Source organism: Mesorhizobium sp. M0045, from assembly GCF_040323385.1.
Lineage (GTDB): Bacteria > Pseudomonadota > Alphaproteobacteria > Rhizobiales > Rhizobiaceae > Mesorhizobium.
This window is the reverse complement of record NZ_JAMYUY010000008.1, coordinates 111,251-164,424: the sequence shown is the minus strand read 5'-3', so window position 1 is coordinate 164,424 and position 53,174 is coordinate 111,251. Positions and strand designations below refer to the sequence as shown.

63 protein-coding genes (2 of these 63 running past the window's edge) are annotated in these 53,174 nt (G+C 62.5%); 22 read left to right on the top strand and 41 right to left on the bottom strand.

The annotated features are described in order from the left end of the window. Positions 1–349: the 5' portion of a 50S ribosomal protein L25/general stress protein Ctc gene (locus NKJ72_RS15560; RefSeq protein WP_023719196.1), read on the bottom strand. Its footprint begins 296 nt before the window's first position; the window shows 349 of its 645 coding nt (coding positions 1–349); it begins with the start codon at positions 347–349; its stop codon lies beyond the left edge, outside the window. A 391-nt stretch (positions 350–740) separates the two neighbouring features. On the opposite strand from NKJ72_RS15560, the gene NKJ72_RS15555 reads away from it, so the two are divergent. Beyond that, positions 741–2,003 (top strand): flavin-containing monooxygenase, encoded by a 1,263-nt coding sequence (locus tag NKJ72_RS15555; protein WP_352477965.1) that lies wholly within the window; start codon positions 741–743, stop codon positions 2,001–2,003. Between the two features lie 126 nt (positions 2,004–2,129). Here NKJ72_RS15555 and NKJ72_RS15550 read toward each other — a convergent pair whose 3' ends face one another. Beyond that, positions 2,130–3,365 carry an MFS transporter gene (locus NKJ72_RS15550; RefSeq protein ID WP_352477963.1) on the bottom strand — a complete coding sequence of 412 codons (1,236 nt, stop codon included), beginning with the start codon at positions 3,363–3,365 and terminating at the stop codon, positions 2,130–2,132. Between the two features lie 130 nt (positions 3,366–3,495). Between NKJ72_RS15550 and NKJ72_RS15545 the strand changes: the two genes are divergently transcribed. Beyond that, positions 3,496–4,362, top strand: a complete 867-nt coding sequence (locus NKJ72_RS15545) for an AraC family transcriptional regulator (RefSeq protein ID WP_352477962.1) — start codon at positions 3,496–3,498, stop codon at positions 4,360–4,362. A 114-nt stretch (positions 4,363–4,476) separates the two neighbouring features. Here NKJ72_RS15545 and NKJ72_RS15540 read toward each other — a convergent pair whose 3' ends face one another. From NKJ72_RS15540 to lgt, 6 genes are all read right to left on the bottom strand, one after another. Further along, the gene (locus NKJ72_RS15540; RefSeq protein WP_352477961.1) at positions 4,477–5,412 is read right to left on the bottom strand and encodes a ribose-phosphate pyrophosphokinase; all 936 of its coding nucleotides are present in this window, start codon (positions 5,410–5,412) and stop codon (positions 4,477–4,479) included. A gap of 251 nt (positions 5,413–5,663) precedes the next feature. Then, positions 5,664–6,284, bottom strand: coding sequence for a hypothetical protein (locus tag NKJ72_RS15535; RefSeq protein WP_352477960.1), 621 nt, complete (start codon positions 6,282–6,284; stop codon positions 5,664–5,666). Between the two features lie 54 nt (positions 6,285–6,338). Beyond that, entirely contained in the window at positions 6,339–7,490 is a 1,152-nt protein-coding gene (locus NKJ72_RS15530) for a M24 family metallopeptidase (RefSeq protein ID WP_023678425.1), read from the bottom strand. After that, the gene (pgeF, locus tag NKJ72_RS15525) at positions 7,490–8,278 is read right to left on the bottom strand and encodes a peptidoglycan editing factor PgeF (protein WP_352477958.1); all 789 of its coding nucleotides are present in this window, start codon (positions 8,276–8,278) and stop codon (positions 7,490–7,492) included. Before pgeF ends, NKJ72_RS15530 begins: the two co-directional genes overlap by 1 nt. Positions 8,279–8,416: 138 nt before the next feature. Further along, positions 8,417–9,505: a class I SAM-dependent methyltransferase gene (locus NKJ72_RS15520; RefSeq protein WP_352477956.1), complete on the bottom strand. Its 1,089-nt coding sequence runs from the start codon at positions 9,503–9,505 to the stop codon at positions 8,417–8,419. Further along, positions 9,502–10,353, bottom strand: a complete 852-nt coding sequence (gene lgt, locus NKJ72_RS15515) for a prolipoprotein diacylglyceryl transferase (protein WP_352477954.1) — start codon at positions 10,351–10,353, stop codon at positions 9,502–9,504. The genes NKJ72_RS15520 and lgt overlap by 4 nt, the downstream gene beginning before the upstream one ends. Before the next feature lie 130 nt (positions 10,354–10,483). Here lgt and NKJ72_RS15510 point away from each other — a divergent pair, with 130 nt between their 5' ends. The 3 genes from NKJ72_RS15510 to NKJ72_RS15500 all read left to right on the top strand — a co-directional run bounded on the left by NKJ72_RS15510 (position 10,484) and on the right by NKJ72_RS15500 (position 11,984). After that, entirely contained in the window at positions 10,484–10,786 is a 303-nt protein-coding gene (locus tag NKJ72_RS15510) for an accessory factor UbiK family protein (RefSeq protein ID WP_352477952.1), read from the top strand. 331 nt (positions 10,787–11,117) lie between these two features. Continuing rightward, entirely contained in the window at positions 11,118–11,618 is a 501-nt protein-coding gene (locus tag NKJ72_RS15505) for a type III secretion system chaperone family protein (protein WP_023678420.1), read from the top strand. A 6-nt stretch (positions 11,619–11,624) separates the two neighbouring features. Continuing rightward, the gene (locus NKJ72_RS15500) at positions 11,625–11,984 is read left to right on the top strand and encodes a tRNA-binding protein (protein ID WP_352477950.1); all 360 of its coding nucleotides are present in this window, start codon (positions 11,625–11,627) and stop codon (positions 11,982–11,984) included. Between the two features lie 12 nt (positions 11,985–11,996). On the opposite strand, the gene NKJ72_RS15495 is transcribed toward NKJ72_RS15500, so the two are convergent. The 4 genes from NKJ72_RS15495 to NKJ72_RS15480 all read right to left on the bottom strand — a co-directional run bounded on the left by NKJ72_RS15495 (position 11,997) and on the right by NKJ72_RS15480 (position 15,923). Then, on the bottom strand, positions 11,997–13,019 hold the full coding sequence (locus NKJ72_RS15495; RefSeq protein WP_352477948.1) for a glycosyltransferase family 4 protein: 1,023 nt from the start codon (positions 13,017–13,019) through the stop codon (positions 11,997–11,999). Between the two features lie 205 nt (positions 13,020–13,224). Further along, positions 13,225–14,640: an ATP-binding protein gene (locus tag NKJ72_RS15490; protein WP_352477946.1), complete on the bottom strand. Its 1,416-nt coding sequence runs from the start codon at positions 14,638–14,640 to the stop codon at positions 13,225–13,227. Between the two features lie 49 nt (positions 14,641–14,689). Then, positions 14,690–15,409, bottom strand: coding sequence for a response regulator (locus tag NKJ72_RS15485; RefSeq protein WP_023678415.1), 720 nt, complete (start codon positions 15,407–15,409; stop codon positions 14,690–14,692). Then, positions 15,396–15,923, bottom strand: a complete 528-nt coding sequence (locus NKJ72_RS15480; protein WP_023719182.1) for a MarR family winged helix-turn-helix transcriptional regulator — start codon at positions 15,921–15,923, stop codon at positions 15,396–15,398. The genes NKJ72_RS15485 and NKJ72_RS15480 overlap by 14 nt, the downstream gene beginning before the upstream one ends. Before the next feature lie 244 nt (positions 15,924–16,167). On the opposite strand from NKJ72_RS15480, the gene NKJ72_RS15475 reads away from it, so the two are divergent. The 3 genes from NKJ72_RS15475 to NKJ72_RS15465 all read left to right on the top strand — a co-directional run bounded on the left by NKJ72_RS15475 (position 16,168) and on the right by NKJ72_RS15465 (position 18,350). Then, positions 16,168–17,061, top strand: a complete 894-nt coding sequence (locus NKJ72_RS15475; RefSeq protein WP_292661281.1) for a branched-chain amino acid aminotransferase — start codon at positions 16,168–16,170, stop codon at positions 17,059–17,061. A gap of 145 nt (positions 17,062–17,206) precedes the next feature. Beyond that, on the top strand, positions 17,207–17,518 hold the full coding sequence (locus NKJ72_RS15470) for a hypothetical protein (protein WP_254819202.1): 312 nt from the start codon (positions 17,207–17,209) through the stop codon (positions 17,516–17,518). 190 nt (positions 17,519–17,708) lie between these two features. Continuing rightward, entirely contained in the window at positions 17,709–18,350 is a 642-nt protein-coding gene (locus tag NKJ72_RS15465) for an MBL fold metallo-hydrolase (RefSeq protein ID WP_352477943.1), read from the top strand. Between the two features lie 69 nt (positions 18,351–18,419). On the opposite strand, the gene NKJ72_RS15460 is transcribed toward NKJ72_RS15465, so the two are convergent. The 3 genes from NKJ72_RS15460 to NKJ72_RS15450 form a co-directional block, all read right to left on the bottom strand. Next, complete coding sequence (locus NKJ72_RS15460; protein WP_254819204.1) at positions 18,420–18,830, bottom strand: BA14K family protein; 411 nt, start codon at positions 18,828–18,830, stop codon at positions 18,420–18,422. Between the two features lie 193 nt (positions 18,831–19,023). After that, the gene (locus NKJ72_RS15455) at positions 19,024–19,236 is read right to left on the bottom strand and encodes a cold-shock protein (protein ID WP_006202521.1); all 213 of its coding nucleotides are present in this window, start codon (positions 19,234–19,236) and stop codon (positions 19,024–19,026) included. Between the two features lie 224 nt (positions 19,237–19,460). Then, a complete protein-coding gene (locus tag NKJ72_RS15450; protein ID WP_006202520.1) occupies positions 19,461–19,673 on the bottom strand; it encodes a cold-shock protein in 213 nt (70 codons plus the stop codon). Between the two features lie 498 nt (positions 19,674–20,171). On the opposite strand from NKJ72_RS15450, the gene NKJ72_RS15445 reads away from it, so the two are divergent. Further along, positions 20,172–20,567, top strand: a complete 396-nt coding sequence (locus NKJ72_RS15445) for a Kazal-type serine protease inhibitor family protein (RefSeq protein ID WP_352477940.1) — start codon at positions 20,172–20,174, stop codon at positions 20,565–20,567. Positions 20,568–20,577: 10 nt separating this feature from the next. On the opposite strand, the gene NKJ72_RS15440 is transcribed toward NKJ72_RS15445, so the two are convergent. Genes NKJ72_RS15440 through NKJ72_RS15425 form a run of 4 tightly spaced genes read right to left on the bottom strand, consistent with a single transcriptional unit; the run spans position 20,578 to position 21,526 of the window. Beyond that, complete coding sequence (locus NKJ72_RS15440) at positions 20,578–20,802, bottom strand: hypothetical protein (protein WP_352477938.1); 225 nt, start codon at positions 20,800–20,802, stop codon at positions 20,578–20,580. Between the two features lie 32 nt (positions 20,803–20,834). Then, positions 20,835–20,972 (bottom strand): hypothetical protein, encoded by a 138-nt coding sequence (locus NKJ72_RS15435; RefSeq protein ID WP_254819207.1) that lies wholly within the window; start codon positions 20,970–20,972, stop codon positions 20,835–20,837. Positions 20,973–21,017: 45 nt separating this feature from the next. After that, positions 21,018–21,263: a hypothetical protein gene (locus NKJ72_RS15430; RefSeq protein WP_254819208.1), complete on the bottom strand. Its 246-nt coding sequence runs from the start codon at positions 21,261–21,263 to the stop codon at positions 21,018–21,020. Continuing rightward, positions 21,260–21,526: a hypothetical protein gene (locus NKJ72_RS15425; RefSeq protein WP_352477936.1), complete on the bottom strand. Its 267-nt coding sequence runs from the start codon at positions 21,524–21,526 to the stop codon at positions 21,260–21,262. The genes NKJ72_RS15430 and NKJ72_RS15425 overlap by 4 nt, the downstream gene beginning before the upstream one ends. A 336-nt stretch (positions 21,527–21,862) precedes the next feature. Between NKJ72_RS15425 and NKJ72_RS15420 the strand changes: the two genes are divergently transcribed. From NKJ72_RS15420 to NKJ72_RS15410, 3 genes are all read left to right on the top strand, one after another. Further along, on the top strand, positions 21,863–22,045 hold the full coding sequence (locus NKJ72_RS15420) for a hypothetical protein (protein ID WP_352477934.1): 183 nt from the start codon (positions 21,863–21,865) through the stop codon (positions 22,043–22,045). A 10-nt stretch (positions 22,046–22,055) separates the two neighbouring features. Then, positions 22,056–22,322, top strand: a complete 267-nt coding sequence (locus NKJ72_RS15415) for a DUF1488 family protein (RefSeq protein WP_254819211.1) — start codon at positions 22,056–22,058, stop codon at positions 22,320–22,322. A 183-nt stretch (positions 22,323–22,505) separates the two neighbouring features. Further along, a complete protein-coding gene (locus NKJ72_RS15410; RefSeq protein WP_352477932.1) occupies positions 22,506–24,161 on the top strand; it encodes a tetratricopeptide repeat-containing sulfotransferase family protein in 1,656 nt (551 codons plus the stop codon). On the opposite strand, the gene NKJ72_RS15405 is transcribed toward NKJ72_RS15410, so the two are convergent. The 7 genes from NKJ72_RS15405 to NKJ72_RS15375 all read right to left on the bottom strand — a co-directional run bounded on the left by NKJ72_RS15405 (position 24,148) and on the right by NKJ72_RS15375 (position 31,120). Next, positions 24,148–24,501 (bottom strand): DUF1428 domain-containing protein, encoded by a 354-nt coding sequence (locus tag NKJ72_RS15405; protein WP_352477930.1) that lies wholly within the window; start codon positions 24,499–24,501, stop codon positions 24,148–24,150. The genes NKJ72_RS15410 and NKJ72_RS15405 overlap by 14 nt on opposite strands. 78 nt (positions 24,502–24,579) lie before the next feature. Further along, positions 24,580–25,008 (bottom strand): VOC family protein, encoded by a 429-nt coding sequence (locus tag NKJ72_RS15400; RefSeq protein WP_352477929.1) that lies wholly within the window; start codon positions 25,006–25,008, stop codon positions 24,580–24,582. Positions 25,009–25,133: 125 nt separating this feature from the next. Then, a complete protein-coding gene (locus tag NKJ72_RS15395; protein WP_023719167.1) occupies positions 25,134–25,307 on the bottom strand; it encodes a hypothetical protein in 174 nt (57 codons plus the stop codon). Positions 25,308–25,427: 120 nt separating this feature from the next. Continuing rightward, on the bottom strand, positions 25,428–25,796 hold the full coding sequence (locus NKJ72_RS15390) for a hypothetical protein (protein ID WP_352477928.1): 369 nt from the start codon (positions 25,794–25,796) through the stop codon (positions 25,428–25,430). A gap of 90 nt (positions 25,797–25,886) precedes the next feature. Then, a complete protein-coding gene (locus tag NKJ72_RS15385; RefSeq protein WP_352477927.1) occupies positions 25,887–26,165 on the bottom strand; it encodes a hypothetical protein in 279 nt (92 codons plus the stop codon). Positions 26,166–26,439: 274 nt separating this feature from the next. Continuing rightward, entirely contained in the window at positions 26,440–29,754 is a 3,315-nt protein-coding gene (uvrB, locus tag NKJ72_RS15380; protein ID WP_352477926.1) for an excinuclease ABC subunit UvrB, read from the bottom strand. A 112-nt stretch (positions 29,755–29,866) separates the two neighbouring features. Continuing rightward, positions 29,867–31,120: a hypothetical protein gene (locus NKJ72_RS15375; RefSeq protein ID WP_352477925.1), complete on the bottom strand. Its 1,254-nt coding sequence runs from the start codon at positions 31,118–31,120 to the stop codon at positions 29,867–29,869. A gap of 143 nt (positions 31,121–31,263) precedes the next feature. Between NKJ72_RS15375 and NKJ72_RS15370 the strand changes: the two genes are divergently transcribed. Further along, positions 31,264–32,304 carry a CapA family protein gene (locus tag NKJ72_RS15370; RefSeq protein WP_352477923.1) on the top strand — a complete coding sequence of 347 codons (1,041 nt, stop codon included), beginning with the start codon at positions 31,264–31,266 and terminating at the stop codon, positions 32,302–32,304. A 72-nt stretch (positions 32,305–32,376) separates the two neighbouring features. Further along, complete coding sequence (locus tag NKJ72_RS15365; protein ID WP_352477921.1) at positions 32,377–33,348, top strand: hypothetical protein; 972 nt, start codon at positions 32,377–32,379, stop codon at positions 33,346–33,348. A gap of 13 nt (positions 33,349–33,361) precedes the next feature. Here NKJ72_RS15365 and NKJ72_RS15360 read toward each other — a convergent pair whose 3' ends face one another. Then, positions 33,362–33,856: a YegJ family protein gene (locus NKJ72_RS15360; RefSeq protein WP_254819220.1), complete on the bottom strand. Its 495-nt coding sequence runs from the start codon at positions 33,854–33,856 to the stop codon at positions 33,362–33,364. Positions 33,857–34,052: 196 nt separating this feature from the next. Between NKJ72_RS15360 and NKJ72_RS15355 the strand changes: the two genes are divergently transcribed. Further along, positions 34,053–35,675: an FAD-binding oxidoreductase gene (locus tag NKJ72_RS15355; protein WP_352477919.1), complete on the top strand. Its 1,623-nt coding sequence runs from the start codon at positions 34,053–34,055 to the stop codon at positions 35,673–35,675. Between the two features lie 7 nt (positions 35,676–35,682). Here the strand turns inward: NKJ72_RS15355 and NKJ72_RS15350 are convergent, their stop codons facing one another. From NKJ72_RS15350 to NKJ72_RS15340, 3 genes are all read right to left on the bottom strand, one after another. Next, positions 35,683–36,192 carry a hypothetical protein gene (locus NKJ72_RS15350; protein WP_352477917.1) on the bottom strand — a complete coding sequence of 170 codons (510 nt, stop codon included), beginning with the start codon at positions 36,190–36,192 and terminating at the stop codon, positions 35,683–35,685. A 158-nt stretch (positions 36,193–36,350) separates the two neighbouring features. Beyond that, positions 36,351–37,481, bottom strand: coding sequence for a hypothetical protein (locus NKJ72_RS15345; protein WP_352477915.1), 1,131 nt, complete (start codon positions 37,479–37,481; stop codon positions 36,351–36,353). 6 nt (positions 37,482–37,487) lie between these two features. Continuing rightward, a complete protein-coding gene (locus NKJ72_RS15340; RefSeq protein ID WP_023719157.1) occupies positions 37,488–37,922 on the bottom strand; it encodes a DUF4383 domain-containing protein in 435 nt (144 codons plus the stop codon). Positions 37,923–38,657: 735 nt separating this feature from the next. Between NKJ72_RS15340 and NKJ72_RS15335 the strand changes: the two genes are divergently transcribed. Then, positions 38,658–39,596, top strand: coding sequence for a diacylglycerol/lipid kinase family protein (locus NKJ72_RS15335; RefSeq protein ID WP_254819224.1), 939 nt, complete (start codon positions 38,658–38,660; stop codon positions 39,594–39,596). A gap of 614 nt (positions 39,597–40,210) precedes the next feature. On the opposite strand, the gene NKJ72_RS15330 is transcribed toward NKJ72_RS15335, so the two are convergent. The 4 genes from NKJ72_RS15330 to NKJ72_RS15315 all read right to left on the bottom strand — a co-directional run bounded on the left by NKJ72_RS15330 (position 40,211) and on the right by NKJ72_RS15315 (position 44,122). Continuing rightward, positions 40,211–41,422 carry a mandelate racemase/muconate lactonizing enzyme family protein gene (locus NKJ72_RS15330; protein ID WP_352477913.1) on the bottom strand — a complete coding sequence of 404 codons (1,212 nt, stop codon included), beginning with the start codon at positions 41,420–41,422 and terminating at the stop codon, positions 40,211–40,213. Beyond that, positions 41,419–43,035 (bottom strand): GMC family oxidoreductase, encoded by a 1,617-nt coding sequence (locus NKJ72_RS15325; protein WP_352477911.1) that lies wholly within the window; start codon positions 43,033–43,035, stop codon positions 41,419–41,421. The genes NKJ72_RS15330 and NKJ72_RS15325 overlap by 4 nt, the downstream gene beginning before the upstream one ends. Before the next feature lie 151 nt (positions 43,036–43,186). After that, the gene (locus NKJ72_RS15320) at positions 43,187–43,534 is read right to left on the bottom strand and encodes a VOC family protein (protein ID WP_352477909.1); all 348 of its coding nucleotides are present in this window, start codon (positions 43,532–43,534) and stop codon (positions 43,187–43,189) included. Between the two features lie 15 nt (positions 43,535–43,549). Further along, positions 43,550–44,122 carry a GNAT family N-acetyltransferase gene (locus NKJ72_RS15315; RefSeq protein ID WP_352477907.1) on the bottom strand — a complete coding sequence of 191 codons (573 nt, stop codon included), beginning with the start codon at positions 44,120–44,122 and terminating at the stop codon, positions 43,550–43,552. 357 nt (positions 44,123–44,479) lie between these two features. Between NKJ72_RS15315 and NKJ72_RS15310 the strand changes: the two genes are divergently transcribed. From NKJ72_RS15310 to NKJ72_RS15300, 3 genes are all read left to right on the top strand, one after another. Further along, positions 44,480–45,454 (top strand): MBL fold metallo-hydrolase, encoded by a 975-nt coding sequence (locus NKJ72_RS15310; protein WP_352477905.1) that lies wholly within the window; start codon positions 44,480–44,482, stop codon positions 45,452–45,454. Positions 45,455–45,685: 231 nt separating this feature from the next. Next, a complete protein-coding gene (locus NKJ72_RS15305; RefSeq protein WP_023678380.1) occupies positions 45,686–46,081 on the top strand; it encodes an acyl-CoA thioesterase in 396 nt (131 codons plus the stop codon). A 141-nt stretch (positions 46,082–46,222) separates the two neighbouring features. After that, on the top strand, positions 46,223–46,543 hold the full coding sequence (locus NKJ72_RS15300) for a hypothetical protein (RefSeq protein WP_023719143.1): 321 nt from the start codon (positions 46,223–46,225) through the stop codon (positions 46,541–46,543). Positions 46,544–46,592: 49 nt separating this feature from the next. On the opposite strand, the gene NKJ72_RS15295 is transcribed toward NKJ72_RS15300, so the two are convergent. Continuing rightward, complete coding sequence (locus NKJ72_RS15295; RefSeq protein ID WP_254819229.1) at positions 46,593–46,961, bottom strand: winged helix-turn-helix transcriptional regulator; 369 nt, start codon at positions 46,959–46,961, stop codon at positions 46,593–46,595. Positions 46,962–47,051: 90 nt separating this feature from the next. Between NKJ72_RS15295 and NKJ72_RS15290 the strand changes: the two genes are divergently transcribed. Next, positions 47,052–47,657, top strand: a complete 606-nt coding sequence (locus tag NKJ72_RS15290; RefSeq protein WP_352477902.1) for an NADPH-dependent FMN reductase — start codon at positions 47,052–47,054, stop codon at positions 47,655–47,657. Between the two features lie 72 nt (positions 47,658–47,729). On the opposite strand, the gene NKJ72_RS15285 is transcribed toward NKJ72_RS15290, so the two are convergent. Further along, positions 47,730–48,122, bottom strand: a complete 393-nt coding sequence (locus tag NKJ72_RS15285) for a winged helix-turn-helix transcriptional regulator (protein WP_352477900.1) — start codon at positions 48,120–48,122, stop codon at positions 47,730–47,732. Between the two features lie 98 nt (positions 48,123–48,220). On the opposite strand from NKJ72_RS15285, the gene NKJ72_RS15280 reads away from it, so the two are divergent. Then, the gene (locus NKJ72_RS15280) at positions 48,221–49,201 is read left to right on the top strand and encodes a quinone oxidoreductase family protein (protein WP_352477898.1); all 981 of its coding nucleotides are present in this window, start codon (positions 48,221–48,223) and stop codon (positions 49,199–49,201) included. 49 nt (positions 49,202–49,250) lie between these two features. Here NKJ72_RS15280 and NKJ72_RS15275 read toward each other — a convergent pair whose 3' ends face one another. The 5 genes from NKJ72_RS15275 to NKJ72_RS15255 all read right to left on the bottom strand — a co-directional run bounded on the left by NKJ72_RS15275 (position 49,251) and on the right by NKJ72_RS15255 (position 52,386). Continuing rightward, the gene (locus NKJ72_RS15275; RefSeq protein WP_352477896.1) at positions 49,251–49,928 is read right to left on the bottom strand and encodes an HAD family acid phosphatase; all 678 of its coding nucleotides are present in this window, start codon (positions 49,926–49,928) and stop codon (positions 49,251–49,253) included. 282 nt (positions 49,929–50,210) lie between these two features. After that, complete coding sequence (locus NKJ72_RS15270; protein ID WP_352477894.1) at positions 50,211–50,645, bottom strand: FKBP-type peptidyl-prolyl cis-trans isomerase; 435 nt, start codon at positions 50,643–50,645, stop codon at positions 50,211–50,213. 234 nt (positions 50,646–50,879) lie between these two features. Continuing rightward, positions 50,880–51,605: an SDR family oxidoreductase gene (locus NKJ72_RS15265; RefSeq protein WP_352477892.1), complete on the bottom strand. Its 726-nt coding sequence runs from the start codon at positions 51,603–51,605 to the stop codon at positions 50,880–50,882. 36 nt (positions 51,606–51,641) lie between these two features. Then, positions 51,642–52,127, bottom strand: a complete 486-nt coding sequence (locus NKJ72_RS15260; protein WP_254819234.1) for a VOC family protein — start codon at positions 52,125–52,127, stop codon at positions 51,642–51,644. 73 nt (positions 52,128–52,200) lie between these two features. Continuing rightward, positions 52,201–52,386 (bottom strand): DUF1127 domain-containing protein, encoded by a 186-nt coding sequence (locus NKJ72_RS15255; protein WP_254819235.1) that lies wholly within the window; start codon positions 52,384–52,386, stop codon positions 52,201–52,203. Positions 52,387–52,590: 204 nt separating this feature from the next. Between NKJ72_RS15255 and gcvA the strand changes: the two genes are divergently transcribed. Further along, a protein-coding gene (gcvA, locus tag NKJ72_RS15250) for a transcriptional regulator GcvA (RefSeq protein ID WP_352477890.1) crosses the window boundary here: on the top strand, positions 52,591–53,174 show its 5' portion. It continues 310 nt past the right edge of the window; the window shows 584 of its 894 coding nt (coding positions 1–584); its start codon is at positions 52,591–52,593; its stop codon lies off the right edge, out of view.

The window sequence follows — 53,174 nt, the reverse complement described above, 5'->3', positions numbered from 1 at the left end:
TGTCTTCATTGATGAAGTGCACGGGCACGTCGACATTGACTTCGGTGTCCTTGCCGATGCGCAGGAAATCGACGTGGACCGGAAAATCCTTGACCGGGTCGAGCTGAAAATCCTTGGGCAGAACCTGGATCTTGTTGCCGTCGACGTCGATCGTGGCGACCGTGGTCAGAAACCCGCCGCCATGGATCTTGTAGTAGATGTCCTTATAGGTCAGCGCAATTGCCAGGGGAGGCTGCTTGTCGCCGTAAATCACTGCAGGCACTTTACCGTTGCGGCGAACTGCACGGGCGGACCCCTTACCGACCTGTTCGCGCGCTTCGGCCTTGAGCTCGTAAGTATCGTGGCTCATGGCATTTCCTTTCGCGTTGTTCTGGAGCGTTCGCGGCCAGCGTGGCTGGGCCGTAAACGTCGAAAGCCGCCGGGTGGGGCGGCCTTCCGCCGCGTTGCCTCCAAGGGTGTCTACGCGGGTGGCGGCTCTATAGCGGAAGGCGGCGCGAGGTGCAAGCCAAAGGCAGGTATGGGGCAGCATCTCACTGAATTTCGGCTTTGCGCCCTTGGCGGACGTTCAGTTGACAAATCTTCCGCACAGGCGCGACTTACACGAGACACGACATCTTCGTCATCGCCACGCCAAGTGTTGTCATGTTCGATTTGTCAAGCCTGAGAGCAAGCCGTACTGGAAAGCGAACCGTTTACTGATTTCACGAAGTACAATGGGGTGACAGTCAGAGGGGAACGCAATGACGAGCGCAACGGACATTCTTGATGCCGTCGTCATCGGTGCCGGCTGGGCGGGGCTAGGTGTCAGTCATGCGCTGATGCAGCGCGGCTTACGTCACAGAGTGCTGGAGCGACATCGCATCGGTGAGACCTGGCGGACCCAGCGTTGGGACTCATTTCGGATAAATACCGCGAACATCCAAACGGTCATGCCCGGGGATAGCTATGTCGGCTCCGATCCCGACGGCGCAATGACAAGCGGCGAGTTTGTCGCGATGTTGGAGGACTATGCCCGCCGTCATGCCCTCCCGGTGGAAACCGGTACGCCGGTGACCGACCTTGTTGCGAGCGACGGCCTGTACCGGCTTACCATTCCGCGCGGTTCCCTGTGTGCGAGAAATGTGGTGATCGCCAGCAGTAACCAGAACTGCCCGGTGCGCCCGTCCTTCTCCGCTTTGTTGCCGCCCGAAGTCCGGCAGATCGACGCATCAGCCTACCGCAACGCATCCGGTCTCGACAGTGGAGCGGTGTTGGTGGTCGGTAGTGCCCAGTCGGGAGGCCAAATCGCCGAGGACTTGGCCCAAGCGGGGCGAACTGTGTTTCTCGCAACGAGCCGAGTCGGCCGGCTGCCCCGAACGTATCGAGGTCGTCACATCAGTGTCTGGCTGGTTCTTAGCGGACTGCTAGACGTGACGCGCAAGGAAATACTTGAACAGGGCCCAATCCCAGGAAGGCCGCTGCAAGGAGCGCTCCATACAATCAGCCTGCAGTCCCTCAGTGCGCAAGGCGTCGTCGTACTGGGTCGGCTCACGGGCGTCGACGACGGCCGCCTCTCGTTCAGCGACGAGGCGGAAGCGCATGTTCGCCATGCGGACGAGGGCTCCGCCAGAGTTCGAAGCCAGATCGACGATTATATCGCGCGCAACCGAATCGATGCCCCCGAGGCTGAGCCGGACCCGGCGGAGACGATTGAAGCGCGTCTGCCCAATCCACCGATCCGATCAATTGATCTCGCGGCGCGGGGGATCACGACGGTGATCTGGTGCACCGGTTTCACTGGGGATTTCGGATGGGTGCGCGTTCCCGATGTGCTCGATCCACACGGCCAACCACTGCACGAGAACGGGTTTGCGAGCGTCCCGGGTGTGTATTTTGCCGGCCTGCCTTTTGCAATCACCCGGCGGTCGGGCACAATATTGGCAATTGCGGAGGAAGCAGCCCTGGTGGCCGACGATATCCAGCGTCGTTTGGTAAGGATCGCCTCCGACCTCCCGATTCAGTGATCCCGACCGCAGACGAATCTCATCCGGTCGGCGGCTCTCTCCTCTCGCGAGATTTGAGCCATTCAAGATGAATGGCCGCGGAGGGTTAAAAGCCGAGGTTCAACCCGACGTGTCACCTGCTCGTGGTCAATGCTCCACCTTCCTGGCTTTCCGCATGTTCGGTAAGAACACCGTCAGTAGCCCGAGCAGCGGCAAATACGAGCAGACCTGGAAGACGAAATCGATGCCTTTCAGGTCGGCGACGACGCCAAGCACGGCGGCGGCGATGCCGCCCATGCCGAAGGCGAAGCCGAAGAAGATGCCGGCGATCATGCCGACGCGGCCGGGCACCAGTTCCTGGGCGAAGACGACGATGTTCGAGAAGGCCGAGGACAGGATCAGGCCGATCAGCACGGTGAGAACCATTGTCCACTCGAAATTGGCGTAGGGCAGGGCCAGCGTGAAGGGCAGCACGCCGACGATCGAGAACCAGATCATCGCCTTCTGCCCGTAGCGGTCGCCGAACGGGCCGCCGAGCAGGATGCCCAGGGCAGAGGCGCCGAGGAACAGGAACAGCATGACTTGCGACATCTGCACCGAAACACCGAACTTATGAATGGAATAGAAGGTGTAGTAGCTGGCAAGGCTGGAAATATAGGCGTTCTTGGTCAGTACCAGCAGCGTCAGCACCAGCAGCGCTCCCATCACCTTGCGGCGCGGGAAGGGCGAGACGAAACCTGCCGCCTTGCGGGTGCCCTGTGCGGCACGCAGGCGGCTGTACCAGCCGCCGACCTGCCACAGCACGATGATGCCGATCAGCGAGCCGCCGGCGAACCAGGCGATGCTGGTCTGGCCGAAGGGCACGACGATGAAGGCTGCCAGCAGCGGCCCCATAGCCTGGCCGAAATTGCCGCCGACCTGGAACAGCGACTGCGCAAGACCGAACCGGCCGCCGGAGGCGAAGCGGGCGATGCGCGAGGATTCCGGATGGAAGATCGCCGAGCCGATACCGATCAGCGAGGCGCCGATGAGGAGCAGGAAATAGTGTCCGGCGTAGGCCAGCACGACCAGTCCGATCAACGAGGAGGCCATGCCGTAGGGCAGCGAATAAGGCATCGGCCGCTTGTCGGTGATCATGCCGATCACCGGCTGCAGCAAGGATGCCGTCACCTGGAAAGTGAAAGTCAAGAGGCCGATCTGCCAGAAATCGAGACCGTAATTGTCCTTCAGCAGCGGATAGATCGCCGACAGCAGCGACTGCATGATGTCGTTGATGCAATGGCAGAAGCTCACCGCCAGGATGACGGTGAAGGCCGTCGCCTGAGCTGAGATGTGGCCGGCCGCTGCCGGCTCGCCCTCGGCGATTGCTGTGGTATCTGTCAAGGCATGCTCCGTGGTCTTTTTGGCGGGCACTTCCGCACGCGGTCTTATGGGGCCGGTTGCCTTATACGTTGCTTGTCACGCGACTTCTTTCGTGGTTTGGTCCAATAGTTTCGCAAGTGGGCCATAGCTGATGCCGCATGGCAGGGAAATGTTTAAAGCGGGCGACGGTGATCTCGGGTTGTTGCATGAGCGTCGCTGGCAATGGCTGGAGCAGGCCGTTGGGCCGGCAGTGGCGCTGCCGACCGAATATCCGGACGGCTACCATGTGCCACGGCACCATCACAGCCGCAGTCAGTTGCTGCACGCGCTGGTCGGGGTCGTGCTGGTAACGACGCGGCATGGGCGCTGGATGGTGCCTCCGGACCACGCGATGTGGATCCCCGCCGGCACCGAACATTCCGTCGAGATGCTGGGCGACGTCAGCATGCGGTCCGTCTATGTGATGCCGGAGGCCATTCCCGGCCTACCGGACGGGTTGCGCGTCGTCGGTATCACCGATCTGATGCACAGCCTGATCGTGGAATCGGAAAAGCTGCCGCAGGGCGCGGAGTTGGAGGGGCGGGGCGGGCTGATCATGAAGCTCCTGCTGCACGAAATCCCGAACCTGCCGGAACGGCCGCTCGGACTGCCGTTCCCGTCCGACGCAAGGCTGGCAGCGCTGTGCCGGCGCTTCGTCTCGGCACCGTCACCGCATGCGACGATCGACCAATGGGCCGCTATCGTTGGCATGAGCCGCCGCTCTTTCACCCGCGCGTTCCACCGCCAGACGGGATTGTCGCTGTCGACCTGGCGTCAGCAGGCCTGCCTGTTCGCGGCGCTGCCACGGCTGGCCGACGGCGAGCCGATCACAAGGGTGGCGCTCGATCTCGGCTATGACAGCGTGCCGGCGTTCATCACCATGTTCAAGCGCATGCTGGGAGCCTCGCCACGCGGTTACATGCGGGGCGCCCGTGATGCTGGCGAAGGTGCGGCGAATAAGCGGTCCGGCTCGGCCTGAGTCGCAGCCCTGAAGCGCGTAGCGTTCGACCGGCCTCATGCGACGCGCTTTGGATTCTTGTTTTCATGCATGTCGTTATCGCAAAACCGCTGCACAGTTTTGCGCGGACATGCATTAATCGAACAGGCTCGACACCGATTCCTCGGTCGCCGTGCGTGAGATCGCCTCGCCCATCAGTTCGGCGATGGAGACGACGCGGATATTGGCGGCGTCGAGCACTGCCTGGGTCGGCTGGATGGAATCGGTGATGACCAGTTCCTGCAGTTTCGAGGCGCCGATGCGGGCGATGGCGCCGCCGGACAAAACGCCATGGGTAGTGTAGGCGGTGACACTGGTGGCGCCGTCGGCAAGCAGCGCATCGGCTGCATTGCACAGCGTGCCGCCCGAATCGATGATGTCGTCGATCAAGAGGCAATCCTTGCCGCGCACGTCACCGATGACGTTCATGACTTCCGATTCGCCGGGGCGCTCGCGGCGCTTGTCGACGATGGCGAGCTGGGCATCGATGCGCTTGGCGAGCGCGCGGGCGCGGACCACGCCGCCGACATCCGGCGAAACCACCATGACATTGGCAAGCTGCTTGTATTTCGCCTTTACGTCGCGGGCCATGACCGGCACGGAAAACAGATTGTCGGTCGGGATGTCGAAGAAGCCTTGAATCTGGCCGGCATGGAGATCCAGGGTCAGCACCCGGTCGACGCCCGCCCTCGTGATCATGTTGGCGACCAGTTTGGCCGAGATCGGTGTGCGCCCCGAGGCACGGCGATCCTGCCTGGCATAGCCGAAATAAGGAATAACCGCAGTGATGCGCTTGGCCGAAGAGCGCATGAAGGCGTCGATCATGATGAGCAGTTCCATCAGATGATCGTTGGTCGGGAACGAGGTGGACTGCAGGATGAAGACGTCCTCGCCGCGCACATTCTCCTGGATCTCGACGAAGATTTCCTGGTCGGCGAAGCGCCTGACGCTGGCCTTGCCCAGCGGAATGTTGAGGTAGCGGGCGACTGATTCGGCCAGCACCCTGTTGGAATTGCCCGCGAAGAGCTTCATGCACCGTTCCTGGCGAAGGATTGAGAGACTCCGATAGCACTCCAGCCTCTTAGTCGGGCTTTTAGCGGCCCGCGCCGGTATTGCAAGCGTCGTGAATGGGAATCCGCCGGCTAATCTCAATAAACGCTTACGGCTTGACGATGCGGCGATAGGTCCACTTCGATGCCGACGGAATCGGGGATAGCTCTATCTTTCAGTCTGAGCATGGTCTCTTCCGAAAACCGGATTCACTTTCGGAATTATGCTCCATGTCAGCCGGCGCCGCCGCCAAGCCACGTGGCGAACTGGTCGATTGTCTGGTCGGCAATTGCCTGCATGGTGGCCGGGGCGACCGCCGCCCAGCCTTCGCCGCCGCCGACAGAGGGCGCTTTCTGCTGGCCGTTGATGCGATGCAGCCGGTTGCCGGCCGGGTCATAGATGTCCCAGACGTAGATGACGGTGGTGTCCTTGCCTTCCGTCATGGTCGAGAAATAGCCCTTGAGCACATGCGTTGGGGTCTGGTCGGTGCTGCCGGCCAAGGTGATGCCGCGCTGCCTGGCGCGTGTCTGAAGCTCGGCGGTCAGCGGTGTCGCGGCTTCTACCGAGGCGCCGACGATCGGCGCCACCTGCAGCCGGGTCCGCGCAATGGCAGCCGCGCTTTTGGCGGGTGGCACGGCTGCTGCAGCCGAAGGCTGCGCTGTATCTGCCGTTTGCGCGGTGCCGGCAGGCCGAGCCGGAGTTGCGGGGGGCGTTGCGGCACTTCCGGCTCCGGAGAGCGATTGCGTCGATTGCGGGGCAATGGCCGACGGTTCGAGAACGTCCTTCGCATTGGTGCAGGCCGCCAGCGCCAGCGCCACGAGCAATGACACGGTCGTCACATGCGATCGTCTCATTAGCCTGAAAACTCCTTGGCGACGAACGCCCCTCACACTCTTTCCATTATGGATTCACTGCACGATCAAGTCGAGATCATGGCGGGACAGCGGCTTAGGCTGGGATTCGGTCGTCAGATAGGTACGGCCAAGCGTCATCGCGGTTTCGGTTTCGGAGTCCATGATGATCATATGGGCGAACAGCGTCATGTTCGGCGCAATCGGTTCGGGATTACCCTGATAGAACATCGGCATGTCCATCCAGGACGGGGTGAAGCGGGCGCCGAGCGAATAGCCGCAGGCATTGAGCCGGTGCTTGGTCAAATTGTGGGCTTCGAGGGTGCGGGCATGGGCGTCGAACACGTCGCCGAACGTATTACCGGGCGTCATCGCCTTCTCGACTGCAAGTAGCGCGGCGCGGGCGGCATCGAACAATTCCTGGTGGCGTTTCGATACCTTGCCGGTCAACACCGTGCGCATCATTGCCGCATGGTAGTGGTGGAAGACACCGGCCCATTCGAGCGTCAGCTGGTCGTTCTTGGTGAGCTTGCGGCGGCCGGCTTTGTAGCGGCAAAGCAGGGCGTCGACGCCGGAGCCGATGATGAACTCGTTGGCCGGATAATCGCCGCCGCCGGCAAAGATCGCACCTTGCATGGCGGCGAGGATCAGCGCCTCATCGCCGCCCTGCTTGATCAGCGGCAGTGCTGCGTCCAGCGCGTCGTCGGCCAGATTTGCGGCTTTTTCCGCCTTGGCGATTTCTGCCGGGCTCTTGAACAGCCGTAGCCGACTGACAATGCCGGAGGCATCCGCGATCTGCCCGAAGGTCTGCAACTGCTCGTCGAGGCGCCGGCCATTATAGGCCGTCAGGCCGTGGGTGTCGTATTCGACGCCGATGCGGGCGCCGAGCAGGTCGAGTTCGTTGAGCAGATTGCGCAGGTCGACCGCCGGATTGGCGCCGTTACGATCCGTCCACAAAACGATGTTGTCGATGATCGAGGTGTGGCGCGCCTGGCGCAAGTCGGCCGAACGCGTCAGCAGCACCATCGAGCCGTCGGCCTTGACCACCAGGCACTGGAAAAAGCAGAAGCCGAAGGTGTCGTAGCCGGTTAGCCAATACATGCTTTCCTGGGCAAACAGCAGGACGGCGTCGAGCTTCTTTTCAGCGATCTCGATCATCAGTCGATCGCGCCGCGCGTCGAATTCCGAGCGTTCGAAATGCAGCGCCATCAGTCAGCCTCCAAAACGATTGCCGAAACCTGCCGCCCGTAGTCGGGCTCGTTGCGATGCGTGCTGCGCCGATAGGAGTAGAAAAGCTCTTCCTCGGCATAGGTGCAGCGGCCAAGTCCTTCGGCGTTGACGCCAGCCTTGGTCAGCCGGTCGACCGTGTAGCGGTTGAGATCGAACATCGCATGTCCGGCATTTGCAGAGGGCACGAAATAGCGAGCATTGCCGGCATCGGCGTCGACGAAACGGGCGACGAATTCCGGTCCGACTTCGTAATTCCGTGGGCCGATCGAAGGACCGAGCACTGCGACGATGCAGTCGCGCCGGGCGCCGAGGCTTTCCATTGCCGCAACGGTGTTTTCCAGCACTCCGGTGAAAGCGCCTTTCCAGCCGGCATGGGCGGCGCCGATAATGCGCGCCTCGGCGTCGGCGAAGAGGACCGGTCCGCAGTCGGCGGTCGAGGCACCGACGGCAATGCCTGGCCGGTCGGTGACAATGGCGTCGGCCTTGGGCCGCTCGCCGGCAAAAGGCTCCCTGGCAATGACGACGTCCGGCGAATGAACCTGGTGAGCGGTCAGCAGATGGTTTGCAGGCACGCCCATCCATTCGGCGACCCGGCGGCGATTTTCGCACACCAGCGTCTGTTCGTCGTTCGAACCGGTCCCGATGTTGAGGCCCCGGTAGATGCCGCTGGAAATGCCGCCGACTCGCGTGAAGTAGCCGTGGCGGATGCCTTGCGCCGTTTCCAGCAAGGGCGACCGAACGGGATCCGGTTTGGTCTGATTCAGCATGGCGGCTTTGTTGTCCTATGGGCGATTTCGTCAAGCGAGTTGAAGGGGCGCAGTTGAAGGCTGGTCGGTTGAAGGCTGGCGAAGTTGATGTCGGGCGCTAGTCGGAGACGGGAGAGTGAGAGAGGCGGCAGCGAAAAGTCAATCCGTGCTTGGAAACGGCGGAACGGCAATTCCTGCGGGGAGGACGGCAAGCACCTTGAAGAGTTCGCCCATGCCCTGCGGGCCGGCGAGGCGCTCGACGTCGGCCGCGATCTTTTCGCGAGCTGCCTCATCGGCATTGGCGCCGAGTCGGCCAGCCCGTTCGAGAAGCCCCATCTTGAGCAGGAATTCACCTTGCGTGGAGAGGTGGGCATCGAGGCCGTGTGCCCGAACGGTGGCCGCGAGGGCGGCGAAATCGACATGGGCGGTGACATCGGCCTGCCCCGGATTGGCCAGCACGTCCTCATGGCCGTGCTTGCGCAAGGCCTGCAAGGTGTCGCCGATCCCGGGCTGGAGGTGACCGTAGTCGAGAAAAAGGCCGGCGCCGCCAAATCCGGCAAGTCGCCCGGCGATTGCCGCCATAAGGGCAGCGCGGGCTGGCGCCACCTCGACGATGGCACCTTGCGGCGCATTCTCGGCACCCTCCGGCAGCAGCATCGGGTCGAGCGAGCCGGCGCCGACGAAAAAGCGCAGCCGGTTCGCATCGTCGAGACCGATCATCCGTTCGCGCCAGCCGGCTCCAGCGCGGACGAACTGCCGGATGGGCAGCGCGTCAAACAGCTCGTTACCAACAATCAGAAGCGGCCCCTGCGGCAGCGTCTCGACGGCCTCATGCCAGGCGATGGTGGCCGACGTCCCGGCAAGCGTCCGTTTCTGGACCTCGGTCAACCGCGGACTGGTCTCGATCAAGGCGAACGATGCGCTGGCGGTAAGCGTCGGATCGAGCCGCGAAAGCGTGCGCAGCATATCTCTCATCAGCGTGCCGCGGCCGGGGCCGATTTCGGCGATGGCAACCGGCGTCGGCCGGCCGATCGCCAGCCATGCCTGATAGAGCCAGACAGTGACCAGCTCGCCAAACATCTGGCTGATCTCCGGCGCGGTGACGAAGTCGCCAGCGGCGCCAAACGGCTCGCGTGTCGTATAATAGCCGTCCTTCGGATCGAACAGGCAGAGCGCCATGTATTCGCTGATGGGGATCGGTCCCACCGCACCGATCAGCTCGGCGATGCGGGTCTTCAGCCGCGTCATGCCGGCTGCGGTTTTGTCACCGGCTTGGCTGTAGCCATGGCCCAGATGCCGGCCAGCACCATCGGCAGTGACAGCACCATTCCCATGGTCAGCCAGCCCGTGCCAAGGAGGTAGCCAAGCTGCTGGTCGGGCTCGCGAAAGAATTCGACGAAGATGCGCGAGGCGCCATAGCCGGCGATGAAGGCGCCGCCGACGAAGCGCGGCGTCTTCAGCTTGAGCCTGGAATGGGTGAGGAAGCGCAGGATCAGGAACAGCACCAGGCCTTCGAGCAGCGCCTCATAGATCTGGCTCGGATGGCGTGCAAATGGGCCGCCATTGGGGAATTCGAATGCCCATGGCACGTCGGTCGGTCGGCCCCATAGTTCGGAATTGATGAAGTTTGCCAGGCGAACGAGGCCAAGCCCTACCGGCACGCCGGCGGCAACCACGTCGAACAGCGACCATGTGCGGATGCCGCGAGACCGGGAAAACAGCGTCATTGCGAGAATGACGCCGAGCAGGCCGCCATGAAACGACATGCCGCCCTGCCAGACGGCGACGATATCGAGCGGATTGGCAATGTAGCGCGGCAGGTCGTAGAACAGCACGTAGCCGGTGCGTCCGCCGAGCACCACACCGATGGCTGCCCAGACGATGAAGTCGTCGAGGTCGACCGGCTTCATCGGCAGGGTGCCGTCGGGCCAAAGTTTTGGGTTGGTGACGAGGCGTTTGGCATACCACCAGGCGAACAGAATGCCGACGATATAGCCGACGCCGTACCAATGCACCGCCAGTGGTCCGATCCGGACGATGACCGGGTCAATGTTGGGAAAGGGCAGGGCGGCCAGCGGCAGCAAATATTCGCTCAACAGGGTCTCCAGGTTCCAATCAGGTTCGGGCGCGGACCATGCGGCAGGCTTTTGGCGGGGTCAAGGCAAGCATATGCTTGCATTCCGAATGGTGCGCCACTACGTCAATTCAACCAAGCGAGGATTTGCCATGGCGACCGGACCGAACCGCATTCTCGATGAATTCGCCAAGCTGATGACCGACGCAGCCGGTGCCGCGCAAGGCGTGCGGCGCGAGGTGGAGACCGCCTTCAGGGGCCAGGCCGAGCGCATACTCAACTCCATGGACGTGGTGCAGCGCGAGGAATTCGAAGCCGCTCGCGACATGGCGGCGAAGGCCAGGGAAGAAAACGCCCGCCTCGCCGCTCGCATCGAGGCGCTCGAGGCCAGGCTTGCCGAATTGACCGGTCAAGCAGCGCCTGTGGCTGCGGCAAAGCCGCGTGCAAAAAAATAATCAGAAATAAATCGTTAAACTTTTCCACAAAGCCGGATCGCAAAAAGCGCTTTGTCGTGAATCGCTTACCGGTACTGCGTGAATCTTTGTGACATCGCCTTTCCACATGCGAATGACGCAGTGCGAAAAATTTGGCTGGTCACGCGACTCCCGATCAATAGACTGAATTTGTTGCATGATTCGGAGCAGGGTCATGCGCCGGGCGGTGGGGTCCGGTCCGGGGTCTTTGCGTTGACGAAGTCCTGGCCGTCCGAGTTCTAGGCAGAATTGTTCGAGTGTGCCTCTCCCGCGGAGCGTGTGGTGGCGCTCCCAGAACGACAGGAAGCATTTTATGGAACTTCTCGAACTCGAATTCTCCCGCGAAATCCATCCGGTGGATGTTATCGAGCAGGTGGCGCACAACAACGACTGGTCCTTCGAACGGGCCGGCGACGACGAGATCTCGATTTCGGTTGCCGGAAGCTGGACCGACTACCACGTTTCATTCTCCTGGATGGAGGACTACGAGGCGCTGCACCTGGCCTGCGCCTTCGACATCAAGGTGCCTGAGGCGCGCGCGCTCGAGGTGATGCGGCTGCTTTCGCTGATCAACGAGCAGATGCTGTTTGGCCATTTCGACCTCTGGGAGCAGGAAGGCGCCATCATGTTCCGCCAGTCGCTGCTGCTGGCCGGTGGGGTCGAGCCGTCGAGCCAGCAGGTCGAGGTGCTGCTGTCGTCGGCGCTGGAAGCCTGCGAATGCTATTTCCAGGCGTTCCAGTTCGTCGTCTGGTCGGGGACTTCGGCCAAGGATGCGTTGGCCGGCGTGCTGTTCGAAACCTACGGAAACGCCTGACCGTCGATGAGTTCGAGCAACACGCGAAAACCCGAAATCAGCTTTGCCGATTTCGACCGTATCGACATCCGCGCCGGCACGATCGTAGAGGCCGAGCCTTTTCCCGAGGCGCGCAAGCCGGCGATCAAGTTGAAAATCGATTTTGGTCCCGAGATCGGGGTGAAGAAATCCTCGGCCCAGATCACAAAATACTATACGCCCGAAACCCTGATCGGCCGGCAGGTGTTCGCTGTAGTCAATTTCCCGCCGCGCCAGATCGGGCCATTCATGTCGGAAGTGCTGACGCTAGGCTTTCCCGATGAAGAGGGCGCCGTCGTGCTTGGCGCGATCGAGCGCAAGGTGCCGGACGGAGGCAGGTTGTTCTAGCTGCGCTGTTGCTCACGCAGCCAGTTTACGCATGGTGCCCAGCGCCTCTTCAACCGTTTCCATGAACATTTCCGCGCAGGCCTTCCAGCTGTAGCGCATCGCGCGTTGCCGCGCCTCGGCGCGGTCGACGTGAAGGGCGGCGAGCGCTGCTTGCCGCAGGTCGTCCGATACCGCGCCGCCGATGCCGTCTCCGACGATGTCGATCGGTCCGGTGACGGGATAGGCTGCGACCGGCGTGCCACTGGCCAGCGCCTCGATGATGACGTTGCCGAATGTGTCGGTGCGGCTGGGGAAGACGAAGGCATCGGCCGAGGCGTAGATCTCGGCCAGCTCGTCATTCGGACGATGGCCGAGGAAATGGGCATCGGGATATCTGGCCTTCAGCTTCGCTAGTTCCGGCCCTTCGCCTACGACCACCTTGCTGCCCGGCAGGTCGAGGTCGAGAAAGGCCGGCAGGTTCTTTTCGATCGCGACGCGGCCGACGCAGAGGAAGATCGGTCCGGGAAATCCCAGGTCCTTTCTTTTATCCGGCCGAAAATGATCGGTGTCGACGCCGCGCGTCCACGGCCGGAGCTTGGTGAAGCCGCGCGCCGCAAGATCGTCGGCAAGCGACTGGGTGGCGACCAGCGTTCCCTGTCCTGAATTATGGAAATCGCGCAGCCAGCGATAGGCCCATGCTTCAGGCACCGGTAGGCGTGCGCTCAGATATTCCGGAAAACGTGTGTGATAGCTGGTCGTGAACGGGCGGCCGGCGTTGCGGCAGTAGCGCCGGGCCATAATGCCGAGCGGTCCTTCGGTGACGATATGAACGTGGTCCACCTTGCGCGCCTCGATCAGCCGCGCCACGCGGTGCGGCGTCGTCAGCGCCAGCCTGATATCGGGATAGGTCGGCAGAGGCAGGGTGCGAAAGATGTTGGGCGTCAGGAAATCCGTCTCGACATCGAAGGATTTCAGGGTCTCCGAGAGGCGCTCCAGCGTGTGGACGACGCCGTTGACTTGCGGGCGCCAGGCGTCGGTGACCATCAGGATGCGCATGGCGGTCCCTTGGCGGCAAGCTTGATTGGCTTGCCGCGATGCCTGAGCGGCGACCACGCCGCAGCTCTGGCGTCGCACCGGCGCACCCGGGCAGGCGCGGGGTCGAAATGAGGCCGCAGGGCCGAATCAATCAGGATCGCGCGCTTCATTGGCGCTCTTCACCATGGTTTCATGACGGGCGAATGAAGGCCGGGTCTTGCTGCCGTCAAGCCGGAACCTTGATCACCGCCCGCAAGCCGCCGAGCGGGCTGCGTTCGAGGACGATGTCGCCGCCATGACTGCGGGCAATGTCGCGTGCGATGGAGAGGCCAAGGCCGGTGCCGCTGGCGTCGAGGTTGCGGGCCTCGTCGAGCCGCACGAACGGCTTGAATACATCCTCCCGCTTTTCGGGCGGAATGCCCGGACCGTCGTCGTCGATGGTGACGAGCAGCGAACCGCGTCCATGATTGGCGTTGATCTCCACCGTCTTGGCATAGCGGAATGCATTGCCGACGACATTGGAGAGCAGCCGGGCAAAGGCATTGGGGCGCACGTGGACGTGCGGATCGCCGGTAAGTACGGTCGACAGCTTGCGCTTGCGCAGCGCGGCTTCCTCGCGAAGCTTGTCGAAGAAGGCTTCGAGGTCGAACCGGCCGGCATCTTCCGATGCTTCGCCGCGTGCAAAGGCAAGGTAACCTTCCAGCATCGACTGCATGTCGTCGATGTCCTGGTCGAGTGCCTGGGTGTCGGCCGCCTTGGTCCCGGCCAGTGCCAATTGCAGCTTGAAGCGGGTGAGGATGGTCCTCAGATCGTGGCTGACGCCGCTCAGCATGGCGGTGCGCTGCTCGAGCTGGCGTTCGATGCGTTCGCGCATCTGGATGAAGGCAAAGCCGGCGCGGCGGACTTCCTCGGCGCCGCGCGGGCGAAAATCGCGCGGCATCGGCCGGCCTTTGCCAAAGCTCTCGGCCGCCTCGGCCAGCGTCAGAATCGGCCGGATCTGGTTGCGCAGGAAGGGAATGGCGATCATCAGCAGCACCAGCGAGGTGCCGACCATCCAGATCAGGAAAATATGGGTGTTCGACGCATAGGCCTGGCTGCGGCGCACGAAGACCCGCAGCACCTTGTTCTCAAGCTGGACGCGGACCTCGACGATATTGGAATTGCCGACTGTATCGATCCAGAACGGACGGTTGATCTGGCGGGTGATCTCGGACGAAAGGATCTCGTCGAGGATCGAGAAGAACGGCTTTGGCCCGGGTGGCGGCAGCGGGTCGGGGGGGAGGAGGTCGACCTTCAGCTGCATGCGATCCTGGGCGATGCGGATGACGTTCGCGTAGTCGGCGTCATGCGGATAGGTATCTATCAGGTCGATGATGGCGGCGATGTCGCGCACCGTGGCCTGTGACAGGCGTTGCGTCACGGTCTGCCAATGGCGCTCCATGAAGACAAAGGCGACGACCGACTGCAGCATGATCATTGGCGCTATGACGATGATCAGCGAGCGGGCATAGAGCCGCTTCGGCATGTAAAGCGACACCAGGCGCCAGAAACGGTTCCAGGCGCGCGGCACGGCCTTCAGCGCCCGCGTCGCGCGGGCGCCGAAGCCGCCATCTCCCGGCCGTTCGAGTTGCGTGGTCGCCATTCGTCTTTTCGCTCACCGGGACCCGGCAAAGGGCCGCTGTCGGCGCATTCTATTCCACGCTGAGCCGATACCCAATACCGCGCACGGTCTGCAGCCAGACCGGATTGGACGGATCGCGTTCGATCTTGCGGCGCAGCCGGTTGATCTGGACGTCGATCGTGCGCTCGCCGACCTCGGATTCGTCGCCGACAAGCTCATGCCGCGGTATCGTCTCGCCGGCACGGGCAGCGAAGATCGCCAGGATTTCCTGCTCGCGGTCGGTCAGCTTGAGCGCCTCTCCGCCGCGCTTCAGCTCACGCCTGGCGATCTGGAACGTATAGGGACCGAAGACCAGCTGTTCGACCTTGGGCGTCGTCGCGGGGCCGCCGCGGCGCAGGATATTGTTGATACGCAGGATCAGCTCACGCGGGTCGAACGGTTTAGGCAGATAGTCGTCGGCGCCGGCCTCGAGCCCGGTGATCCGGCTGTCGGTTTCGGACAGTGCGGTGAGCATCAGGATCGGTACGTTTTTCTCCGCCCGCAGCGCCTTGGTGAGATCGACGCCGCTTTCACCCGGCATCATGACATCGAGCACGATCAGATCGAAGTCGAGGCCGGCGAGCTTTCGGCGCGCCTCGCCGGAATTTCCGGCGACGGTGACGCGAAAGCCGTTTTCGGTCAGATACTGTTTCAGAAGATTGCGGATACGGGTGTCGTCGTCGACCACCAGCAGATGCGGCGCGTCGTCTTCCGGTGCTGTCGGATGATCAACCCTCTCAATGGTCTCCATGGCTTTTCCCTGACATCTTTGCGGGCACAATGTCGATCTGCGCCCTTAGTTCCGGATTGACCATCGCTTCAAGGAACCGTTCGATAACGGCGCGTTCGGTGGCTCCGGAATCTTCCAATGCAGCATGGATGCGGCGCGACTGTGGCCGCGCCAGCGCCAGCGCCAGCGCACGGCCCTTGGCCGTCGGATAAAGCTCGCGCTGGCGGCGGTCGCGAGGGCCCTGCAATTGCACGATATGGTCGGTGTCAATCAGTTGCTTGAGCACGCGCGCCAGGCTCTGCTTGGTGATCTTGAGCACGTCGAGGAGCTCGGCGACCGTCAGGCCGGGCCGGCGATTGACGAAATGCAACACCCGATGATGGGCGCGGCCAAAACCGTAATCGGCCAGGATCTGGTCCGGATCGGAGGTAAAGTCGCGATAGGCGAAGAAGAACAACTCGATGATGGCGAAATCGATGCCGTCCTCGTCGGTGATCGCCGTCCTGATCGGCTCTGCGGCTGCGTGGCTCGTCATCTTTTCTCCGTGTGAAGCAGGAAATTATGTCAGCACTATTGACGTATTTTCCGCGCGATGGTAATTTTTGGCAAGCTTTTCGGCGGATTGCGAACGAAAAGGCAAGCGAAGCCGTTTTTTCCGGAACTTCCTGAGTTTGCCAGACCTTAAATATCCGCCTACGCTTTGAGACAATGGCCGTCCGCAGCGGCCGAGGCGAAACACGCAACGACACTGTGCGGGCTGCCGCCCGCGGGAGGTTACCATGGCATCCGTTCCCTTCGACCAACTGGACGGCTTTATCTGGATGAACGGCGAATTCGTCAAATGGGCCGACGCCAAGATCCACGTCTTGACCCACGGGCTGCACTACGCCAGCGCGGTATTCGAGGGCGAGCGCGCTTATGGGGGCGAAATTTTCAAGCTGACCGACCACACCGAACGCCTGCATGAATCGGCGCGCCTGCTTGGCTTCAAGATACCCTACTCGGTCGCCGAGATCGACGACGCCTGCCGCACGCTGTTGAAGAAGCAAGGTTTCCAGGACGCCTATGTCCGGCCGATCGCGTGGCGCGGCAGCGAACAGATGGGCGTTTCCGCACAGAACAGTCGGATCAACTGCGCCATCGCCATCTGGCAGTGGCCGAGCTATTTCGACCCGGCGCAGAAGCTCAAGGGCATCCGCCTCGACATGGCCGAATGGCGCCGCCCCGACCCGCGCACCGCACCGTCGAAATCGAAGGCGGCCGGCCTCTATATGATCTGCACCATGTCCAAGCATGCCGCCGAGGCCAAGGGCTATGCCGACGCTATGATGCTCGACTGGCGGGGCCAGGTGGCGGAAGCGACAGGCGCCAACATCTTCTTCGTCAAGGACGGCAAGATCCATACGCCCAAGCCCGATTGCTTCCTCGACGGCATCACCCGCCGCACGGTCATCGGCCTTGCCAAGGACCGCGGTTTGGAGGTGATCGAGCGCGCCATCATGCCGGAAGAGCTTGAAGGCTTCCAGCAGTGCTTCCTCACCGGGACGGCAGCCGAGGTGACGCCGGTTTCGGAGATCGGTCCATACCGATTCGAGGTCGGCGAAATCGCCAAGACGCTGATGAATGACTATTCTGCGGCCGTTCAGCCCAAGCACGCAATCGCTGCAGAATAACGAAAGTCACAGCTTTTTTAACTAGTAAGGGCGGTTTTCGGGCCGCCCTTTTTATTTAAGCGCTTCTGCATTTGACTTTCACACAATTCGGCGTCTCATGATGGGGTCGGCCCGGGAGGCTGGCAGCTATGGAGGGACTGGAAATATGGATATGAACACGCTTCTTCCGATCATTATTCAGGTGATTACGGGTATCATCGGTGGTCAGGCGGTTGGCGCGGCTATCAAGACGGCGGCGATGGGGCAGCTTACCAAAATCCTGGGCGGCGCTGTTGGCGGCGTCGGCGGTGCGGCCATCCTCAACAGTCTGCTGGGTGGCGCGGTCGATCCGACAGCCGCGGCCACGGCGGCAGGGGCAGGCAGCGCGTTGAACATTTCAAATATCGTTGGCGGTGCCGGCGGCGGCGCCATCCTGACCGGCATCATCGGTGCGGTCATGAACGCGATGAAGAAATAAGCTTTGACGTTTCAGGGTTTTAAATGGGCGGCTTCGGCCGCCCATTTCGTTTTCCGTTTTGCGTTTTTCCGTTTGCCGTTTGTGGAGCGGTGGACGCCGTTCGCGTGTGTCTCTACATCAGGGTAAGGTTAGGGCTTTCCTGACGCGTTCGAGGGGGCGCGCAGCGCTCCGACCGCGTGAAAGGACGAATATGGGTCAGCTCAACGCCGGCATCGTGCCGGTCACGCCGTTCCAGCAGAACTGCACCATCCTCTTCGACATGGACGACAGGCAAGGCGTTGTCGTCGATCCGGGCGGCGACATCGACAAGGTGCTGGCGGCCCTCGAGGACAATGCGATCACTGCCGGCGCGATCTGGATCACGCATGGCCATATCGACCATGCCGGCGGGGCCATGGAGCTGAAGGAGGCGCTCGGTATCGAGATCATCGGCCCGCATGCCGCCGACCGGCCGCTGCTCGCCAATCTCGAGAACCAGGCGAAGCGCTACGGCATCACCGATCCCGTGCGCAACTGTGTCCCCGACCGGTTCCTTGCCGAAGGCGAGACCGTTTCGTTCGGCTCACACGCGTTCGAGGTGCTCCATTGTCCGGGCCACGCACCCGGCCACGTCGTCTACTATAACCGGGCGGCGAAGTTCGCGCATGTCGGCGACGTGCTGTTCCGCGGTTCGGTCGGCCGCACCGACCTGCCGGGCGGCGACCACGCCGCGCTGATCGCCTCGATCAAGGAGAAGCTTTTGCCGTTGGGCGACGACATCGGCTTCATCTGCGGCCACGGTCCCGGCGGCCGTTTTGGTGAGGAGCGGCGGAGCAATCCGTTCCTGATCTGAACCGCTTGCCGGAAACAAAAAAGCGCGGCCTGTGCGACCGCGCTTTTTTCCGGCAGGAAACTGCCTCCGTTAATTGGCGGTGCAGAAATGCTGTTCGCCGTCATAGCCTGTGAACGTGCCGGTACGCGCGTTGAAGCTCCGGTAGCGGTCCGAGCAGTATTCGTACCAGCCGCGGGTCCAGGGCTCCGCATAGCTTTCGGCATAGGCCACTCGCGGCTGCACGTAATAACGGCGCACCGGGGCAGGCCGGTAGTATTCATCATCATAGGCCGGGTCGTAATAGCGGGGCTGCGGGCTGGCGAGCGCACCGCCGATCAGGGCACCGGCCGCAAGGCCGAGCACGCCTGCCGCAACGGCGTCGCCGTTGCCGTGGTGCCGGCGGTGATGGCGCCATTCATCGGCACTGGCCGCGGGCAAGGTCGCAAGCGTGGTCGCAACGACCGCGGCGGACAGGATGGCAGTCTTGAAAATTCGGTTCATGTCGGTCTCCTTCGTGCCGGCCCGGGTCGTTTTCGGGGGATGCGGTCCGGCTTTAACGAAGATTAATATGGGACCGTGGCTGAACGGGGGCTGAACGAAATTTGGCCAGGCGGGTTCATCCAACCGGGCGATTCAAGCGTGCGGCAAACACCGCAGGCCAGACCGGCCCGCGTCCATTCTGTCCAGGGCCGGTTCAGCCGATCGACAGGTTGACGGCTTTCGGACCCTTGCCGCGCTTGTCCGGCTCGGTGTCGAATGTCACTTTCTGCCCATCCTCAAGACCGGGAAGACCCGACGCCTGCACGGCCGAAATATGGACGAAGACATCCTTTGCCCCGTCGTCCGGCGTGATGAAGCCGAAGCCCTTGGCGTGATTGAAGAATTTGACGGTGCCGGTCTGCGGCATGGGAAGCTCCTTTGATCCCACAAGTCCAGTCTCGGGCCGGCAAATGCCCGGACGGAAATTTGTCCTTTATTTTAGTGCCATCGGCAAGAGAAAGTTTTGCGGGTGCCGGCAAGCATCCCAGAACACAAAAGGCGCGACGAAAACCGCCGCGCCTTTATAAAATTCACGTCACACAAAGCCTTGCAGCATCCTCACACCCGAAAGGACGCGCGGCACGCCGCCGTTCAGGCGGCGCGGAGATTGACCGCTTTCGGACCCTTGCCCATACGGTCGGGCTCGACATCGAAGGTGACCTTCTGACCGTCGACGAGCGTGCGCAGCCCGGAAGCCTCGATCGCCGAGATGTGGACGAACACATCCTTGGCGCCGCCATCGGGCGTGATAAAGCCGAAGCCTTTGGTAGCGTTGAAGAATTTAACGGTGCCGGTCTGGGCCATTGGGGAAACTCCTTCACCCGTGTCAGTCTTGGTGGTTCCGCCCGCCGCCTGGCGCCGTGGGCAAGTCCCGGTGGTTGCTTCGGCAGTCATGCACTGGCGCATGGTAAAACCCCCCGCCGAAAACGGGGCTGTCAGAGATTCACAGTATCGGGGAAAGGTCGTCCAAAACGTTCCGCTCTCCGGGTCGCAAATGCCCGAACACAAAATTTATCGCACGGAAACGTGATGCTTGCAAGATAGAGCCGCGGGCGGCCCAATAGGCGCATCCCGACGCATCGCACCGATAGTCCCGGTTCTCCGCGCGGTCATCGGCCAGACGCAGCCCAGGCATGGTCCAGCAAGCGGGGCCGGTGCTGTTTTGCCTTTGCGCCGGCATACCGCCTTGGTTGGCCATGCCGCCCGTTGCAAACAGGGGTTGCATTTGGCGGCGGAATGACGAGGATCGGCCGGACGCAGGCACCATTTGTGCAGGCACGAGCTTCGAGGGAGGGAACATTCATGCGGTTTCTTGCGGCAATCTTCTCGCGGCAGGGTTTTTCTATCCTGTTCCTGTCGGCAATTCTCGCGGCCTGCACCGTCGTGGTCGATGAGGGGCCGGGGCCGCGCCCGCCACGGCCGGGACCGCAATTCTGCACCAGGCAATATGACCCGGTCTGCGCAAGGCGCGGCGGGGACCGCCAGACCTTCGCCAACGCCTGCCTTGCCGAACGCGCCGGATACCGCATCATCCGTGAAGGCGAGTGCCGTGGCGGTGGTGGCGGCGGGGAGCAGACATTCTGTACCCGCGAATACCGCCCGGTCTGTGCCCGTCGCCATGGCGAACTGCGCACGTTCCCCAATGAATGCGAGGCCCGCGCGGCTGATTATCGGGTCGTCGATGATGGGCCGTGCTAGCGCACCGGCCTCACTGTTCGTCCGGATAGACACCATCGGCGGGGCCGACGTAGAGCTCGGCGCCGTCCTCGTTGGAGATGCGCAGGCGATCGGGGATCTGCGGCATCATCAACGTGTGAAGCAGCGTGGCGGCGCCTTGCAGGGCGGCGCGCAGGTTCGGCGCCTCCAGCGACACCCGATCGAGTGTCGCTTCGTCGGCATCGCGCGAGCGGTAGAACTCGATGACGAAGTTCAAGCACGCCTCCAGCAGATTGTCTGCGATCGACCCTAGCCTTTGGACTTGGGTTTCGTACCGGTCTCCGCCTGCTTGACCGCCGAGCCGAACGGCGAGGCCGGCTTTGCAGCCACCTTGTCCTTCTTGGGCTTGCGTGTCTCGCGGTTGCTTCGCTGTTGACCCTTGGCCATTTCTGATCCCTCGTGCGTGGGTGGTAATGTCGAGAGTGCTATCGCTCAGCCGGCCGGGTTGTCGACCGGTTCGAGATTATCTTCCGTCGTGACCCGCTCGTAGGTCTCCTGCTCGCTGCGGATGCGGTATTGCGGCGAGCCGTCCTTGACCGGCAGCCGGCTCTTGATCTGGAACAGCTCCGCGGTCTTTTGGACAAGGCCGATGCGGCTCTTCATGCGGACGGTCTGGCCGACGGTGAAGATATGCGACGGCGTATCCGTGCGCCGCGCACTCTGCTGGAAGCGGATCATGTAACGTTCTCCTGATCGTGCCGAAGCGCTGCTTCGAGTTCGGCGTGGTCGACGGCGACAAGCTGGCTGGTCGGGCTTTTCACCGTCCTTGACGGCAGATGGATGAAAGTGGCGACGCGGCGCCAGGCAAGCCACGACATGCCGTCGATCAGTTCCTCGTCGTGGTCGATGTCATAGTCGCCGGCCGGCTGCACGCCATCTAGCCCGCCAAGCACGAAAGGTGCCGCGAAATGCGCGATGGAATGAGTGGTGCGGGCAGACATTCTTGTGCCTTGAAGTTTCTTTCCGGCCTGGCCCTGAAAACGGGGCCTGCATTGCGGTATCGGGTATCGGCGATTTGAATGAGTTTTGGCGGGCCGAGAACCCCTGACGCCGCGAGGGGACCAAGCACGGCCCAAAAACGGTTCCATACCAATATTCTGAAAATGCGGCTTATTCAAGAAGATTCCGGCTTTTTGCCGCTACCAACGTAAAATTACTTTTCTATGGTTATTTGCGAAACGATGATACGGTGCCGGGCATCTCAAAAATTGTTTGAAGAAGTTCCGGAAGAGTTCCTCCGGCATTTGTGTTTATTTAGGTATGAAGGGAATAGAGTCATGAGTTCCGTAAGAACAGCGAATGTCCCGACAGTTGCAGTCGATCCTGTCGTCAAGCCGACAAAGGTCATATCGCCGCGCCTCACGATAAGAAGCGACGAGGCGGCAAGGCGAAGGATTGCCGACACCGACGGCACGGTGCGGCGGGCGCGCCAGCTTGCCGAAAGCAACCGCCTGATTTGACGCGCAAGCCATGACACTCAATTTTCCCAATCCCAGCCGGTCCTACGACGCTGCAGCCAAGCGCGTTCGTTTCGTCGGGCATGACGGCATGTTCGAAGTCCCGTTCTTTATCGAGGTTACGGCACTTTCGACGGTAAACCCGGCTGCAAGCGGAGCCGAAGCCGAATTCCTCAGTGCCTTCGACGCCAAGCGTTCGTCGATCCACGATATTGCGCGCGAAGCCTACTCGCACGGCCGCAAGAACATGTATGTGCTGACGCCGGCCGACTTTCGGTAAGTTCCCCGGGTTCGGAGGTTTGCTTCGTAGCGACCGCCGTCTGCTCTTGCACGTGCCGCAGCGATGGCCTAGATCGCGGCAGGCGGACAACACGGCAGGTTTCCCATCAACAGAGATCCGAGACAACCGGCAGGCACGCGTTACGGCTCAGGCGGACAGCCGCCGCTGGGGCTCGACCAGCACGTGCAGCGGGCGCTGCAGCTGCACCAGGCGGGGCGCCGGCAGGAAGCCGAGGCGCTTTACCGTCAGGTGCTGGCGCAAAAGGCCAACCACCCCGCTGCTGCGCATTTCCTCGGGCTTCTGCTGCACGAGACCGGGCGCAGCGCCGAGGGGCTGGCGCTGATCGAACAATCGGTGCGTCTGCAGCCGAACAATCCGGATTTCCTCAACAATCTCGGCACCGTGCTGCGCGACCTCGGCCGGGTAGCGGCCGCCGCCGATCTCTTCCGCAAGGTGGTGGCGATTCGGCCGGACCAGTTGGCGGCGCGCGACAATCTCGGCTCGTCGCTGAAGCAGCTCGGCCAATTCGAAGGCGCCGAAGATATTTATCGGGGCACGATCGGCCGCAACCCGTTCCATGTCCGCGCCCGCGTCGGGCTTGCCGAAACGCTGCAGGAAGCGGGCCGGCTGGATGAAGCACTGGCTGTTTTTCGCGAGGCGCTGACGATCCGGCCGAAGGATGCCGATCTTTTGCACGGCCTGGGCGTCGGGCTGATGGAAAAGGGCAATCTCGACGAGGCTGCGGATCTTTTCAGGCAGGCGCTGGCGGTGGACCCCGGCATGGCCAGGGCCTGGCTGATGCTCACCCAGGTCAAGCGCCAGAAGGAGCGCGACGCCGAGCTTGCCCGCATGGAGGCGGAGCACGCCAAGGCGGCGCAAGGCAGCCTGGCGCGCATGCAGCTTTCCTTCGGCCTCGGCAAGGCCAACGACGACCTCAGGGATTATGGCCGCGCTTTCGACTATTTCGCCGAAGGCAACGCGATCCGCCGCCAGGGCATCGACTACGACGCCGGCAAGACGCGCGGCGAGTTCGAGGCGATGAAGGCCGTATTCGACAAGACCTTTTTTGAAAAACACAGGCCGGGCGGGATCGCCGACGACACGCCGATCTTCGTTGTCGGCATGCCGCGATCCGGCACCACGCTGGTCGAGCAGATCATCGCCAGCCATCCGCAGGTCTATGGCGCCGGCGAGCTCAGCATATTGAAGACGGCGGTCGGTAAGCAGTTTCCGCTCAGCATGAAGGGCGGCTTTCCCTGGGGCATCGCCGACATGCCCGACAAGGCCTATGCTGAGGCCGGCCAGGCATATCTCGACATGCTGCGCGCCCGCTATCCAGGTTTTCGGCACGTCACAGACAAGATGCCCGGCAACTTCCTCTTGGTCGGCTTCATCCATATGATGCTGCCGAAGGCTAAGATCATCCATTGCGCGCGCGATGCGGCGGCGACCTGCCTGTCGATCTACAAGGTGCACTTTCGCGGCGACAGCCATCGCTACGGCTACGATCTCGACGAGCTCGCCGATTTCCACAACCTCTACACCGATATCATGGCGCACTGGCACGCCGTGCTGCCTGATGTCGTGCACGACGTTCGCTACGAGGATTTCGTCGCCGACCAGGAAGGCCAGTCGCGGGCGCTGATCGCCCATCTCGGCCTCCCATGGGACGACGCCGTGCTGTCGTTTCACCAGACCGACCGGCCGGTGCGCACGGCGTCGGCCGCGCAAGTGCGCCAGCCGATGTATCAGGGCTCGGTCGATCTGTGGAAGCGCTATGGCGACCGGCTGAAGCCGCTGCTCAATAAACTTGATCGAGGGGCGCCTACAGCTCGATGAAGGGCTGAAAACCGCCAAAGATCATGCGCTTGCCGTCGAACGGCATGGTCTCCCAGTCCGGCTTGAGGCGCGGATCGGCCATCACCTTGGCCATCACCGCATCACGATGCTGCCTGGATTCATAGACGACCCAGGAGAAGACGACGACCTCGTCTTCCTTGGCCTGCACGGCGCGCGGGAACGAGGTGAGCTCGCCATAGGGTACGTCGTCGCCAATGCATTCGACATAGGCCAACGCGCCATGCTCCTTCCAGACGGCGCCGGCCGTCTGCGCCATTTTCTTGTAGCCATCGAGATTTGCCTTGGGCACGGCCAGCACGAAACCGTCGACATAGGACATCTGACTTCCTCCATGTGATCGTTTTCCTCTCCCTTTAGAGCGGGGAGAGGTGATTTCAGACACAGCCTGTGTTGGATGTTAAGCTGCTTTCACCGGTGCGTTCATTGCCCATTCGACGCCGAACGGATCACGCATATTGCCCCAGCGGTCGCCCCAGAACATCACCTGCAACGGCACGACTGCCTCGCAACCCGCCTCGATGGCCCGCTTCCACCAGGCGTCGATGTCGTCGCTGCCGAGATGGAGCTGCATGGTGTAGCCCTGCGGCTTCACAGGGGCCATTCCATGCTCGGGATAGAAGTCGGAAAGCATCAGGGTCGAACCGTTGATGTGGAGATGGATATGCATGGTGCGGCCCTGTTCATCCGGCGGATAGGCAAAGACCTGCTCGGCACCGAAGGCCTTTTGGTAAAATTCTGCGGCTTTGAAAGCGCCGTCCAGCTGAAGGTAGGGCGTCAATCCGCCAAGCACTTTGGCGGCGGACTGGGTCTGCGGCTGATCATTCATGTCATGCTCCTCTTTGCGTCTGGTTGGCCTTTGCGAACCACAGGACGAACGGAACGGCGAAGATCCTACACGGCCGATGGTTTGGATTCGAAATGGCGCCTGCCGCGACGGCCAACTGCCACCTTTCAACCTTCGATGCGAATCCGCGGGCTGTTTTGCGCGTCGACGACGATTTCCGGCCAGCCGATATCTTTGCGCAACTCGATCGGCAATGAAAGGATGGCGCGTTCGCTGCGATAACGGGCGCGAGCCGCCGAGTAACGCGTCACGGCGTGACCTATGGATGACAGAATAGACATGATGCTTTCTCCTCGATTGGCGCCGGCATCACCGTGTCGGCGTCCCAAGGACGTGGCATGCGATCATCATCCGACAGAGCGCCGGATTTTTTTCCGCAATTTTTTAACCGCCCGCTTCGGCTATCTCCTGGAAGAAAGCTTCCGGGCTATCGATCTCGGGTGCCCACCAAGTTCCCTGCGGAGCACCTCGCCGCAATAGCTGCCCAACGCAAACAAGCGCAGCCCGAGATCCTCGGACATCAAACGGCCCGAGATGGGCTCACCATCCTTCGTCTGCTCGCGAAAGAACCGTTCCACCTCCGATATGCTCTGTGGAGTGAAATCGGCGCGGTAGCCCGAACTTTGCAGTGCCTTGGATATCCATTGTGCAGCGATCGGAATGTCATCCTGCAAGCGCCGCGGCGCGTTCGTTGTTTGAGACGCCGCGCGGGACGGCAGGAAAGCTGCGGCGACGGCTGCGAGAAGTCCAAAGAAACGACGCGTCATCATCCGCAGCCATCCAAGCGATGAAGTTATATGCGGCGCTCGCGGGGCGCCACGTCGGCCAATGGCAAGGACGGTGACAGTCGGCGGTGACTGTCACACTGACCTCAAGTGGCCTCCGCTTACTCCGTATTCTTTGTTCAAATCCAGCAGGAAATGTCCAAACACCGCACTTCTGCGAAGATCAACAACGATCACAAGAAGGGCGTTGAACCTGCCGGTACCAATCAAAACTTGATCAAACCGGTTTTGGGCATCTCGGTAGACATAGTGCACGTCGTTCAAATAGGGCAGCCCGATCTCATCCAGATCTAGTGCGTCGACATACGGCCATATGTTCGCAGCAGCCTCCGCCGTCGCGGTGACGTTCGTCATAGGCTCTGCAAAACAAGCCTTGAATTCGTATTCCTCAAGTCTGCGAGTGACTAACATCGCCTATTCTAGGAGATAGCGCCGGAAGCTCGCAACAGTGCGGCAGACGGGCGCCTCCCTTCTCCCCTTGTTTGTGGGAGAAGGTGGCCGAGCGAAGCTCGGTCGATGAGGGGTGTTCCAGCTTGGCATCGACGGCGCTCCGTCCAGCACCCCTCAACCGTCTCGGCGCTGCGTGCCGATCCACCTTCTCCCACAACAAGGGGAGAAGGGAAGCTCGCTACCGTCCCGGCCGACCCGTCTTTCCCGGCCGACGCTTTTCGCGGCGGGCGTCGGCGGGGTCTTCGTAGGAGCCGATGCCGGCGCGCTGACGAACGATTGGCTTCGCGGAATCGTCGCGATCCTTCGCGCCCCCCTCTGCCCTGCCCTCTTTGCCACCACTTGGCATCTCCCCCACGAGGGGGGAGATCGGCTGTGGTTTCGCCGGCGCTTTTCCCTGGACCGGCTTCTCGGTCCGCCGCACCGTCATCTCGTCCAGTGAGTTCTTCCTGAACAGCGGCTTGGTCGGTTCACCCGGTATACCGAAATCCGAACCGTGCGCTTCCTGCGCCGACTGTTTCTTGAACAGCGAACGGGAGACCGCGCCTGACGGCGTCGGCATGTCGGTCCCAGGTCCCATATCGTCCAGCGAAGGTTTCGCGAACAGCGGCTTCTTGACCGGTACGGCGCCGTCTGCGCCCATTTCGTCGAGCTCCGGCTTGCGGAAGAGGTTGGGCCGGGCAGCCTTGGCCGCCTCTTCGGCGGCATGTGCCTCGTCGAGCTTGCGGAAACGCTCCTGTTCCTCTGCTGTACGATGTTTGGCCACGCCCTTGTTGTGCTTGCCCTTTTCGCGGCCCGAAACCGGGCTTTCCATGTCGGCATATTTGGCCAGCGGGTCGTCCGAGATGGACAGTTCCATCTCGCGCAGCCGCTTGATCTCGTCGCGGATGCGGGCCGCCTTTTCGAAATCGAGGTTGGCGGCGGCGTCGCGCATCTGCTTTTCCAGGGCGTCGAGATGCGCCTTCAGATTGTTGCCCATCATCGCGCCGGCGCTGTCGGTGAACTGCGAAATGTCGGCGCGGACATGATCCTTCTCGTAGACCGAATCCAGAATGTCGGAGATGCGCGACTTGACCGATTCCGGAGTGATGCCGTTGGCCGCGTTCCATTCCATCTGCTTTTCGCGGCGGCGATTGGTCTCGGCCATCGCGCGCTCCATCGAGCCGGTGACCTGGTCGGCATAGAGGATCACCTTGCCGTCGACGTTTCTGGCGGCGCGGCCGATGGTCTGGATCAGCGATGTCTCGGAGCGCAGGAAGCCTTCCTTGTCCGCGTCGAGAATGGCGACGAAGCCGCATTCGGGAATGTCGAGGCCTTCGCGCAGCAAATTGATGCCGACCAGCACGTCGAAGGCGCCGAGGCGCAGATCGCGCAGGATTTCGATGCGCTCCAGCGTGTCGATGTCGGAGTGCATGTAGCGGACGCGAATGCCTTGCTCATGCAGATATTCGGTCAAATCCTCGGCCATGCGCTTGGTCAGCACGGTGACCAGCGTGCGGTAGCCGGCCCTCGTGGTCTCGCGGATTTCGCCGACGACGTCGTCGACCTGTGTCTTGGCCGGGCGCACTTCAACCGGCGGGTCGATCAGGCCGGTCGGGCGGATGACCTGCTCGGCGAAGACGCCGCCGGACTGCTCCATCTCCCAGGCGCCGGGCGTCGCCGAAACCGCGACAGAGAGCGGGCGCATGGCGTCCCACTCCTCGAAGCGCAGCGGCCGGTTGTCCATGCAGGACGGCAGGCGGAAACCATACTCGGCCAGCGTCGCCTTACGGCGAAAGTCGCCGCGATACATGCCGCCGATCTGCGGTATGGTGACATGGCTTTCATCGATGAAGACCAGCGCATTGTCGGGAATGTATTCGAACAAGGTCGGCGGCGGATCGCCCGGCTTGCGGCCGGTCAGATAACGCGAGTAATTCTCGATGCCGGCGCAGGAACCGGTCGCCTCCAGCATCTCCAGATCGAAGCGGGTGCGCTGCTCAAGCCGCTGCGCCTCAAGCAGGCGGCCAGCCTTTTCAAGCTCTTGCAGCCGATATTTGAGTTCTTCCTTGATCGACTTGATGGCCTGGTTCAAGGTCGGGCGCGGCGTCACATAATGCGAATTGGCGTAGATCTTGACGCTCTTCAACTCGCCGGTCTTCTGGCCGGTCAGCGGATCGAATTCGGTGATCGCCTCGATCTCGTCGCCGAACAGCGAGATGCGCCAGGCGCGGTCCTCAAGGTGGGCCGGGAAGATCTCGATCGTATCGCCGCGCACCCGGAACGAGCCGCGGACGAAGTTGATGTCCTGGCGCTTGTATTGCTGGGCGACGAGGTCGGCGAGCAGCGCGCGCTGGTCGAGCCGGTCGCCGATCTGCATCTGGAAGGTCATCGCCGTATAGGTCTCGACCGAGCCGATACCGTAGATGCAGGACACCGAGGCGACGATGATGACGTCGTCGCGCTCGAGCAGCGAGCGCGTCGCCGAATGGCGCATGCGGTCGATCTGCTCGTTGATCGAGGATTCCTTCTCGATGTAGGTGTCGGTCCGGGGCACATAGGCCTCGGGCTGGTAGTAGTCGTAGTAGGAGACGAAATACTCGACGGCGTTTTCCGGGAAGAATTTCTTGAACTCGGAATAGAGCTGCGCGGCCAGCGTCTTGTTGGGCGCCAGGATCAGAGCAGGGCGTTGCGTCTCCTCGATCACCTTGGCCATGGTGAAGGTCTTGCCCGAGCCGGTGACGCCGAGCAGCACCTGGGTGCGGTCGTTGCTGTTGACGCCCTCGACGAGATCCTTGATCGCGGTCGGCTGGTCGCCGGCCGGCTCGAAATCCGAGACCATCCTGATGGCGATGCCACCTTCGGATTTCTCAGGCCGGGCAGGGCGGTGCGGCGTCCACAGCACGCCGTCCTTGTGCAGCGGATTGCCGGATTCGATCAGCGCCGACAGCGCTGCGACGGTGGCGGTGACGCCGCCCGAGGCCATGGTCTCGGCGTCCTCCAGCGAAATGTCGAGGCCGGCGACAGGGTTGAGACCGGCCGCAGTGCGCTCCCGCGCCGAAGCCGCGCCGCCCATCGAGGTACCGCGTGCCGTACGGCCGGGGGAAGAGGAGCGCTCGGGGATTTTCTTGGCAGACTTGGCGCCTTCCCTCCCCCTCGAGGGGAGGGTGGCGGCGGAGCCGCCGGGTGGGGTCGGTGCGGCAGTGCTCTGCGACCTTTCATGCCGAGCGCTTCCTTTGCCGACCCCCTCTGTCGCCTTCGGCGACATCTCCCCCTCGAGGGGGGAGATTTGACGCCCTTCCTTCTCGGCTTCCTGCTCGATCTGCTCCGCCCAGTCGGCAATCGAGCCGGTCAGCGGCGCGCCGGTGAACTCGGCCTGCGGCGCCTCGGCAAAGCCGCCCTTGTACAGGGGCTCCGAGGCATCGAGGAAATCGGTCAGCGGACTGCGCCGCTTGGGCGGCGAAGCGCGCTCGTCATTCGCCGGCGGCGGCGTTTTCTTGTCGGAGAGTCTGGCCATGGCCCGAATATGGGAGGTATCGGCCAAAATGGAAAGAGCGGAGTGGCGGGTGGCGCGAGGGGCAATTTGGCTGCTGACAGCAGGCTGTCAGGAATAGCGTCGACGCACTCCCTCAATTGAACCAAAGCGCGAACGTCAGAAACCCGGCGCCGCCGAACTGGCGCTGGATCTGGTTGAACTCCTCGCTGGTGAGAATCTTGCCGTGTTCGAGATAGGGCGCGATGGCCGGGCCGGTGATCGACAGCACCAGGTCGAAGGGCTTCGGCTCGTCGAAGAAGCGCTTCATGTTGATGCCTTTGTCGGCGATGCGGAAATGCGGCAGCAAGGTGCGGCCTTCCAGAAGATCCTCGGCCATATCAAGGGCGGCGAGCCAGGCCTGCACCTGCTGCTCGCCGACTTCAAGGCCGGTCAGCGGGCTGGCGCCTTTCTGCTGCGGCCCGGGCAGCCATTCGCGGTCATTGTCGGTTTCGGCGCGGATGGCTTTCCAGTCCTCGCGCGACAGGCGGATCATCTCCATCAGATGGCGGCGCGCCGCTTGCCGGCGCTCAGGCTCGACCACTTGCCAGTTGACGAGATGCACCAGGGAGATGAAGTCGGCGAGGCGCCATTCGGATGTCAGGATGCCGCCATTCATGCCACCGTCCAGCGGCACGAGCGTATCCTGCAGCGGCAGTTTTGCGCGCGGGAACAGCATGTGGAAGGAGCCGTCGAAGGTGTTTTTGAAATCATGCGCCAGCCAGAAGTCGGCCTGCGCCATGAGGAACTCGGCATAGCCCTGCAGCCAATAGCCGTCGGCGCGGTCGAAGCGGAAGGTGAGGGCGGGCGCGGCCGCGTCTGGCACACCGCCGCCGCGTGACAGAGACGCCATGATCGCGGCGGCACTTTCGTCCGGCGCGATCTGGCCATCCTCGTTGAGATCGATGCCGAGGCGGGTGAGGTCGATGACCATGCCGATGTCCGCGTCGACGGGTACCGAACCCAGCGTGGCTGCGGATTTCTCCAGTCGGTCGCGGAAGGCGACGAGAATGGCGCGGAATTGTCCGTAGGTCAGCGGCTCGGGATCGGGGTTGTCCGGCACCGGCAGCCGCATCAGCGGCAGCATGAAGGATTGCGGGCTTTCGAAACCGTGGCGATGCAGGCCGCCGGCCAGGATCTCCAGCGCGGTGAAGAATTCGCCGGCGCCGGCGGCGTAGGCGGCTGCCGGATCGCCTGGCGCGGCGGTTTCAAGAGCGGCAAGAGCGCCGTTACGCTCGGCTACGGTTTTTGCCTCGAACAGGGCCGCGGTATCCGGCACAGCGGCGCCGGCCGAAGACAGCGGCGGGAAAAGAACGATGGCGCATGCCATCAGCCTGGAAAAACGCGTCATCGTGATCACCCCTTTTGTCGCTCCGCAGCGGATCATACACGCATTTGGTTCGCGCGCCTGTAGCCCTGTGGTTCAACGACAACAGTCAGCGCTTCAATCAATCCGGCTGGCGGTCTACACAAGGCAAACCGTTGGGCCGTCGCGTGTCGAATTATCCGCTTTCCTACAAACTGTCCTGGCTGCCACGCTTCCTCCGGCCTTCGCTCGATGGCGACGCGCGCGGCTTTGCTCCGGCGGCCGCAACCCTGCTCGACCCGCCGCCGGCCCGCACGGTGCGGCTGGCTTTCGTCGGCGATATCTCGGCGGTGGCCAATCGCAGCCCGCCGGACTGCGACCCGGCGATCGCGGCACTGCTTGCCTCGGCCGATCTCGTGGTCGGCAATTGCGAAAGCCCGGTGGTGGAACGGCCGAGCGCTGTTTTGGGTACGAGGTTTGGCACGCACCACGCGATGAACGAGCGGTTCCTTGCCGAGGCGCTGGCCGCTGCCGGCATTTCGCGCGAAAAACTGGTGCTGTCGCTGGCCAACAACCATGTGCTCGACCAGGGCATCGCCGGCTTCGACGAGACGGTCGCCGTGCTGGAGCAATTAGGCATCCGCACGATCGGCACTGCGGCTCCGGTCGAGCGGTTTGCGGTTGGTTCGCTGACCATAGGCCTTGCCGCCTTTACCTTGTGGCGCAATGCCGACGCGGCGCAGTTCGCGGGCCGTGTCTCGATGCAAGGCGATCCGGCGCAATGGCCGCGCGATGCCGCTTCGGGTGTCGACCTCCTCTGCGCGGTGCCGCATTGGGATTGGGAATTCCGGCATTTTCCACGTGCGAGGACGCGGGCACTGGCGCGGCTTCTGGCCGAACATGGCGTCTGCCTGATCGCCGGGCATCATGCCCATGTCGTGCAGCCGATCGAGCGGATCGGCGAGACGCTGGTCGCCTATGGACTCGGCGATTTCTTCGGCACCGCCTTCGCGCGCCAGCCTTGGCCTGGCCGCATCGGTGCCATTCTCGTCGTCGACATCAGCGCCGATCCCGGCACGCGCGGCGCCATTGCCGCCTACCGGCTGCATGCCTTCATGCGGCTGCGCGCCGGCGATCACGAGCGGCTGGTGCCGGTTGAAATGTTGAAGGGAAATCCAAGGCAAAGGGTTCTGGCCCGCCTCGATGCGATCTTCAGTGCCGGGCGCTGACGGCTGCGCTGACGCGGTCCACCAAACCGGCTATCATGCCCAGCGCGGGCAGGCTTGTGGCGGCGGTGGGTGATGGAAACTGCGGATTTCATGCCGAGCGAAGCGGTGATCGCCGGCCTCAGGAAGAACATCGAGGCCTATGAGGCCGAAAGAGCTTCGGCCCATCGCCGGACGCGCTGGCGGGTCCCACTGTTCATCGGGCTGGTGCTGGCGTTCGTGGTGTTTGTGGCCTGGCTCTTCAACGGGGTTGCAGACCCGAACGAGCAGTGGGTCTCGACCCCGCATGTGTTCCTCTATGTCGGCGGACTCCTGGCAGCGATCTTGCTCTATTTCCGGGCGATCAAGCCAGCGAGCAAATTGCAGCAGTCGTTTCGCAGCACGCTGTTGCCGATCATCTTCGGTTTCATCGAGGACATGCGGTATCGGAACAACGTCAAGCCGAATTCGTTCGACCGGCTGCCGCGTGAGACGGTTGGTTCGTTCAACCGACAGTCTTTCGACGATGTTTTCTCCGGCCGCTATGAAGGGTTTCCATTCGAACTGTACGAAGCAGATCTACGGGAAGGGACGGGCAAGAGCACGACGGCAGTGTTCAAGGGCGTGATCGTCGCCTTCGAGACGATCGTGCCGTTCCCCGGCACATTGGTGGCCGCGCGCCGGACCAACAAGGTCGTCGGCTTCCTCCGCGGCATCTTCGGCAGCAAGATGCAGGAACTATCCAGCGGCGTACCCGAACTCGACGCCGCCTATGAGTTCCGCACCGACAATATCGAGGCGGCGCGGCCGCTGGTGACCGGCCGGCTGGCGCAGGCGCTGCAATGGCTCGGCGAGACCCGGCCGAACGATCCGGCACGCGTCGCGCTCAACGGCAGCGACGGCTTCCTCCTGCTGCCGCAGGAACGGAATTTCTTCGAGCTGCCGGATGTCTCCACGCGCCTCGACTACACCAAGCATGTCGCGCCGATGATCGCCGACATGGGCGCGATGCTGGCGACGGCGGCACTGGTGCGCAAGATCGGGGCGGGGGACGAGGAGGCGGGGTAGTCCGGCTGGGCGGTCAGCAATCGAAGCCGCGTTGGCTACGCATGTAGTCGACTTCTTCCTTCGGCATCGACTTGAACATCACACAGACGGTGAAACTGCCAACCTGGTGACCGTTTTTGGTATATCCCCAGTCGGAAATATCGTCTCGGTTGAATTCTACATACTGGCCAGCCACGACGTTGTGGACGCTATGTGGCTCATTCGCCAATATCCCCACGAATCCGGTTTCGTTCCGCTGGAACGGGATGACCCAGAAGTGTTCGGTCACATGTCCGTCCTTGATCATCACCTTCAGTTTGAATGTGTCCGTTCCAGGTGGCGGTGTCTGGGATAATGCCAGGAATGCATCCAGGGTGGCACGTGCCTGTGCAGTCGCCGCCGCCATATCTGGATCGTCAGGCGCGACTGCGACGACGCTGTCGTCGCCCTGACTGGAGTCGTGAGCCTCGGCGCATATCGGAGCAAGCTCTAGCATCAGGGACAGTATCGCGCGGGACACGAGCTTCATGGAATGGGCGCCATACAATGGTCAGCATCATCATGGATCCGTTCGGATTTTCAATCATAGCGCGAATCATACCTCAATTGCAACCATAAGAAAATGCTCCTGATGCTGATGCCGCAACTGCCGCTAGTTCTGCTACGCACTCCGGCTCTGGTTTTTGCCGGAAACCCGCGCTATCCCTGAGGTAGCGAGGGGTGTCATGGTCGAAAAACGCAAGGGGTTTCGCCTGTCGCGGCGGCTGCTGCTGGGTGCGGCAGTGGTCGGCGGCGCGATGGTCTGGGGCGGGACGACAGTGGCGCGGCTGGCGCGCGGTCCGTCGGGGCAGAAGAATTCCGGGCGCATCGACGACATTGACGGCATCGATCTGGCGCAGAAGCCGCTGGAGGGCCCGCCAGCCTACGATCCGTCGCTGCCATGGCTGACCAAGGGCGGCGACATCAACGATGCCAGCGGCCTGTCGATGACGCCGGTCTACGGCGTTGTCGAAGTCAGCGAGGAAGACCACGTTGCGAGCGCGCTGGCCTTTGCCCGCACCAATGGCCTGAAGGTCTCGGTCGCGGCTGTGCGCCATTCGATGGGCGGACACGCTTTCGACGACAACGCGGTGGTCCTCGACATGCGCAAATTCAACAAGGTCAGCGTCGACCCGGCTGCGAAGACGATGACCTTGCAGCCGGGCGCGCGCTGGCACGACATCCAGAACCTTTTGCACCCGCGCTTTGCGGTGAAGGCGATGCAATCGACCGACATCTTTTCGGTCGGCGGCTCGCTGTCGGTCAACGCGCATGGCATGGACCACCAGGCCGGCTCGGTCGCCGGCTCGATCCGATCGATGCGGGTGATGCTGGCGGACGGTTCGGTGACAACCTGCTCACCGACCGAAAACACCGAGCTGTTCCGCCACGTCGTCGGCGGCTACGGCCTGTTCGGCGTGGTGCTGGAGGCGACGCTCGACATTGTCGACAACGACGTCTACCGGACCTCGCGCGAGATCATCAAATCGGACGACTTTCCAAGGTTTTTCGCCGAGGTGCTGGAGCCAAACAGGGCGATCGGTCTGTTTTATGGGCACCTGTCGACAGCGCCGGGTAATTTCCTCGAGGATATGATCGTCTACCGCTATGACAAGGTGGCCAACCAGCCGCCGGCCGACCAGCCGGCAATCGGCGAACCGGGTTCAGTCGGGCTCAAACGGGTGATCATCAACCTGGCGAAATGGGGAAGCCTGTTCCAGGAACTGAAATGGTTCACCGAAAAGACGCTGGAGCCGCAATTCGAGAGCTGCACGGTGGCGCGCACGACGGCAATGGCCGAAGGCGAGGCCTGCCTCGTCACCCGCAACAATCCGATGCATGATTCAGTGCCCTATCTGTTCAACGATCTGCTCGATGAGACCGACATCCTGCACGAGTATTTCATCCCGCGCGCCGCCTATAACCCGTTTATCGCCGAAGCGCGCGAGATCCTGCGCAACCAGAGCCTGCCGGTGCTCAACGCGTCGGTGCGCGTCGTCCACAAAGAGGATGTGGCGCTGAATTATGCGCCGGAGCCGGCCTATTCGCTGGTGCTCTACATCAATCAGCCGACCGACGCCGACGGCAATGCCAGGATGCGGGCGCTGACAAGGGCGCTGATCGATGTGACGATCAAGCATGGCGGGCGTTTCTTCCTGCCCTACCAGCTCCACTACACGGGCAAGGAACTGCTTGCGTCCTATCCGGAACTGCCGTCCTTCCTGGCGAAGAAGCGGCAATACGATCCGGGTGAGCTGTTTTCGTCGACTTTTTATCGCGCCATCAGGGCATTGATCGGCACGGCCTGAGCGTCGGTTACAGACCGTCAGGCAGTTTCGCCGCCAGCCAGTTCGCCGAGCGCTTGGCGATGCCGATCGTTGCCGCTGCGGCGCGGCCGAGATCGGTCTTGACCACGGCGTAACCCGCCTTCGTGCGGTAGAGCACGGCGCGGCCGCCATCGACCGCCGCTTCATAGGCGACTGGCCGGACGGTTTCCGTTTCCGTCGCCGTTGCCTGCGTTCCGACGGCAGCACTGGGCCGATGGCTCAGTTCCGGTGGCAGCGGGTCTGTCGCGGCGGTGCTGGCCGTCGTCAATTCGGGCTCGGAAGTGGTCGCCGCGAGCTGAGATGACGAGTTCTGTGTCCGGCAGATGCCGGAGACCAGCGGATAGTCAAAATTGCGCTCGTGCAGCATCTGGCTTTTCATCGCCGCTTCGCATTCGGCGATGGTCGACCATTTGGCGGGCGTCTCGCCGATATATTCGCAAAGCCTGGCGTCGCAATCGCAGCCGACGATGGTCATGGCGACAAGGGCGGTCTTGATCACAATCTTGTCCCTCCGAGTTGCCTGGCGATGTGCGCAAGACAAAGTGCTGCGGGGTCATTAATCGTTGCGGAACAAGGCGGGATTTGGCCGCGATTGTGGAATGAGCGTGGCGGAGCATCACGCAACGTCTTGCCGGGGCCGGCTGTGGCCGAAAGGCCTCAGTAATCGTAGACGTGCTCGAGCCTGGCGCCCGCCGTCATCAACGCCGGCAGCACGATGTGCAGCTTGCGCACGGCGACGGTCAGGCCGGTGCGTCGCGTCGAAGGTTCCGCCGGAAGCGGGTAGCTGAACAAGGTGCGTGCACCTTCGGGAACCTTGATTTCGGCGTTGGAAAGCATGGTGACCATGATCTCGTCATTGCCGCCGATCTCGACGAAGGAGATGCCCTTGCCGATCAGGCGCGGAATCATGTCGGTGAACACCTGATAGCGCCTGGTGACGAAGACCGTGCCGTCGGCGCCGAGATCGCGCTCCAGCAAAGTGTCGGGCTCGTTGCGCGTCACCTCGCTGACCGGACCCTTGGCCCAGACGTGAATGTCGAGCAAGGCCGGATCGGTGGTGGCGGCGAGCGCCGACTTGATCAGATCGGCGTAGCCTTGCTTGATGGTGTCGGCGAGGCCGAAGGCGAGCTTGCGTTCGCTGGTGCGGAAGGCGCTGTCGTCCGCTGCCGGCTGGACGGCGAACAGGCCGGCACGCTTTTCGGCATAGGGAAACTGGTACCACGGCACCTGGTCGAGAAAACCGGCATAGTCCGCCGCCACCTTGGCCTGGTAGATGTCGACGGCGGTGCGCTTGCCGGCGGTCGCTTCGGTGACACGGCCGACCGTATTTTCATAGGCCCACTGGATGGCGTGCTCGATCGTGTGGCTAGTGCCGATGATCACCAGCATCTGGTGGTTGTCGAGGTTGAACTTGTAGGCGGAGCTGGCGCGGATGACCGTCGCATAGTCCTGCCAGAAACGGCCGATATAGGAGAGATAGGGAAAACCGCTCGGCTGGTTCTTGTCGACGAAGCCGGCATATTCGCGGGCGGCGTAGACGATGGCCCATTCCGGATAGGTGAGAAAGGTCGATTCCTCCGGCCGCTGGTAGCCGGGGATCTCGGCGCGGACCTTGTCGGCCAGCGCCTTCGGCGGGTCACCCTCAGTGACGCCCGGCAATGGCGTTGTGTCCAGCGACGGCGTCGTGAGAAAGCCGTAGGCCAGCCCGGCGATCGGGATCAACACGACAATGACGACGAGCCAGAGGATCGCCTTGATGATGCGCTTCAGCCAGCGGAACAGGAACATGGCCGGTCAGGCCGTGGCGAAATGGTCGTACACACGTTTCGATAGCCAGAACCCGACATAGACGGCAAAGCCGCCGATGACGATGTGCGGCAGGTTGGCGAAGAAGCGGGCCGGGAATTCGATGTCGTTCAAGGAGCGGAAGCCGTTGATGAAAATGCCGCCATCGAGGCAACCGGAACCGGTGACCAGGCCGAGCACGCCGTCGAACAGATAGACCGAGCCGAACAGCTTGAAATAGAACACCGCCTGACGGTGCGAGATGAAGGCGGCCGCCAGCGCCCAGACGCCGGAGAAGGCGTGCAGCAAATCATCATACCATTGCAGCGAGAACAGGCCGAACAGATTGCCGCCGGCATCGTTGAAGGCCGGCACATAGCCGATGGCAACAACGCCGAAGAACAGGAAAGCATAGGCAACAGCAAGCTTCTGGATGAGCGTCATGAAATGTCCCCCTGCCGTCAGCCCTTTTAACCGGCCTCCCACGGCAAATGGATAGTAGCTGATTTTGGCGCAGGGTGAAGCGTCGCCGGCAAAATCGTCCGGCGGGGCCACAAAGACAGTCGGCGCCGGGATTTCTCCCAGCGCCTCCCTGTCAGATCAGGACACGGTCGCGGCAGCAACTCCCGAAAGGTGTCGCGCCATGCCGGCCTTGATTTTGACGGTCCTGCCAGTCGCCGCCCGAGGGTAGCGTCCGTTCCGGACCACGCCGGTCTCCACTCTTGCGAGCTTTGCCCGGCGCGCCATCGAAGGTTTTTGCCGTCCTTCATGGCAGCATCGGTCCGCCGTCGGCGTTCGCACGCTTTCCGCGGCCCCGTAGGTCTCGGCTTCCATCCCTCCAACAGGCAAGCCTGTTCTCGTTCAGGGCCGTACGGGCCTCAGGAAATCCGCCGTTCCGCTGTGCCTTTCGGCGTGGCGATCGGTAGCCGCCTGAGATGGGTTTAATGTATGTCGGATAAGTGTTTGGCGGAACTGCCGCGTGCCTGTGGATAGCGGGATTATCGGGGACTGACCCTGCCAAAACAGGGACTTTCCGATCTCTGCCGCCGCCGGTCGGGATCTGCCGCCTCGAGGCCGAAACCGCATTGTCGGACATTCGATCTTGCCCCGCGGGCCGGCGCGGGCTTCAATGCCGGCAAATGATTGGAAGGCGTGTTCGATGGCCTTGGGGAGGCGGGCTTGAAGGTCGCGGTGGTTCTCAATCCGATCGCCGGCGGCGGCAGGCTCAAGCGGCATTGGCCCGAGGTTGCGGCGTCGCTGAAAAGACATTTCGGCGATTTCGAGCTGCGTGAAACGCAGGCCGAGGGCGATGCCGAACGGCTGGCGCTCGACCTTGCCGCCATCGGCTTCGAGCTGGTGATCGCGGCCGGCGGCGACGGCACCGCCAGCGAGGTTGCCGACGGGCTGCTGAAAGCTTTCCGAGAAAGCGGCCGGACGGCCGAGCTTGGGCTGCTGCCGTGCGGCGCCGGCATCGACTTCGCGCGCGGGCTCGGCCTGTCGAACAATGTCGACCTGACACTGAAGCGGATTGCCGAGGCCAAAGGGCGCAAGGTGGATGCCGGGTGCATCAGCTATGTCGACGACCACGGCGCGCTGGCCAGCCGCCATTTCATCAACATCGCCAGCCTCGGGCTCTCCGGCGCCACCGACCGGGCCGTCAACGCCGACAAGCGCAAGGGCAAGGTTTCGGCCAAGGCGCTGTTCTACTGGCGCACGGTCTGGGAGTTCCTCCGCTACCGCTTCCAGGACGTCGCGATCACCATCGACGACGGTGCCCCGGTCGAGGCGCGCATGGCACTGGTGGCGGTGGCCAACGGTAAATTCTTCGGCGGCGGCATGATGATCGCGCCCGATGCCGAGCTTAACGACGGCGAGTTCGACATCGTCATTCTGCGCGCCGCCGGCAAGCTGAAGCTGATCTGGGACATCCGCCTGCTCTATGGCGGGCGGCACCGCAACCATCCGGCGATCACCATCCTGCGCGGCAAGAAAGTGGTTGTCGAGCCGCTCGGCGATGTGCAAAAGAACGCCGCCCTGATCGACATAGACGGCGAATCGCCGGGTCGCATACCGGCGACCTTCGAGATCCTGCCCGGCGCCTTGACGCTGAGATATTGAATCAAGGCATTGAGGGATTGATTCAAGTTCTTTCGGCGGTGATTCCGGCGATCCGGCCAATGTGCTGAAATCGCGTGACAATTGCCTGATGTCAGGCCTCGAACTTGGCCGGGAAACCACGCCCGCGAAGATCGGTTCCGATCGCATCTTCCAGAAGCCTGACGATCATGGTCGACCAATTCCTTGAAACAGTGATTTTGGCAAGTGGCGGCCCATCGGCAGCGAACGTCGGTCGTTCCTGTTGGTGGTAAATCGCAAACCTTGGAGATTGGCCGAATCCCCCCAACTTCGTCATCCCAGGGCGAAGCAGGAGCGAAGCTCCGTCGCGGAGACCCTGGGATCCATGCCGTAACCGTGATCAAAGAGTGCAGCGGAGCAGAATTTTGCACCGCAGCAGCGCTCTGAAGTCGCGGCATGGATCCTGGGGTCTGCGCCGCGTCGCTTCGCTCCTTGCTCCGCCCCAGGATGACGAAGCGATGGGCGTTTGCGCTAATCGCCAAGGCATGCGGTCCGTCAACGCAAGCGACCCGTCAAATCCTCTGTGCCGAGGAACCAGGCGCCGGGCCGCGGTCGTAGACGGCGACGGCAAAAGCCGTTGCGGATCAGGCTGGCGCTCACGGCATCAGCGGGGTCTGCATCATCTGCAAATGCAGGTCCTTGCCGGTCCAGGGATGCGCTTCGCAAGCGGCTTCATCGAGTTCGACGCCGAGGCCGGGCTCCTTGGACGGGATGACATTGCCGTCCTGCCATTCGATCTTCTTCTTGAGCAGCTTCTCGTGAAATCCGCCCCACTGCTTCAGCGATTCCAGAATGAGGAAGTTGGGCAGCGTCACAGCGAGCTGGATGTTGGCGGCGCCGACGATCGGACCGCAATAACAGTGCGGCGCGATCTGGATGTGATAGGCTTCGGCCATGGCGGCGATCTTCTTGGTTTCGAGAATGCCGCCGGAGCGGCCAAGGTCCGGCTGCAGAATGGTCGCCGCGCGGTTCTCGATCACACGCGCGAATTCGAACTTGGTCGTCAGCCGCTCGCCAGTGGCAATCGGGATCGAGGTCGCACGGGCGACCTGCGCCATCACCTCGGGCATGTCGGGCGGCACCGGCTCCTCGAACCACAGCGGGTCATACGGCTCGATGGCGCGGGCCATGCGCAGCGCCCCCGAAGCTGTGAACTGGCCGTGCGTGCCGAACAGGATATCGGCGCGGGTGCCGACCGCCTCGCGGATCGCCTTGACCATCCGGGCGGAGAGGTCGATGTCGACGAGGCGCGGCTGGTGGCCGTCGAAGGCGGTGTAGGGGCCGGCCGGGTCGAGCTTGACCGCGTTAAAACCCTGCTCGACATATTCGAGCGCGCAGGCGGCGGCCAGATCGGGGTCGTTGTAGACGTTCTTGCCGCGTGCGTCCTCGGAGTGGACGCTGCCGCTGTGCGGGTAGAGGTAGGTATAGGAACGCAGCGTTTCGTGTACCTGGCCGCCAAGCAGCTTGTAGACCGGCTTGCCGGCCTCCTTGCCGATGATGTCCCAGCAGGCGATTTCGAGCGCCGAGAAACAGCCCATGCCCGATACGTCGGGGCGCTGGGTGAAGCCTGACGAATAGGCGCGGCGGAAGAAGTTTTCGACGTCGTGCGGATCGCGGCCGACGAGATAGCGCTCTGCCATGTCCTCGACCATTTTTGCGGTGACATGGGCCGAGAAAGTGGCGTTGTAAGCTTCGCCATAGCCGACGATGCCGCCATCGGTGGTGAGCTTGACGAAGATGAAATACTTGCCGCCGATGCCGGGCGGCGGATTGCCGACCACCCAGGTCTTGACGTCGGTGATTTTCATTTCTGATCCTCCAGAACCAGTTCGGCGCCCTTCCATCCGGTCATGATCGCGGCGGCGTTGGTGTTGCCGGTTATGTTGTCCGGAAAGATCGAGGCGTCGATGACGCGCAACGCCTGGATGCCGTGTACCTTGAGGCGCGGATCGACGACGGCGTGCGCCGCGTCCGGCCCCATGCGGCAGGTCGAGACCGGGTGATAGACGGTGCCCGAGCGCTTCCTGAAATCCTGAATGAGATCTGCATCGGAGGTGATCGACGGACCCGGCAAAACCTCCTCCTCGATGATCTCGGCGATTGCCGGCATCGATGCGATCTTTCTGACGAATTTCACCGCCGCCAGCATTTCGACGACGTCTGCCTCGGTTGAAAACGCGTTGGCGACGATTTTGGGATAATCGCGCGGATTGGCGGAACGGATCATGATTTCACCGCGGCTCGATGGACGGCAGTTGGACAGCCCGATGGAAAAGCCGGGCCACGGATCGGGCGTCAGGATCGGCCGCTCGCCGCTCTTCGGAATGACGGTCGAAAACGCCTGGAAATAGAGCTGCATGTTGGGCCTCGTCGCCGCCGGATCGGTGCGGAAGAAGCCGCCGGCATTGTTCATCGACAGCGACAGCGGGCCTGAGCGCAAAAATAGGTACTGCATGCCGACCAGCAGCTTGCCCCACCACGGACGCAGGATCTGGTTGAGCGTCGGCTGCCTGCCCTTGAAGGTGTAGTTGACGCCGACATGGTCCTGCAGGTTTGCCCCGACATTCTCGTTGGCGTGAACGACAGGAATGCCGAGCGCGCCAAGTAGCGCCGACGGGCCGATGCCGGAGAGCTGGAGAAGTTGGGGCGAATTGACCGAACCCCCCGACAGGATGATCTCGCGGCCGGCGCGGGCGGTTTTCGTGGCGCCATTCTGGAGATACTCGACACCGATGGCGCGCTTGCCCTCGAAAAGGATTTTGGTCGCCAGCGCGTTGATCTCGACGCGGACGTTTTTGCGCTTCATCGCCGGGCGCAGGAAGGCGCGCGCCGCCGACATGCGGCGGCCGTTCCTGGTGGTGATCTGGTAGACGCCGACGCCTTCCTGCGAGGCGCCGTTGAAATCCGGGTTGAGCGGCAGTCCGGCCTGGTTGGCGGCGCCGAGATAGCGCTTGGTGAGCGGATGGACGGAGGTCGAGCAGTCGGTGACATGCAGCGGCCCGCCGACGCCGCGCCATTGGTCGGCGCCGGCCTGGTTGTCCTCCAGCGCCTTGAAGGCGGGCAGCAGGTCGTCGAAGCCCCAGCCGGGATTGCCGGCCGCTGCCCAAGCGTCGAAATCCTCGCGCGCGCCCCTGATCCAGACCATGGCGTTGATCGAGCTCGACCCGCCGAGCAGCTTGCCGCGCGGCCAGTGGTCGACATTGCCGGCGAGACCCGGGTCCGGCTCGGCCTTGTAGTTCCAGTTGACCGCCGGGTCGAAGAAGGTCTTGCCGTAGCCGAGCGGCATCTGCACGTAGAAGCGGCGGTCGCTGCCGCCGGCCTCGAGCACCAGCACCGAGAAGCGGCCGGAAGCCGACAGCCTTTCGGCCAGGACCGAGCCGGCCGAGCCGGAACCGACAATGATGAAGTCATAGGTCTGCATGGTGGATAAAGATGGCCCTGAATTTCGCCCAGCCTAGACGCCGCGGACCGTCGCCATCACCGGAGCTTCCGGCATCGCTTGTGAAAAAAGCGACTGGCGCGCGTTGCTCACGCTATGACGCGACTGCTTTGCGGAAGGCGCGGCTGGAAATTTAAATCGTGTTATCGCATGGGTCATGGGCGTTGGCGAAAACATAGCCGCCCGCCTCATGCGGGGCGCCGAATAGCAGGCCGTCCCTGGCGCATTGCGCAGAAAACGCCTGGACGTCCTCGACATCGAAAACCAGTTTAACGGTCGATTGTCCCGACCGCTGTCCTTTGCCAGCCTGGTGGAGCATTAGGCGTGTGCCTCCGGCTGGACTGACCAATTCGACAATACGGTCGCCGTCCTCTCGATGCGCTTTGAAACCGAAATGCTTTTCGTAGAAGGCGACTGTCGCTTCCAGGTTCTTGGCGTAGAGAACAATTCGATTGAGCGCTAAAGCCAATTGTTCCTCCACCAACCCGTCCGAGCATCACAGGCGATGATCGGCAATCTGCCTGAAATCATAGCGCATGATCGGGCGGGCGGGCGTCCTGCGGGCGATCACCCTGAACCCGGAGCGCGCGAACGTGGAGGCATATCCGCTGCCGGAAGCGCTCGGCGATAAATCGGCATCGAAAGGATAGGCTTCGAGCGCCGGAGCATTTGCGTGCCTTGCGACTTCCAGGGCCTGTGCGATCAGCTGGGATGTTACGCCCCGCCGGCGGTATTGTTTTCGCACGTAGAGGCAGGACAGGGACCAGACCGGCCTGTCATCCACGCGCTTGAGCCGAAATAGCCGATCGAGCCAGGGCAGGGCATCTCGCGGCGTCACCTGGCACCAGCCGCCAGCCACATCGCCGTCGAAAGCAAGCAAACCCGGAGGCGGACCATGCTGTACGGATTGCCGGAACGCTGCCTTGTTTTCCTCGCCGGGCCGCTTTCGATAAGATCGACCGATCCGCCCGTACATACACCAACAACGACTGCAGACGGCGCTGTCACCGAACAAGTCCTCGAGCGCGGACCACAGATCGGGCGTTAGTGGGCGAAAGGTAAGCTTCATGTCAGCCGTCATCCGCTACCTATCTTGCCCAGTCTAGCCTGCACTGCGCGCTAGCGCATCATAGATTGCAGTCCATGCGGGGATGTTCGAAAAGGGGATTTCGCTCAGCATCCCCGCCGTTCTCCGGCTCGGCGCAGAAATTGATTGCTGCCTAATCTGCAGCAGTGAACTGCATCCCATCGCTATTCCCGCTGTTTATGAGGCGCATTATTGATGTCGCAAGGAGTTCGCCGTGAACAGCGCCGACCCGCCCGAAGGTCTTCCACTTCCATGGAGTGGTCCGAGCGGTCGGCATCCGCCCTGGCGGCGATCCCGTAGCCTGCGCCCAGCCTCAGCTGCAATTCGAAGGACAAGACCATGAATATCGACCGTCGAACGTTCGGCATCGGCACCTTTAGTGCCGGCGCCCTGCTACTTTCCCCGATCAGCCTCTTTGGGAGCAACGCTGCGGCTATCGCCGCCCCGTCTCCGGCTTCGCTTGCGAGCGCCCACAGGTTCATGCTCGGCGACCTTGAGATCACAGCACTGAGCGACGGCTATCTCAATCTCGGCCTCGAACTCTTCCCTTCCGCAGATACCGCTGCCGCCGAAGCGCTGCTGGCAAAGGCATTCCTGCCAAAAACACTCCTTCCGACCTCGGTCAATGCTTACCTTGTCACCAAAGGCGACAGACGGGTGCTGATCGATACCGGCACGGCATCGGCGATGGGGCCCATACTGGGACATATACCAGAGGCGCTCGCCGCCGCCGGCGTCAGGCCGGGAGGAATCGATACGGTAATTATCACCCACCTTCATCCCGATCATGCCAACGGCCTTGTCGGTATTGGCGGCACGGCCGCCTTCCCGGCGGCGGAGATCGTGGTTGCCGCGCCGGAATTCGCTTTCTGGCACGATGACGGGATCCTATCCAAGGCACCCGACCAGATGAAGCCGTACTTCGAAATAGCGCGCAAATCGCTGATGCCTTACCATGGCAAGGTCCGGAAGATCGAAGGCGAAGTCGAGATCGCGCCCGGGATCAGCGCGTTGCCTGCGCCTGGACACACGCCGGGGCATCTCGCGCTTCGAATTGGCTCTGGTGATGCTAACCTGCTGCTCCTGACTGACGTCATCCACGCCTCCGCGCTGCAATTTGCGCATCCGGAATGGGCAATTGCCTTCGACGTGGACCAGGAGGCCGCAATCGCCACACGCAAGAAGGTGCTCGACATGGTGTCGGCGGATGGCCTGCTCGTCGCGGGTATGCACCTGCCCTTTCCAGGCATCGGTCATGTCATCCGCGACGGCAACGCCTACGCCTATGTCCCGACACCCTGGCCCGCTTTGTGAAGCACGCCTATCGACGAGGGCTTGGTTCTGTCGCGACATCGGGCGCGCCAGCCTTCTCACCTCGGCCATAGAATGCAATCCTACTAGTTGGGCTCGTCTAGCTGCGCACAGCATCCTTTCAACACTGTCGACCGTACCCGAACTTCAGGCCGCGACACCATTCAATGGCGTTGACCTGTCCGTGCCGCGACGGTACGGGGTCTGGGCGATCGGTTCGAGAGGATTGGCCAGATGGTGCATTACGCGGACGGGCGGCCGATCGGCGATCTTACGCTCAGGACGCTGGCCATGCCTTCGGACGCCAATGCGGCAGGCGACATTTTTGGCGGCTGGGTGATGGCGCAGATGGATCTCGCCTGCGGCATCCGCGCCGCCGAGCGCGCCAAGGGCCGCGTGGTGACGGCGGCGGTGAAGGAAATGTCCTTCGCCAAACCGATGAAGATCGGCGACACGCTGTGCATCTATACGCATGTCGAACGCGTCGGCCGCACCTCGATGACGCTCAAGGTCGAGGCCTGGGCGCAGCGCTATCTCTCCGACCTGATGGAGAAGGTCACCCATGCCGACTTCGTCATGGTGGCGCTGGACGGCGAAGGCAAGCCGAAGGCGGTTCCGGCCGAAGGCTGACCCGGCCTGATTCCAGAAGACGGATCTAAACAGCCGTCTCTCCCGCGCGGGGGATGCGGACAGTGGTCCCACGTGGTCTTTGACCGACGGGTTCCCGCATGCGCCTGCAGCGCGACCGGCGGGATCTTGGGAGGAAAGACAATGCGTCAACACATGCTGAACGCTGCCCTGGCGGGTGCCTTTGCAGCCTTGCTCTGCCTGTCGTCCGCAAGCGCTTTTGCCGAGGTCAAGAAAGGCGATCCAGGCGCTACCTGCACATCGGAAAACCGCACCATCAACGGGCAGGCGGCCAAGTGCGAGATCTGCTCGGCGACGAAATGCGACACCAGCGGCACGACGGTGAGCAATTGCCGCAAGGAGACGACCACGACCTGCACGATTGGCGGCAAGGTGGTCAGCCCCAACCCGAAATGGAATCGGATCGAGAAGCTGCCGAAGAGCAAGATGCAGTTACAGCAGTAGGGCTCGTCCGGAGCATCCCGACAGGTTCAAACCCTTGCAGCGCAAGGATTCAGCTGTGCATGGCGTCGAACTTCTCGCGCGCCGCCTTGACGCGCTCGGTGTTCTTGCGTGCCCATTCGCCGAGCGCGTCGACCGGCACCAGCAGTTCGTAGCCAAGATCGGTCAATTCGTAGTCGACCCGCGGCGGGATCGTCGGGAACACGGTGCGGGTGACGAAGCCGTCGCGCTCGAGCCCGCGCAAGGTGGTGGTCAGCATCTTTTGCGAAATGCCGCCGACCGCGCTGCGCAGCTCGTTGAAACGCAGCGGCCCGTTGCCGAGTTTGCCAACGACGAGCACAGTCCATTTGTCACCGACGCGCTGCAGGATTTCCGAGACGGCGCGGCAGTCCTCGGTGCGGTGCGGGTGCCTTGGTAACAAAAAAGTGCCTCCTTGCACATTGAGCGGCCGGTTACTCATATAGCTCAGGTATCTAAACGATACCAGTATTCCTGTAAGGAGAGCCCCTCTATGTCAAAACCCAAAATCGCCATCGTCATTGGATCGACCCGCGCCGCGCGCTTTGCCGACGTCCCGGCCCAATGGATTGCCAGGATCGCCAAGTCGCATGCCGATATCGACGTCGAAGTCGTCGACCTGCGCGATTTCCCGCTGCCGTTCTTCGATGAGGTCGCATCCTCCGCCTGGGCGCCGTCGCAGAACGAAGTGGCGCAGCGCTGGCAAAAGAAGGTCGCCGGATTCGACGGCTTCATCTTCACCGCCGCCGAATACAATCATGGCCCGACGGCCGTGCTGAAGAACGCCATCGACTACGCCGCCAACGAGTGGAACAAGAAGCCGGCCGGCTTCGTCGGGTATGGCAGCGTCGGTGGCGCGCGCGCCGTCGAGCAGCTGAGGCTGCATGCGGTCGAGTTGCAGATGGCGCCGGTGAAGTCTGCGGTACACATCTCCTGGGCTGATTTCCTTGCGGTCAAGCAAGGTGACAAGAAGCTCGACGAGTTCGAGCACCTGAACCAGGCGGCAACCGCGCTGGTCAACGACATTGCATGGTGGGCCAGGGTGCTGAAGACGGCGCGTCAGGCCGATGCCGTCGCCGAGGAAGTCAAGGCGGCCTGAGCAGGTTCGAACAGTCCTCCCAAGGATTAATTCTCCCAAGCATTGGGGCGGCGCATGCGCCGCCCTTTCTGTTCACACCGCATGGGCGTCCCGCGCTTGCCGTGGCCTGATGATGCAATCGGCAAGGCGGTCCATCTCATTCAGCTCGTCGGCGTGATGCTGGCCCCACTGGCAAAGTGCCAGCAGGATCGGCTCGAGGCTGAGGCCGAGCCGCGTCGCCGAATACTCGACGCGCGAGGGGATCTCGGCAAAGATCTCGCGGCGGACGAGGCCGTGCTCTTCCATTTCGCGAAGCTGCTGGATCAGCACTTTCTGGGTAATGCCGGGCATCAGCGCCTGCAGCGCCGACAGCCGCCGGGGCCTGTCGAAGAGATGGTACAGGATGACGGCCTTCCAGCGGCCCGAAATCACTTTCAGCGCGCGCTCCGCCGGCAGCATCGGCAGCCTCTTGATCAGCTTGGTCATGGTCACCTCCCGGTCAGCAGCGGACAAATCGGTGTGTAGTCGAAGCCAGGCAGATAGTGGCAAACAGCGGCCGATGCCAACAGCGATCGGTGCCTGCGATGAGAGCCATTCAACTGAACCGTTTCGGCGGGCCCGACGTTCTCGAGATAGTCGCGGTGCCGAAGCCCGAGCCGCAAGCCGGCGAGGTCCTGGTCAGCGTTCAGGCCGCCGGGGTGAATTTCTTCGAAGTGCTGATGCGCGCGGATCGCTATGCGGTGACGCCGCAGCTGCCGATGATCCCTGGTGTCGAGGCCGCCGGGATCGTGGAGGCCCTTGGGCATGGGGTGGAGGCTTCCTTGCTCGGCATGCGCGTCGCTGCGCCGTTGTTCGCCTCAAGCCAGCCGTTTGGCGGCTATGCCGAGTATGTGACGATCGACGCAAGCTTGGCCGTGCCGCTGCCGGATGCGCTCTCGTTCGAAGACGCGACGGCATTGATGGTGCAAGGGCTGACGGCGCTGCATCTATCGCGGCAAAGCCGGCCGGCCGGCAAATCGGTGCTGGTCGCCGCTGCCGCGGGTGGCGTCGGTTCGTTGCTCGTCCAGCTTGCCAAGCGCGCCGGCGCGAGCCGTGTCATCGCGGCAGCCGGCAGCAAGGCCAAGCTCGATCTTGCTTTGTCGCTGGGAGCCGATGCCGCCGTCGACTACAGCAACGCGGATTGGCCCGAGCACGCCCGGGCAGCGACAGGTGGCGCTGGCGTCGACATCATCTACGACATCGTCGGCGGCCCGCTGACGGCGGCCGCGCTCGAGGCCCTTGCGCCTTGCGGAGAGCTGGTGTTTGCCGCACTTGGCAGGTACGCGCTCGGCGCCCCGCAGATGGAGGCGATGATCGGCCGCAACCAGTCGCTGAGGGGTTTTGCCCTGCTACCGTTGCTGTCTACGGACGGGCTCCGTGACGGCCTTTTGGAACTTTTCGATCTGGCCGCTGGTGGTCAGCTTGTGGTGACCAAAGGTGGCCGCTTCCCGCTCGACCAGGCCAGCCACGCACATCGCCTGCTGGAGGAGCGCGGCGCGACCGGCAAGGTTGTCTTGATACCTTAGCAGGTGGTCGGCAAGGAGCCGAGGATCCGGGCTTGTGCCGTACAGGCCGTCAGCGAACCCGGTAGAATGGATTTGGCAGCAGGAACAGCTTCTCGGCATACCCACCGAACAGGTCGGATGGCTGGTCACCGACATTGGCAATTATCGTGTAGCCGGCCTTTTCGATTTCGGCCCTTATGGGTGCCTTGAAATCTGCGGCGGAACCGTATTTGGCCCCGGGCTGGACCATGTAAAGGTGCTCATAACCGGCATAGCCGGCCGACTGCAGGTTCTGTTCGGTTGCCTGACGCTGGTCCTCCGGACGTCCGGTGATGAAGAACACCGCGACTTTCGCCGTTCGCGCCTGCCGGAAAACCTCCAGCACAGGGTCGATAGCCGGATCCTTCGCAAGCTGATCCCAGGCGGCCCAGCCACAGGGACCGTCGATTGCGATGTCGCAGGCGCCGCCGATCGGGCGGCCGAAATTGTCACGTGTGATCACTTCCCAGTTGGCCAAAGCCGTCTCGTCGATGTCGAGCACCAGTGCGGGGCGAGGCACCTCCATTGCGCGCTTGACGACCCAGTCGCCTGCCTGCTTCGCCACAGCGGCAAGGTCGCGATCATAGTCGCCGGAATCATGATAATTGGCAGCCGCCAGCATCGCATCGCCGACATTGGCTGGCTGGGACGGGCTTGTGAGAAGGAGCGAGTCGGAACGCGCCGGCCCAGGAACATTTGTGCCGATCATCAGCACGATTGCCCCGACACGCGCAATTCTATTCCAACCAATCGCCCGCATCACGAGACTTTGCGGTCACGAGAAGTCGGCTGTCAAGCGAGGTCGTCCACAGGTCCTCGAGACTGCGACGCTGAATTGGACATTCCAGATGCCGAATGTCTCTATGGGTGGCTGCACGCTACACGATTTTCCGCCGCCGCGGTCTTTGCCTCCGACAGGCGACGCACCGCCGGAACCGCCGGTCGAAATGCGTCACCCGAAAATCATGGCCGTTACGCGCTTTGCCGTGCCCTACGCCGCCTGAACGATCTCGACCAGTTCAACGTCGAACACCAGATCCCGTCCCGCCAAAGGATGATTGCCGTCGAGCTTGACGCTGGTGTCGTCCACGCCGACGACTGTTACCGGCATCGGGCGCCCCTCTGAGGTTCTGACCTGCAATCGAGTGCCGAGATCGACGTTGATGTTGTCTGGTACGCGGGCGCGGTCGACGGTCATGACCGCTTCGGGGCGGTGGGGGCCATAGGCGGCGTCGGCGGGAATGGTGACGGTGCTTTTCGCGCCCACCTCCATACCCTCGACATGGGTTTCGAGACCGGCGATCACTTGTCCTTCACCCAACGTGAATTGCAGCGGTTCGTTGCCGGAAGAATCGAACTGAGTGCCGTCAGCCAGGCGGCCGTTGTAATTGATGCGCACGGTGTCGCCATTCTTGGCCTGTGTCATGATAGCCATCCTTTGAAAGTTTCGAGGGGCCGGCCAGAGCTCACGGTCCCGTCCTCGATCATCCACACACTCGGGTGCGCGGCGCGAAACGCTAAAACTAGGGACCTGGCTGCCGATGTAAACCCCGATTGGGCTACGCCGGCATGATCCGCCGGCGTTCGTCGCCTTCGGCAGGAGTGCGCCGGTCTAGCAGTCATACCGGCTCTAGCCATTCAGGCAGCGTGCAAATGGCGGCTAGATCAGGTTATGGCCGCCATCGATGCGGATTGTCTCGCCGGTCGTGAACTCGCTTTCCATGAGGTAGACATAGGCGGCGGCGACGTCCGCAGCGGTCGGAATTTTTCTCGACGGCAACCGGGCAGCCATGTCGGCAAAGAAGCTGGATTTGGCTTCTCCAACAATGTCCCACATCGGTGTGTCGACCCATCCGGGAGACACGACATTGACGCGCGTCGGGGCCAGTTCGAGCGCCAGGGCGCGGGCGAAGTAGCTGAATGAGCCGGCAATCGCAGAGACGACCGAGCCTCCCGGCACCGGTGGCCGATCCTTGTTGATACCCGAGGTGAAGGTCATGGAGCCACCGGCCTTCAGCGTGCGCACAGCGTGCTTGGAGAGCATGACGGCCCCAATCAGCTTGTTATCGACGAAGCCTCGCACAGCTTCCATGTCGGTACTGCCGATCGGATCGCCGGGCGGCAGTGTTCCGGCGGTCGATACCAGGTGGTCGAAGGGACCGATCTCCTCGAACAGGCGAGCGACGTCCGCTTCGTCGGTCATATCGGCAACCAAGCTGGTCACGTGCCCCGCATTGAGCGTCCGTTCGGCCGCCTGCAGTTTCGCGGGCGACCGGCTGACGATCACGACCTTCGCTCCGCAATTGAGAGCAGCTTCCGCGACGCCGAGACCGATGCCGGAGCTGCCGCCGATGACGATGACTTTCCTGTCCACGAGCGATGTCATGGGAGGTCTCCATTCGTTTTGCGATTTCGGTGAGGGTCAAGCTTTGCCGTCGTAGGCGGCTTCGAGGTCGGCGATGATGATCTTGCGCATCCCATACATCGCCTGCCGGACGCGGTTGGCCTTTTCGCGATCCGGGTCGGCACTGAGCCGCGGCAGGATTTCCGGGATGACCTGCCAGTAGACGCCGAACTTGTCGGTGAGCCAGCCGCAGGGTTGTTCCCTGCCGCCGCCGGCGGTGAGCGCCTCATAGTAGTAGTCGGTCTCGGCCTGGTCCCTGGTCTCGATGTAGAGTGAGAGCCGCTCGTTGAAAGGCGGCTGCGGCCCGGCATTGAGCGCTGTAAGGTGCAGACCCTCGAGCTCGAAATCGAAGGTGGCATGCGGGACCGTCTTGTTGGTTCCGGACACCCAGTCGGTGTATTCGAGCGTCTGGAGCGCTTTGCTGTTCTTGAAGACCGAGAGATAGAAATCGCGGGCCTCCTTGGCGTCGGTATTGAACCAGAGGAATGGGTGGATGGTGGCCATGTCCGTTCTCCGTTAATTCCTTGCGGCAGCGATCTTTGGCGAAGGGCCTGTCCGCTGTTGCTTTCATTCAGGCTTAGCGGTGATCCGACGGCCGATAGACCGAGCCGTCCCAGTCGCGGGCAAACCCGAGGTCTTCGAGCCGGCGGGTCGAGAAGCGTGCAATCTGGCGCTCGGTCCGGCGCCGGCTGCTCGATGCGAGGATGCGGCCGGCCATGCCTGTCAGGACGTCGACGATGGGTTCAACTCGTTTGGCATTCATGGTGCTCTCCCAGAGTGGCGGCAGTTTTGGTTTCAGCAGTTGCCCCGCGACTTTCGTCAGCGAGAGTATCAGTCACATCAAGTCGCCTTTTTAAGCGGCGGTGAATGACTGAATACGCGAGCAAATATGCCGTCTTCTGGCCTGGACGACAAACGACTTATCGGCGACAATGTGTGAGCATCGCTCACACATAGGTATCGATCCATGCCCCGGAAGCTGCCTCCCCTCACCACCTTGCCGAGCTTCGAAGCGGCGGCGCGCCTGTTGAGTTTCTCCAAGGCGGCAGAGGAACTTCATGTCACCCACGGCGCGATCAGCCGGGCGATCAAGAACCTTGAGGATCAGCTCGGTGTGCAGTTGTTCGAGCGCGGTACGCGTTCGGTGAGCCTGACCGCCGTCGGCGAGCCCTATGCGCGGGCGGTGCGCGAGGTGCTCGACCAGTTGGCCGCCGCCACTGCTGCGGCAACGGCCCGCTATTCGAGCTCGACACTGAACGTAAGCACCTCCGATGGCTTCGCGGGGAGATGGCTGGTGCCACGCCTCTACCGCTTTCACCGTGCGCATGGCGACATCGATGTGCGGGTTTCGACGAGCGGGAAGCTGACCAACTTCCTCGGCGACGGCATCGATGTCGCCGTCCGTTATGGCAGCGGAAACTATCCGGGGCTCACGTCGGAGTTCCTCACTGGTGAGGAGGTGTTTCCAGTGTGCAGCCCAAAGCTTCTTGAGGGTGCGCATCCGCTCCGCACGCCTCAGGACCTCAGACACCACACGCTGATCTGTGACAG

Bases quoted from the DNA above. Each gene is read 5' to 3' on its own strand.
- NKJ72_RS15555 (WP_352477965.1), top strand. From the start codon at position 741: ATGACGAGCGCAACGGACATTCTTGATGCCGTCGTCATCGGTGCCGGC.
- NKJ72_RS15545 (WP_352477962.1), top strand. From the start codon at position 3,496: ATGCCGCATGGCAGGGAAATGTTTAAAGCGGGCGACGGTGATCTCGGG.
- NKJ72_RS15540 (WP_352477961.1), bottom strand. From the start codon at position 5,412: ATGAAGCTCTTCGCGGGCAATTCCAACAGGGTGCTGGCCGAATCAGTC.
- NKJ72_RS15535 (WP_352477960.1), bottom strand. From the start codon at position 6,284: ATGAGACGATCGCATGTGACGACCGTGTCATTGCTCGTGGCGCTGGCG.
- NKJ72_RS15530 (WP_023678425.1), bottom strand. From the start codon at position 7,490: ATGGCGCTGCATTTCGAACGCTCGGAATTCGACGCGCGGCGCGATCGA.
- pgeF (WP_352477958.1), bottom strand. From the start codon at position 8,278: ATGCTGAATCAGACCAAACCGGATCCCGTTCGGTCGCCCTTGCTGGAA.
- NKJ72_RS15520 (WP_352477956.1), bottom strand. From the start codon at position 9,505: ATGACGCGGCTGAAGACCCGCATCGCCGAGCTGATCGGTGCGGTGGGA.
- NKJ72_RS15510 (WP_352477952.1), top strand. From the start codon at position 10,484: ATGGCGACCGGACCGAACCGCATTCTCGATGAATTCGCCAAGCTGATG.
- NKJ72_RS15505 (WP_023678420.1), top strand. From the start codon at position 11,118: ATGGAACTTCTCGAACTCGAATTCTCCCGCGAAATCCATCCGGTGGAT.
- NKJ72_RS15500 (WP_352477950.1), top strand. From the start codon at position 11,625: ATGAGTTCGAGCAACACGCGAAAACCCGAAATCAGCTTTGCCGATTTC.
- NKJ72_RS15495 (WP_352477948.1), bottom strand. From the start codon at position 13,019: ATGCGCATCCTGATGGTCACCGACGCCTGGCGCCCGCAAGTCAACGGC.
- NKJ72_RS15490 (WP_352477946.1), bottom strand. From the start codon at position 14,640: ATGGCGACCACGCAACTCGAACGGCCGGGAGATGGCGGCTTCGGCGCC.
- NKJ72_RS15485 (WP_023678415.1), bottom strand. From the start codon at position 15,409: ATGGAGACCATTGAGAGGGTTGATCATCCGACAGCACCGGAAGACGAC.
- NKJ72_RS15480 (WP_023719182.1), bottom strand. From the start codon at position 15,923: ATGACGAGCCACGCAGCCGCAGAGCCGATCAGGACGGCGATCACCGAC.
- NKJ72_RS15475 (WP_292661281.1), top strand. From the start codon at position 16,168: ATGGCATCCGTTCCCTTCGACCAACTGGACGGCTTTATCTGGATGAAC.
- NKJ72_RS15470 (WP_254819202.1), top strand. From the start codon at position 17,207: ATGGATATGAACACGCTTCTTCCGATCATTATTCAGGTGATTACGGGT.
- NKJ72_RS15465 (WP_352477943.1), top strand. From the start codon at position 17,709: ATGGGTCAGCTCAACGCCGGCATCGTGCCGGTCACGCCGTTCCAGCAG.
- NKJ72_RS15460 (WP_254819204.1), bottom strand. From the start codon at position 18,830: ATGAACCGAATTTTCAAGACTGCCATCCTGTCCGCCGCGGTCGTTGCG.
- NKJ72_RS15455 (WP_006202521.1), bottom strand. From the start codon at position 19,236: ATGCCGCAGACCGGCACCGTCAAATTCTTCAATCACGCCAAGGGCTTC.
- NKJ72_RS15450 (WP_006202520.1), bottom strand. From the start codon at position 19,673: ATGGCCCAGACCGGCACCGTTAAATTCTTCAACGCTACCAAAGGCTTC.
- NKJ72_RS15445 (WP_352477940.1), top strand. From the start codon at position 20,172: ATGCGGTTTCTTGCGGCAATCTTCTCGCGGCAGGGTTTTTCTATCCTG.
- NKJ72_RS15435 (WP_254819207.1), bottom strand. From the start codon at position 20,972: ATGGCCAAGGGTCAACAGCGAAGCAACCGCGAGACACGCAAGCCCAAG.
- NKJ72_RS15430 (WP_254819208.1), bottom strand. From the start codon at position 21,263: ATGATCCGCTTCCAGCAGAGTGCGCGGCGCACGGATACGCCGTCGCAT.
- NKJ72_RS15425 (WP_352477936.1), bottom strand. From the start codon at position 21,526: ATGTCTGCCCGCACCACTCATTCCATCGCGCATTTCGCGGCACCTTTC.
- NKJ72_RS15420 (WP_352477934.1), top strand. From the start codon at position 21,863: ATGAGTTCCGTAAGAACAGCGAATGTCCCGACAGTTGCAGTCGATCCT.
- NKJ72_RS15415 (WP_254819211.1), top strand. From the start codon at position 22,056: ATGACACTCAATTTTCCCAATCCCAGCCGGTCCTACGACGCTGCAGCC.
- NKJ72_RS15405 (WP_352477930.1), bottom strand. From the start codon at position 24,501: ATGTCCTATGTCGACGGTTTCGTGCTGGCCGTGCCCAAGGCAAATCTC.
- NKJ72_RS15400 (WP_352477929.1), bottom strand. From the start codon at position 25,008: ATGAATGATCAGCCGCAGACCCAGTCCGCCGCCAAAGTGCTTGGCGGA.
- NKJ72_RS15395 (WP_023719167.1), bottom strand. From the start codon at position 25,307: ATGTCTATTCTGTCATCCATAGGTCACGCCGTGACGCGTTACTCGGCG.
- NKJ72_RS15390 (WP_352477928.1), bottom strand. From the start codon at position 25,796: ATGATGACGCGTCGTTTCTTTGGACTTCTCGCAGCCGTCGCCGCAGCT.
- NKJ72_RS15385 (WP_352477927.1), bottom strand. From the start codon at position 26,165: ATGACGAACGTCACCGCGACGGCGGAGGCTGCTGCGAACATATGGCCG.
- uvrB (WP_352477926.1), bottom strand. From the start codon at position 29,754: ATGGCCAGACTCTCCGACAAGAAAACGCCGCCGCCGGCGAATGACGAG.
- NKJ72_RS15375 (WP_352477925.1), bottom strand. From the start codon at position 31,120: ATGACGCGTTTTTCCAGGCTGATGGCATGCGCCATCGTTCTTTTCCCG.
- NKJ72_RS15365 (WP_352477921.1), top strand. From the start codon at position 32,377: ATGGAAACTGCGGATTTCATGCCGAGCGAAGCGGTGATCGCCGGCCTC.
- NKJ72_RS15360 (WP_254819220.1), bottom strand. From the start codon at position 33,856: ATGAAGCTCGTGTCCCGCGCGATACTGTCCCTGATGCTAGAGCTTGCT.
- NKJ72_RS15355 (WP_352477919.1), top strand. From the start codon at position 34,053: ATGGTCGAAAAACGCAAGGGGTTTCGCCTGTCGCGGCGGCTGCTGCTG.
- NKJ72_RS15345 (WP_352477915.1), bottom strand. From the start codon at position 37,481: ATGTTCCTGTTCCGCTGGCTGAAGCGCATCATCAAGGCGATCCTCTGG.
- NKJ72_RS15340 (WP_023719157.1), bottom strand. From the start codon at position 37,922: ATGACGCTCATCCAGAAGCTTGCTGTTGCCTATGCTTTCCTGTTCTTC.
- NKJ72_RS15330 (WP_352477913.1), bottom strand. From the start codon at position 41,422: ATGAAAATCACCGACGTCAAGACCTGGGTGGTCGGCAATCCGCCGCCC.
- NKJ72_RS15325 (WP_352477911.1), bottom strand. From the start codon at position 43,035: ATGCAGACCTATGACTTCATCATTGTCGGTTCCGGCTCGGCCGGCTCG.
- NKJ72_RS15315 (WP_352477907.1), bottom strand. From the start codon at position 44,122: ATGAAGCTTACCTTTCGCCCACTAACGCCCGATCTGTGGTCCGCGCTC.
- NKJ72_RS15310 (WP_352477905.1), top strand. From the start codon at position 44,480: ATGAATATCGACCGTCGAACGTTCGGCATCGGCACCTTTAGTGCCGGC.
- NKJ72_RS15305 (WP_023678380.1), top strand. From the start codon at position 45,686: ATGGTGCATTACGCGGACGGGCGGCCGATCGGCGATCTTACGCTCAGG.
- NKJ72_RS15300 (WP_023719143.1), top strand. From the start codon at position 46,223: ATGCGTCAACACATGCTGAACGCTGCCCTGGCGGGTGCCTTTGCAGCC.
- NKJ72_RS15290 (WP_352477902.1), top strand. From the start codon at position 47,052: ATGTCAAAACCCAAAATCGCCATCGTCATTGGATCGACCCGCGCCGCG.
- NKJ72_RS15285 (WP_352477900.1), bottom strand. From the start codon at position 48,122: ATGACCAAGCTGATCAAGAGGCTGCCGATGCTGCCGGCGGAGCGCGCG.
- NKJ72_RS15280 (WP_352477898.1), top strand. From the start codon at position 48,221: ATGAGAGCCATTCAACTGAACCGTTTCGGCGGGCCCGACGTTCTCGAG.
- NKJ72_RS15275 (WP_352477896.1), bottom strand. From the start codon at position 49,928: ATGATCGGCACAAATGTTCCTGGGCCGGCGCGTTCCGACTCGCTCCTT.
- NKJ72_RS15270 (WP_352477894.1), bottom strand. From the start codon at position 50,645: ATGACACAGGCCAAGAATGGCGACACCGTGCGCATCAATTACAACGGC.
- NKJ72_RS15265 (WP_352477892.1), bottom strand. From the start codon at position 51,605: ATGACATCGCTCGTGGACAGGAAAGTCATCGTCATCGGCGGCAGCTCC.
- NKJ72_RS15260 (WP_254819234.1), bottom strand. From the start codon at position 52,127: ATGGCCACCATCCACCCATTCCTCTGGTTCAATACCGACGCCAAGGAG.
- NKJ72_RS15255 (WP_254819235.1), bottom strand. From the start codon at position 52,386: ATGAATGCCAAACGAGTTGAACCCATCGTCGACGTCCTGACAGGCATG.